Origin of the sequence: Streptomyces africanus, assembly GCF_030816955.1 — a bacterium.
In the GTDB taxonomy this organism is placed as follows: domain Bacteria; phylum Actinomycetota; class Actinomycetes; order Streptomycetales; family Streptomycetaceae; genus Streptomyces; species Streptomyces africanus.
In genome coordinates this window covers 2,093,733-2,151,403 of the sequence record NZ_JAUSYP010000001.1, presented here as the reverse complement: position 1 = coordinate 2,151,403, position 57,671 = coordinate 2,093,733, and the positions used below count along the sequence as shown (strand labels likewise).

Annotated in this window: 44 protein-coding genes, 1 tRNA gene and 1 pseudogene (1 of these 46 only partly in view); 23 read left to right on the top strand and 23 right to left on the bottom strand. The window is 71.1% G+C overall.

The genetic code is table 11. The annotated features are described in order from the left end of the window. Positions 1-4,542, bottom strand: the 5' portion of a protein-coding gene (locus tag QF034_RS10050; RefSeq protein WP_307174607.1) for an HD domain-containing protein. Its footprint begins 627 nt before the window's first position; the window shows 4,542 of its 5,169 coding nt (coding positions 1-4,542); the start codon lies at positions 4,540-4,542; the stop codon falls past the left edge of the window. A gap of 117 nt (positions 4,543-4,659) precedes the next feature. Here QF034_RS10050 and QF034_RS10045 point away from each other — a divergent pair, with 117 nt between their 5' ends. Beyond that, positions 4,660-5,394 (top strand): vWA domain-containing protein, encoded by a 735-nt coding sequence (locus tag QF034_RS10045; protein WP_307174606.1) that lies wholly within the window; start codon positions 4,660-4,662, stop codon positions 5,392-5,394. Between the two features lie 122 nt (positions 5,395-5,516). Next, complete coding sequence (qcrB, locus tag QF034_RS10040) at positions 5,517-7,175, top strand: cytochrome bc1 complex cytochrome b subunit (RefSeq protein ID WP_307174605.1); 1,659 nt, start codon at positions 5,517-5,519, stop codon at positions 7,173-7,175. Here the strand turns inward: qcrB and QF034_RS10035 are convergent. Both QF034_RS10035 and QF034_RS10030 read right to left on the bottom strand, forming a co-directional pair. After that, a complete protein-coding gene (locus QF034_RS10035) occupies positions 7,147-8,163 on the bottom strand; it encodes an acyl-CoA dehydrogenase family protein (protein ID WP_307174604.1) in 1,017 nt (338 codons plus the stop codon). The genes qcrB and QF034_RS10035 overlap by 29 nt on opposite strands. Beyond that, on the bottom strand, positions 8,163-9,302 hold the full coding sequence (locus QF034_RS10030) for an acyl-CoA dehydrogenase family protein (RefSeq protein WP_307174603.1): 1,140 nt from the start codon (positions 9,300-9,302) through the stop codon (positions 8,163-8,165). Before QF034_RS10030 ends, QF034_RS10035 begins: the two co-directional genes overlap by 1 nt. Before the next feature lie 67 nt (positions 9,303-9,369). Between QF034_RS10030 and QF034_RS10025 the strand changes: the two genes are divergently transcribed. From QF034_RS10025 to QF034_RS10015, 3 genes are read left to right on the top strand one after another with little or no spacing between them, the layout of a single operon-like run. After that, the gene (locus QF034_RS10025) at positions 9,370-10,152 is read left to right on the top strand and encodes an SDR family oxidoreductase (protein ID WP_307174602.1); all 783 of its coding nucleotides are present in this window, start codon (positions 9,370-9,372) and stop codon (positions 10,150-10,152) included. A 13-nt stretch (positions 10,153-10,165) separates the two neighbouring features. Continuing rightward, a complete protein-coding gene (locus tag QF034_RS10020) occupies positions 10,166-10,801 on the top strand; it encodes a TetR/AcrR family transcriptional regulator (protein ID WP_370880779.1) in 636 nt (211 codons plus the stop codon). A 17-nt stretch (positions 10,802-10,818) separates the two neighbouring features. Further along, positions 10,819-11,976: an acetyl-CoA C-acetyltransferase gene (locus tag QF034_RS10015; protein WP_307174600.1), complete on the top strand. Its 1,158-nt coding sequence runs from the start codon at positions 10,819-10,821 to the stop codon at positions 11,974-11,976. Here QF034_RS10015 and QF034_RS10010 read toward each other — a convergent pair. The 4 genes from QF034_RS10010 to QF034_RS09995 are packed head-to-tail and all read right to left on the bottom strand — an operon-like array spanning position 11,960 to position 15,311. Continuing rightward, on the bottom strand, positions 11,960-13,009 hold the full coding sequence (locus QF034_RS10010; RefSeq protein ID WP_307179847.1) for an NAD(P)H-dependent flavin oxidoreductase: 1,050 nt from the start codon (positions 13,007-13,009) through the stop codon (positions 11,960-11,962). The genes QF034_RS10015 and QF034_RS10010 overlap by 17 nt on opposite strands. After that, positions 13,009-13,728, bottom strand: coding sequence for a CoA-transferase subunit beta (locus QF034_RS10005; protein ID WP_307174599.1), 720 nt, complete (start codon positions 13,726-13,728; stop codon positions 13,009-13,011). Before QF034_RS10005 ends, QF034_RS10010 begins: the two co-directional genes overlap by 1 nt. Continuing rightward, on the bottom strand, positions 13,725-14,561 hold the full coding sequence (locus tag QF034_RS10000; RefSeq protein ID WP_307174598.1) for a CoA transferase subunit A: 837 nt from the start codon (positions 14,559-14,561) through the stop codon (positions 13,725-13,727). Before QF034_RS10000 ends, QF034_RS10005 begins: the two co-directional genes overlap by 4 nt. Then, positions 14,562-15,311, bottom strand: coding sequence for an enoyl-CoA hydratase family protein (locus QF034_RS09995; protein WP_307174597.1), 750 nt, complete (start codon positions 15,309-15,311; stop codon positions 14,562-14,564). It abuts the gene before it with no gap. A gap of 54 nt (positions 15,312-15,365) precedes the next feature. Here QF034_RS09995 and QF034_RS09990 point away from each other — a divergent pair, with 54 nt between their 5' ends. Both QF034_RS09990 and QF034_RS09985 read left to right on the top strand, forming a co-directional pair. Then, positions 15,366-16,106, top strand: coding sequence for an SDR family oxidoreductase (locus QF034_RS09990; RefSeq protein WP_307174596.1), 741 nt, complete (start codon positions 15,366-15,368; stop codon positions 16,104-16,106). An 18-nt stretch (positions 16,107-16,124) separates the two neighbouring features. Continuing rightward, positions 16,125-17,048, top strand: coding sequence for an SDR family oxidoreductase (locus QF034_RS09985; RefSeq protein WP_307174595.1), 924 nt, complete (start codon positions 16,125-16,127; stop codon positions 17,046-17,048). A gap of 31 nt (positions 17,049-17,079) precedes the next feature. On the opposite strand, the gene QF034_RS09980 is transcribed toward QF034_RS09985, so the two are convergent. Further along, the gene (locus QF034_RS09980; RefSeq protein ID WP_307174594.1) at positions 17,080-17,967 is read right to left on the bottom strand and encodes a hypothetical protein; all 888 of its coding nucleotides are present in this window, start codon (positions 17,965-17,967) and stop codon (positions 17,080-17,082) included. 348 nt (positions 17,968-18,315) lie between these two features. Here QF034_RS09980 and QF034_RS09975 point away from each other — a divergent pair, with 348 nt between their 5' ends. From QF034_RS09975 to QF034_RS09950, 6 genes are all read left to right on the top strand, one after another. Beyond that, the gene (locus QF034_RS09975) at positions 18,316-18,666 is read left to right on the top strand and encodes a chorismate mutase (protein WP_307174593.1); all 351 of its coding nucleotides are present in this window, start codon (positions 18,316-18,318) and stop codon (positions 18,664-18,666) included. Between the two features lie 142 nt (positions 18,667-18,808). Further along, positions 18,809-19,360, top strand: a complete 552-nt coding sequence (locus QF034_RS09970) for a response regulator (protein ID WP_307174592.1) — start codon at positions 18,809-18,811, stop codon at positions 19,358-19,360. Between the two features lie 67 nt (positions 19,361-19,427). Further along, positions 19,428-21,923 carry an aminopeptidase N gene (gene pepN, locus QF034_RS09965; protein ID WP_307174591.1) on the top strand — a complete coding sequence of 832 codons (2,496 nt, stop codon included), beginning with the start codon at positions 19,428-19,430 and terminating at the stop codon, positions 21,921-21,923. Positions 21,924-22,036: 113 nt separating this feature from the next. Further along, positions 22,037-22,870, top strand: a complete 834-nt coding sequence (locus QF034_RS09960) for an NAD(P)H-binding protein (protein ID WP_307174590.1) — start codon at positions 22,037-22,039, stop codon at positions 22,868-22,870. A 162-nt stretch (positions 22,871-23,032) separates the two neighbouring features. Further along, the gene (locus QF034_RS09955; RefSeq protein WP_307174589.1) at positions 23,033-24,439 is read left to right on the top strand and encodes a pyridoxal phosphate-dependent decarboxylase family protein; all 1,407 of its coding nucleotides are present in this window, start codon (positions 23,033-23,035) and stop codon (positions 24,437-24,439) included. Next, the gene (locus QF034_RS09950) at positions 24,436-25,848 is read left to right on the top strand and encodes a lysine N(6)-hydroxylase/L-ornithine N(5)-oxygenase family protein (RefSeq protein ID WP_307174588.1); all 1,413 of its coding nucleotides are present in this window, start codon (positions 24,436-24,438) and stop codon (positions 25,846-25,848) included. Before QF034_RS09955 ends, QF034_RS09950 begins: the two co-directional genes overlap by 4 nt. A gap of 13 nt (positions 25,849-25,861) precedes the next feature. On the opposite strand, the gene QF034_RS09945 is transcribed toward QF034_RS09950, so the two are convergent. After that, positions 25,862-27,658 (bottom strand): bifunctional metallophosphatase/5'-nucleotidase, encoded by a 1,797-nt coding sequence (locus tag QF034_RS09945; protein WP_307174587.1) that lies wholly within the window; start codon positions 27,656-27,658, stop codon positions 25,862-25,864. 163 nt (positions 27,659-27,821) lie between these two features. Here QF034_RS09945 and QF034_RS09940 point away from each other — a divergent pair, with 163 nt between their 5' ends. Both QF034_RS09940 and pyk read left to right on the top strand, forming a co-directional pair. Further along, positions 27,822-28,541: an SIMPL domain-containing protein gene (locus QF034_RS09940; RefSeq protein WP_307174586.1), complete on the top strand. Its 720-nt coding sequence runs from the start codon at positions 27,822-27,824 to the stop codon at positions 28,539-28,541. Positions 28,542-28,700: 159 nt separating this feature from the next. Then, entirely contained in the window at positions 28,701-30,137 is a 1,437-nt protein-coding gene (pyk, locus tag QF034_RS09935) for a pyruvate kinase (protein ID WP_307174585.1), read from the top strand. A gap of 7 nt (positions 30,138-30,144) precedes the next feature. On the opposite strand, the gene QF034_RS09930 is transcribed toward pyk, so the two are convergent. Then, complete coding sequence (locus QF034_RS09930; RefSeq protein ID WP_307174584.1) at positions 30,145-30,891, bottom strand: helix-turn-helix domain-containing protein; 747 nt, start codon at positions 30,889-30,891, stop codon at positions 30,145-30,147. Positions 30,892-30,998: 107 nt separating this feature from the next. Next, positions 30,999-31,073: transfer RNA gene (locus QF034_RS09925), tRNA-Leu, on the bottom strand. Between the two features lie 102 nt (positions 31,074-31,175). On the opposite strand from QF034_RS09925, the gene QF034_RS09920 reads away from it, so the two are divergent. Then, positions 31,176-31,832, top strand: coding sequence for an ANTAR domain-containing response regulator (locus QF034_RS09920; protein WP_037668151.1), 657 nt, complete (start codon positions 31,176-31,178; stop codon positions 31,830-31,832). A gap of 237 nt (positions 31,833-32,069) precedes the next feature. On the opposite strand, the gene QF034_RS09915 is transcribed toward QF034_RS09920, so the two are convergent. After that, positions 32,070-32,939 (bottom strand): NmrA/HSCARG family protein, encoded by an 870-nt coding sequence (locus QF034_RS09915; RefSeq protein ID WP_307174583.1) that lies wholly within the window; start codon positions 32,937-32,939, stop codon positions 32,070-32,072. Between the two features lie 52 nt (positions 32,940-32,991). Between QF034_RS09915 and QF034_RS09910 the strand changes: the two genes are divergently transcribed. Beyond that, a complete protein-coding gene (locus QF034_RS09910; RefSeq protein WP_307174582.1) occupies positions 32,992-33,441 on the top strand; it encodes a MarR family winged helix-turn-helix transcriptional regulator in 450 nt (149 codons plus the stop codon). Between the two features lie 79 nt (positions 33,442-33,520). On the opposite strand, the gene QF034_RS09905 is transcribed toward QF034_RS09910, so the two are convergent. From QF034_RS09905 to QF034_RS09870, 8 genes are all read right to left on the bottom strand, one after another. Next, positions 33,521-34,237 carry an ABC transporter ATP-binding protein gene (locus QF034_RS09905; RefSeq protein WP_307174581.1) on the bottom strand — a complete coding sequence of 239 codons (717 nt, stop codon included), beginning with the start codon at positions 34,235-34,237 and terminating at the stop codon, positions 33,521-33,523. Beyond that, complete coding sequence (locus QF034_RS09900; RefSeq protein ID WP_307174580.1) at positions 34,234-35,109, bottom strand: ABC transporter ATP-binding protein; 876 nt, start codon at positions 35,107-35,109, stop codon at positions 34,234-34,236. Before QF034_RS09900 ends, QF034_RS09905 begins: the two co-directional genes overlap by 4 nt. Before the next feature lie 5 nt (positions 35,110-35,114). Beyond that, complete coding sequence (locus QF034_RS09895; RefSeq protein ID WP_307174579.1) at positions 35,115-36,932, bottom strand: branched-chain amino acid ABC transporter permease; 1,818 nt, start codon at positions 36,930-36,932, stop codon at positions 35,115-35,117. Positions 36,933-36,936: 4 nt separating this feature from the next. Next, entirely contained in the window at positions 36,937-37,866 is a 930-nt protein-coding gene (locus tag QF034_RS09890) for a branched-chain amino acid ABC transporter permease (RefSeq protein ID WP_307174578.1), read from the bottom strand. 139 nt (positions 37,867-38,005) lie between these two features. Next, positions 38,006-39,235, bottom strand: coding sequence for a branched-chain amino acid ABC transporter substrate-binding protein (locus QF034_RS09885; RefSeq protein ID WP_307179846.1), 1,230 nt, complete (start codon positions 39,233-39,235; stop codon positions 38,006-38,008). Positions 39,236-40,501: 1,266 nt separating this feature from the next. Next, positions 40,502-41,374 (bottom strand): trypsin-like serine protease, encoded by an 873-nt coding sequence (locus QF034_RS09880; protein WP_307174577.1) that lies wholly within the window; start codon positions 41,372-41,374, stop codon positions 40,502-40,504. Between the two features lie 118 nt (positions 41,375-41,492). Beyond that, the gene (locus QF034_RS09875) at positions 41,493-41,981 is read right to left on the bottom strand and encodes a PaaI family thioesterase (protein WP_307174576.1); all 489 of its coding nucleotides are present in this window, start codon (positions 41,979-41,981) and stop codon (positions 41,493-41,495) included. Between the two features lie 58 nt (positions 41,982-42,039). Next, complete coding sequence (locus QF034_RS09870; protein ID WP_307174575.1) at positions 42,040-44,319, bottom strand: FdhF/YdeP family oxidoreductase; 2,280 nt, start codon at positions 44,317-44,319, stop codon at positions 42,040-42,042. Between the two features lie 158 nt (positions 44,320-44,477). Here QF034_RS09870 and polA point away from each other — a divergent pair, with 158 nt between their 5' ends. Then, entirely contained in the window at positions 44,478-47,204 is a 2,727-nt protein-coding gene (polA, locus tag QF034_RS09865) for a DNA polymerase I (protein WP_307174574.1), read from the top strand. A gap of 392 nt (positions 47,205-47,596) precedes the next feature. Then, entirely contained in the window at positions 47,597-48,145 is a 549-nt protein-coding gene (locus QF034_RS09860; RefSeq protein ID WP_307174573.1) for a hypothetical protein, read from the top strand. Here QF034_RS09860 and QF034_RS09855 read toward each other — a convergent pair. Next, positions 48,063-48,920 carry a DUF4184 family protein gene (locus tag QF034_RS09855; protein WP_307174572.1) on the bottom strand — a complete coding sequence of 286 codons (858 nt, stop codon included), beginning with the start codon at positions 48,918-48,920 and terminating at the stop codon, positions 48,063-48,065. The genes QF034_RS09860 and QF034_RS09855 overlap by 83 nt on opposite strands. A gap of 318 nt (positions 48,921-49,238) precedes the next feature. Between QF034_RS09855 and QF034_RS09850 the strand changes: the two are divergent. The 3 genes and pseudogenes from QF034_RS09850 to pgfA all read left to right on the top strand — a co-directional run bounded on the left by QF034_RS09850 (position 49,239) and on the right by pgfA (position 52,267). Then, positions 49,239-50,976, top strand: a pseudogene (locus tag QF034_RS09850) (lytic transglycosylase domain-containing protein). Positions 50,977-51,114: 138 nt separating this feature from the next. Then, the gene (locus tag QF034_RS09845) at positions 51,115-51,249 is read left to right on the top strand and encodes an SPW_0924 family protein (protein ID WP_107400588.1); all 135 of its coding nucleotides are present in this window, start codon (positions 51,115-51,117) and stop codon (positions 51,247-51,249) included. Between the two features lie 25 nt (positions 51,250-51,274). After that, a complete protein-coding gene (gene pgfA, locus QF034_RS09840; protein WP_307174571.1) occupies positions 51,275-52,267 on the top strand; it encodes a cell envelope lipid trafficking protein PgfA in 993 nt (330 codons plus the stop codon). A gap of 12 nt (positions 52,268-52,279) precedes the next feature. Here the strand turns inward: pgfA and hrpB are convergent, their stop codons facing one another. After that, positions 52,280-54,820 carry an ATP-dependent helicase HrpB gene (gene hrpB, locus QF034_RS09835; protein ID WP_307174570.1) on the bottom strand — a complete coding sequence of 847 codons (2,541 nt, stop codon included), beginning with the start codon at positions 54,818-54,820 and terminating at the stop codon, positions 52,280-52,282. A gap of 69 nt (positions 54,821-54,889) precedes the next feature. After that, entirely contained in the window at positions 54,890-55,765 is an 876-nt protein-coding gene (locus tag QF034_RS09830; protein WP_307174569.1) for a class I SAM-dependent methyltransferase, read from the bottom strand. 298 nt (positions 55,766-56,063) lie between these two features. On the opposite strand from QF034_RS09830, the gene rpsA reads away from it, so the two are divergent. Further along, positions 56,064-57,563: a 30S ribosomal protein S1 gene (gene rpsA / locus QF034_RS09825; protein ID WP_306967837.1), complete on the top strand. Its 1,500-nt coding sequence runs from the start codon at positions 56,064-56,066 to the stop codon at positions 57,561-57,563. The last annotated feature ends 108 nt before the right edge of the window (positions 57,564-57,671 follow it).

The window sequence follows — 57,671 nt, the reverse complement described above, 5'->3', positions numbered from 1 at the left end:
CGTCGCTTGCAGGTCCAGCACCTCGGGGGCGGGCCGGGTGACCGCGATCGGCAGGATCTGCTCCTGACCGGTCAGCCGCTCCACGAGATCGCCGATGGTACGTCGCTCGGTGGCGCTGAGCTGGACCAGGTCGGGAGGTCTCACGCCGTGCTCGTCCAGGTCCCTGCCGGCCACCCCGACCGAGTGTCCACGCGTCAGCGGATGGTCCCATTGCCCCAGTTGCCGGACGGTTTCGTCGATGACGTTCTCGAAGCCCGGTGCGAGAAGACCTGCTGCACTCAGGCGCCGCAGGACGCTGTCGATCTCGTCCAGGACAAGGTCCTGCCGAGCCGCCAGGCCGGTGGGGCGAGCGGTCCTGCGCATGACGACCCTGATGAACATCCACGGAGTGATACCGACGCCACGGCGACGGATCGTGTTGATCACCTCGGTGGCGAGTGCTGAGGGAATCCAGTCGGCCACCTCGACGGGCGGCTGGTCGGCGCGTATCCCGGTCACCGGCGTGAGGGCGTTCACGCGTGAGGCCACGTCGACTGGCGAGGTCTGCAGTTCGGTGGCCAACAAGAGCAGGTCGGCGATCCCGAGATCGTCGCCACGCCATACGGACTCCCTTCGCGGGATGCCGACCGACCGGGCGAACAGAGAGCGTTCCAGCTCCGAGAGCGGACCGTGCTCTTCGGCCGCCGACGAGGGGTCGTCCCGCAGGGAGAAGCCGAGCGGTGCAAAACGCCGGACACGGGCCACCAGGTTGCTGAGGGGGACACCCGGGTCCGCGCGGACGAGGAGATCGATGACGCCCAGCTCACCGGGCCACAGGTGCAGCTCCTCGTCCAGTTCCTTGCTCACCAGCAGTGCCGCGTCCCCGCGGGAAGGGACCTCGGCGGCCAGGTCGGCGTCCAGTTCCGGCGGGGGCGGCAGCTCGGGCTGCCAGGCCCGGAGTTGTTCCAGGAGCGCGACCGCGTCCGCGAGGCGCATGCGGTGCCGCGCGGCGAGCAGCAGCAGCGGAGCGTACGGTGCTGGATCGTTCCAGGCCCCGACGCCCAGTGTCGACCTGAACATGTCGGACAGCTCGACCAGCTCCGTCGTCGGCCGCACCGTCCGAAGTCCGCGGAGATCCGTCGTGGCCGGAACCTCCAGCCCCATGATCGCGTAGCGGCGGAGGGCCTTGAGGGGCTCTGACAGCGGCGTGTGTGTCAGGTGTGCCGCGCGCAGAACCGTGACCCATCCGCGCGGGGCGGTGTCCTTCAGGAAGAGAAACGCGTCCATGCCGGCCGGTGCCGGATATCCGGGCGGCCGGAAGGGCTTGCCCTCCTGTTGAAGGGCCAGCCGTGTCTTCTGCCACCACTGGGCGAGGGTGCCCTGGTACTCGCCGAGCAGCCTGCGCCAGGGGCCTCGGTTCCCGGCACTCTCGTCCATCGGGAGGCAACCCGCGATCGCCAGAGGCACCGTGCGAGGCAAGGCCCGGCGAGGTCCGGCCTGGGGGAAGATGACGGCCATGGTGTCGCCCCGCAGCGAGCCGAGCACCACGAGAGCCAGCCGGGGCGACTTCTCGGTGAATTCCCACAGCCACGACAGGTTGACCTCCCGCCACCGCCCGGCGGCCCTCGGCGCGGCCTCCAGCAGCTCGGACGTCACCGCCTCCTCGTCGTACGAGATCAGGCTGTTGCGGTCCACACTGGGCTCCGGCCGGTGCCGCTCCCGCAGATTGACGATGTGGCCGTACGACTCCGGCGCGTCCTTGATGACCACTCCGTCCAGCAGCCACCCGCCTTGCCCCTGCACCAGCCAGATGTCGCGGGCGCCCTGGACGGCGTCGCCGTACCAGGGCTTGGGGGTGGGAGGCGTGAGGACTCCGGCCTCCCAGCGCCGGTGCCGTACGACCGTCCGGGTGTCGTCCTTGGTGAGCTCCCGTGCCTCCACCTCGAAGTCCGCCACCCACAGGAAGGACTCCAGCGTGTCCACCAACGACGGCGGGACGGTGGAGTCCTCGCCGAGATAGAGCCGCACCCGCGTCCCGCCGTCCAGCGCCACATGCGGATCCTCGCCGATCCGCAGCAACCCCGAACCCGACTGGATGTCGGCGCGCAGCGGCTCCAGTTGGAGCGCGCGGCCGTAGTGGTCCACCGGGCTCGTCCAGACGACGACTTCCTCGGCCAGCATGAAGTAGCTGAACACGCCGATGCCGAAACGGGAGTTGAGAGGCATCTCGCCGAGTTCGGCGCGGCGCCAGTTGCGGCGCTCCTGGACGAACTCCGGGTCCTGCTCGTACCGCTTGCCGGCACGGGCGAACATCGAGGTCAGCTTGGCGCGGTTCATGCCGGAACCGTTGTCGGTGCACTCGATGTACGGCCTGCCGTCGGCGTCCCAGCCCTGCGTGAACGTGATCCTCGGCTGCCAGTCGGGCCCGGGCCGCCCCTGCGCCGCGCCGTACTGCCGGCGCATGTCGCGGTAGCGGCAGGCGTCCAGGGCGTTCTGGTACAGCTCGCGCACCGCCAGCATGGGATCGCCGTAGAGCTGGGTGCCCATCAGCAGGGGACGGATCTCGTCCTCGGCCAGCCGGAAGCGTTCCAGCGGCTGTTTGTACCGCTCGGCCACGGGGACGAGCTGGTCGGTGGTGACGCGCTCGGGGAATCCGCGCAGCAGGGCCGGCGGGGTCGTCCGGGCTTTCTGGCACTCCTGGTGCAGCAGGCTCACGGTCGCGTTCGTCCGCGCGGCGAGCTCCTCGACGGCCACGTGCAGTGCCGGATGGGGGCAGGCGAACCGGACGGTGAGTTCGTAGGGGCCGTCGTCCTGTTCGCCCAGGAGCGTCACGTCGTAGCCGAAGTCGGCGGACAGGGCGGCCACCACGTCGTCCGGGTCCAGGGGCTCGTGGGCGCCGAGGTGGTCGACGAGGACACTCGACATCCGGCGCGGATCGGCGGCCTGGAGGCCGGCCGTCCACAGCAGACGGGCGAGGTCCGAGGCGCGCCACTGGTTCCCGGGCACCGGCGGGTAGGTGCTCCAGTCGTCACCGCCCCGCGCGTCGTTGATGCGCGGGCTGGTGCTCGGATGGACCGTCAGATGGCCGAGGACCTGGCGCACCTGGCCGTCGATGGTGAGCCTGGTCGCCTCTCTGACCGGTGTTCCCGTGGGGTCGGCAGCCGCGTCCAGGATCGCGCTCACCAGCAGGTCGAGGATCGAGTCCACGGCCGCGTAGTCGCCCGTGCGTTCCCAGAGCAGGTCCCAGTCGGTGATGAAGCGGTGCCGCAGCCAGTGGTCCGCGGCCGCCGTCTGCTCCTTGAGGCCGCGGCGGCGCAGGGTCGCGACGGTGCGCCGGACCTGGGAGTGCGCGCGGGCCACATCGTGGGCGGCGTCCCGGACCAGGCGGCCGTGGCCTTCGAGGGCGTCGTCCGCGGCGCTCTTGACGTCCATGCCCTCGGGCATCGTCCTGCGCAGTTCCTCCAGCGCGATCGCGACGACGCCCTCCTGCACGACGGGCGCGGCGAGAAGCGCCGCCGTCTCGGCGGGCGAGAGCAGGTCGCGGCCTTCCAGACGGGCCCGCTTGACCAGGGTCTCCGTCCGGTCGACCACCCGGACCGGATAGGTGGGGTCGGTCCACGGGTCGTCCCGGTGCGCGCCTTCGGTGGAGAGGGAGTCCACGATGTGCTCGACCAGCTCGCCGAGCCGCTTCTTGACCCGCTCGTGTACGGCGGTGCCCGACGTGTACTCCCACAGGGACGACTGCTCGATCATCGTCGTCCACCGGTACGCCTCTTGTGCGCCCTCGCACAGCACGGGGCCGGGGCCGTCCGCGTCCAGGCCGTGCGGGACGTACCGGTCGACGGCGGGCGGCATGACGCCCGCGTCGGAGGCGTTCCGGCGCACCGCCGTGCGGGTGTAGCGGACGAGGTCGGCGAAGGTGGTCGGCTGGGTCGTCGGAGCCAGCGCCTTGGCGAGCGCCCGGCCGAACCAACTGCCGTCCTGGGGGTCGGCGTAGGAGCGTTCGCCCCGGCTGCAGCTGTACAGCCAGTACACGTCCTCGGCGGCCGAGAGCACGGTCTTCCTGCTCTGCTCGGCCAGCGGCGTGGGCTCCTCTGTGCGGCAGATGTCCAGGCAGACGACTGTCGTCACGCCGGCGGGCAGCCCGTCGAGCAGTCCCTCGGGGTCGGCGGCTATGAGCGTGCGGTCGAGGAGCGCCCGGCCACCGGCCGGGTCCATACGGCCCGGCTGTACGTCGGCGGGCAGGAGATGGTCCCGCTTGCCCACGGTCGTACCGTGACAGGACACGTAGAGGAACGCCGTGTCGCCGGGGGAGCACTCGTCGAAGAACTCCTGGAGGGCGCCGAGCAGTTGGAAGCCGCCTGGGTCGAGCAGCGGCCGTACCTCGTAGTGCGACTGGCGCAGCGCACGGCTCACCAGTTCGACGTCCTCGACGGCGCTCTCCAGGGCGGGGAAACGCCGGGCCAGATGCTCGTCCCGCTCCAGCGCGGGGGTCCGCCCCACTCCGACGACCAAAGCCAGCCGTCTGCCCGCTCCAGGGGCCTCAGCCTGTCCCGGTTTCACGCGTCCCCCTCATGCATTTCACGAGTAGGACATCATCGCAGAGCACACGGGCCCGGGTGCCGTACTCTCGGGACCCGTCCCGGTGATCGACAGCCGGTGACCGAGGGGGGAGCCCGGATGGCCGCGATCAGTCTCAGCAAGGTGGAGGAGACCGCCCCCGCGCTGGTGAACCTCTACAAGAGCGCCGGGGTGTCGCTCCGTAAGCACGGCCTCGACGGACTGCGGGCCGCGGTCTACCTCGTGGTCGACTACTCCGGCTCGATGAAGCCCTACTACAAGGACGGCAGCGTGCAGGCGCTGGCCGACCGGGTGCTCGGGCTGTCGGCGCACCTCGATGACGACGGCACCGTGCCGGTGGTGTTCTTCTCCACCGACGTCGACGCCGAGACCGAGATCGCTCTGGCCGGCCACCAGGGGCGGATCGACCGGATCGTCGCCGGGCTCGGCCACATGGGCAAGACCAGCTATCACCTGGCGATGGACGCCGTCATCGACCACTACGTCGACAGCGGGGCGACCGAGCCGGCCCTCGTGGTCTTCCAGACCGACGGCGGGCCCATCAACAAGCTCGCCGCGGAGCGGTACCTGTGCAAGGCGGCGAGGCTGCCGCTGTTCTGGCAGTTCATCGGCTTCGGCGACCCGGGCAGCAAGCAGTTCGACTTCCTGCGCAGGCTCGACGAGCTGCCCGTACCGGGCAAGCGGGTCGTCGACAACGCCGGGTTCTTCCACGCGGGCGAGGACCCACGGCGGATCTCGGACGCCGAGCTGTACGACCGGCTGGTGGCCGAGTTCCCGCAGTGGCTCGCGGCCGCCAGGGCCCAGGGGATCGTGCGGGGTCCCGGCAGCCGCTGAGCCGCCCGCTCGCTCCCCTGGCCCAATCGCCCCGCCCCTTGGCCCAACCGCCCAGACGCCCCATTTGCGTGGCCGCGCCGCCGTGCCACGCTGGAAAGGATGCGACGGGGAGGCGACGACGTATGGGCGACGACGGCGCACGACGGGTGTACGGGACGGCTTCCGCTCGCCGGGGCCCTCCGGCCGGCAAGGGCGAGAAGCTCGCCGACTGGGCGGACGGGCGGCTCGGGCTCTACGCGCTGGCCAGGGCCAACATGCGCAAGGTCTTCCCGGACCACTGGTCCTTCATGCTGGGCGAGGTCACCCTCTACAGCTTCGTCGTCCTGATCCTCACCGGCGTCTACCTCACCCTGTTCTTCGAGCCGAGCATGCAGGAGGTCGCCTACCAGGGGTCCTACACGCAGCTCAACGGCGTGCTCATGTCCAGGGCGTTCGAGTCCACGCTGGACATCAGCTTCGACGTGCGCGGCGGGCTGCTGATCCGGCAGATCCACCACTGGGCCGCGCTGGTGTTCATCACGGGCATGCTGGTGCACATGATGCGGGTGTTCTTCACCGGCGCCTTCCGCAAGCCCCGCGAGCTCAACTGGGTCTTCGGCTGGACCCTGCTGATGCTCGGCATCATCACCGGCCTGACCGGCTACTCCCTCCCCGACGACCTGCTGTCCGGCACCGGCATCCGCTTCGCGCAGGGCGCGATCCTGTCGGTCCCGATCGTCGGGACGTACCTGTCGTTCTTCCTCTTCGGCGGGGAGTTCCCGGGCGAGGACATCATCCCGCGGCTGTACCCCGTCCACATCCTGCTGCTGCCCGGGATCATGCTGGGCCTGGTGACCGCCCATCTGATCCTGGTCTTCTACCACAAGCACACCCAGTTCCCGGGCCCCGGGCGCAAGGAGCGGTCGGTCGTCGGGATGCCCTTCCTGCCGGTCTACATGGCCAAGGCGGGCGGCTTCTTCTTCCTCGTCTTCGGTGTCCTGGCGGTCATGGGCGGCATCGCCCAGATCAACCCCGTGTGGGCCTTCGGCCCCTACCGCCCCGACCTCGTCACCACCGGCGCCCAGCCCGACTGGTACCTCGGGTTCTCGGAGGGGCTGATCCGGGTGATGCCGGGATGGGAGATCAACCTCTGGGGCCACACGCTCGTCCTCGGCGTCTTCATCCCCTTCTCGCTCTTCCCGCTGATCCTGCTCGCCCTCGGCCTCTATCCCTTCATCGAGGCGTGGATCACCGGCGACAGACGCGAGCACCACATCCTGGACCGGCCGCGCAACGCGCCCGTGCGCACCGGCCTGGGCGTGGCCTGGCTGACCCTGTACGCGGTGCTGCTGATCGGCGGCGGCAACGACATCGTGGCCACGCATCTGCATCTGTCCATCAACGTGATCACCTGGTTCGTGCGGATCGGTGTGTTCGTGCTGCCGGTCGCCGCCTTCCTCGTCACGAAGAAGATCTGCATGGGCCTGCAGCGCCGCGACCGCGCCAAGGTGCTGCACGGCAGGGAGACCGGCACCATCAAACGGCTGCCGAACGGCGAGTACATCGAGGTGCACGCGCCCCTCTCGCAGGCGGAGCTGTTCACCCTCACCCAGCATGAGCAGCATCCGCCCTACGAGATGGGGCCCCTGGTCGACGCGGGGGGCGTCCGCCGCAAGGTCAGGCGGTCCGAGCGGCTGCGTGCCCGGCTCGCGAAGGCGATGTTCGGGCCGGACGCGCGGATCGAGAAGCCGACGGTGGAGGAGTACCGGCAGATCACCAGCGGCGATCACCAGCCGCACTGACGACCAGGGCCCGGCACGCGTGGGGATCGCCCCACGCGGTGCGCAGGGCCCGGGCCTTGGTCAGCCACAGCGACAGGCCGTACTCCGCCGTGTAGCCGATCGCGCCGTGCAGGTGCAGCGCCGTGCGGGCGGTGCTGTACGCCGCCTCGCACGCGGCGGCCTTGGCGGCGGCGACCTCGGCCGGCCGCATGGTCAGGGCGGCTCCGAACACCAGCGGGCGCGCGAACTCCAGGGCGATCTTCGCGTCGGCCAGCCGGTGCTTGACCGCCTGGAACGACCCGACGGGCACCCCGAACTGGCAGCGCCGCTTCACGTGGGCGACGGTCCGGTCGAGGAGCGCCAGGCCCACACCCAGCGCCTGGGCGGCCGTGGCGAGACGGGCCCAGGCGAGGGCCTGGTCCGTGAGGGACCCGGGCAGGAGGAGTTCGCCGCCGGGGGTGAGGGGCGTGAGGCGGCGGGCCGGGTCGAGGGAGGGGCGGACGGGGCCGTGGCCGGGGGAGAGGCGGATGCCGTCGGAGGAGCAGGAGAGGCGGAGCCCGGCGGCGTCGCCGTCGAGGGCGTACGACCTCTCGGTCCCCGCCTTCCCGGTCCCTGCCTTCTCGGTCCCTGCCTTCTCGACCTCCACCGTCGCGATCGTCCCGCCCGACGCCAGCGCCGGCAGCAGCCGCTCGGCTGTGCCCGGGTCCGCACCGCTGAGGAGCACCGCCGCCGTGACCGTCTCGACCAGCGGGCCCGGTACCGCGTGGCGGCCCAGCTCGACGAAGGCGAGGGCCAGTTCTGCCGGTCGCGGTCCCAGGCCGCCTTCGCAGGTCTCCGGAACCGCCAGCGCGAACACACCGGCCTCCGCGACACGGGACCACAGCGCCCGCCCGCTCGCATGGTCGCCCCGGCTCCAGTCCCGCACCACCGCCGGTGTGTCCGCCGCCGTCAGCAGGGCGTCCAGCGAGGCGGCGAAGGCGCGCTGCTCCGCGTCGAGGAGGAAACGCATCAGCGGCGTCCCTTCGGCAGTCCGAGCAGGCGCTCGGCGATGATGTCGCGCTGGATCTCGTTCGTCCCCGCGTAGACGGGACCGGCCAGGGAGAAGACGTAGCGCTCGGCCCAGTCCGTGTCGGCGAGCTCGCCCTCCTCGCCCAGGAGGTCGAGGGCCGTCTCGTGCAGCGCGATGTCGTACTCCGACCAGAAGACCTTGTTCAGGCTGGACTCGGGGCCGATCGACGCGCCGTCCAGGAAGCGGGAGGCGGCGGCGTAGGCGAAGAGCTGGTAGGCGCGGGCGCCGATCAGGGCGTCGGCCACGCGGTCCCGGGTGCTCTCCGGGCTGCCCTGTTCCCGCCAGAGGCGGTGGAGCCGGTCGGCGGCGGCGAGGAAGCGGCCGGGGGAGCGCAGCATCAGACCCCGCTCGTTGCCCGCCGTCGACATCGCGATCCGCCAGCCCTGGCCGGGCTCGCCGATCACGTCCTCGTCGGGCACGAACACCTCGTCCAGGAACAGCTCCGCGAAGGCCGGCTTCCCGTCGAGGCGGGCGATGGGCCGGACGGTCACGCCGGGCGAGCGCAGGCCGAACATCAGGTACGTCAGGCCCTGGTGGGGTTTCGGCGCGTCCGGGTCGCTGCGGAACAGGCCGAAGGCGCGGTCGGCGAAGGCGGCCCGGGACGACCAGGTCTTCTGTCCCGTCAGCAGCCAGCCGCCGTCGGTGCGCACGGCCTTCGAGCGCAGGGACGCCAGGTCCGAGCCCGCCTCCGGCTCCGACCAGGCCTGGGCCCAGATCACCTCACCGGTGGCCATGGCGGGCAGCACCCGGGCTCGCTGCTCCCGCGTGCCGTGCTCGAAGAGCGTCGGGGCGAGCAGATGGATGCCGTTCTGGCCGACTCTCCCGGGCGCGCCCGCCGCGTAGTACTCCTCCTCGAACAGCAGCCACTGGACCAGCGTGGCGTCCCGGCCGCCGTACTCCCTCGGCCAGTTCACCACGGACCAGCCGTCCGCGGCCAGCTCCGCCTCCCAGGCGCGGTGAGCGGCGAAGCCGTCCTCGGTCTCCAGGGAGGGCAGCGGCTCGGACGGCACGTGAGCGTGCAGCCAGGCGCGGGCCTCGGCGCGGAACGCCTCGTCGGCGGGGGAGTGGGTGAGGTCCACGACCGGCGCCCTCCTTCCCTCACCGGTGGGCTTCCCTAACAAGTGTTTGGTAGGTTAGCGTGCTGCCATGACAAACGTCGAGGCGCCGGCCAGGGTTCCCGGACACGGGCTGCTCGACGGGCGCACGGCCGTCATCACCGCGGCGGCGGGCGCCGGGATCGGCGGGGCGACCGCACGCCGTTTCCTGGAGGAAGGCGCCCGCGTGCTGATCAGCGACGCCCACCCGCGGCGGCTGAAGGAGCATGAGGGGCGGCTGTCCCGGGAGTTCGAGGGCGCCGTGGCGTCGGCCGTGTGCGATGTCACCGACGAATCGCAGGTACGGGCGCTGTTCGAGACCGCCGTCCGGGAGCACGGCCGGCTCGACGTGGTCGTCAACAACGCGGGCCTCGGCGGGACCGCGCCGCTCGTCGACATGACCGACGAGCAGTGGGCGAAGGTCCTCGACGTGACCTTGAACGGCACCTTCAGGTGCACCCGGGCCGCCCTGCGCCGGATGCGGGACACCGGCGGCGTGATCGTCAACAACGCCTCCGTCGTCGGCTGGCGCGCCCAGGCCGGACAGGCGCACTACGCGGCCGCGAAAGCGGGCGTGATGGCCCTGACCCGGTGCGCCGCCGTCGAGGCCGCCGCGTACGGGGTGCGGATCAACGCGGTGTCGCCGAGCCTCGCCATGCATCCCCACCTCGCGAAGGTGACGCCCCCCGGCCTGCTGGAGGAACTGACGGCCCGCGAGGCCTTCGGGCGCTGCGCCGAGCCCTGGGAGGTGGCCAACGTGATCGTGTTCCTGGCGTCGGACTACTCCTCGTACATGACGGGCGAGGTCGTCTCCGTCAGCAACCAGCACCCCTAGGACAATGGACAGCGTGCCGACCAAGAAGAAGTCCCAGGCGACAGCCGTGACAGCCGCGCCCCCCGCCCCGGACCGCCGCAGCGAACTCCTCGGCACCGCCGCCGAGGTCTTCGCCGAGCAGGGCTACAACGCCACCACCGTCCGCAAGATCGCGGACCACGCGGGAATGCTCGCGGGCAGCCTCTACTACCACTTCGACTCCAAGGAGTCGATGCTGGAGGAGATCCTGCGTACCTTCCTCGACGAGCTCTGGGACGGCTACGACGCCGTCCTGGGTGCCGGGCTCGGGCCCCGCGAGACGCTTGAGGCCCTGGTCACCGAGTCGTTCCGGGAGATCGACCGGCATCGCGCGGCCGTCGCGATCTACCAGAAGGAGAGCAAGCAGCTCGTGGCGCAGGAGCGGTTCGCGTTCCTCGCCGAGTCGCAGCGCAGATTCGAGAAGGCGTGGCTGTCCACGCTGGAGCGCGGCGTCGCCGAGCGGGCCTTCCGGGTCGACCTCGACGTCCGGCTCACCTACCGGTTCGTGCGCGACACGGTGTGGGTGGCCGCGTCCTGGTACCGGCCGGGCGGCCAGCACAGCCCGGAGGAGATCGCCCGGCAGTACCTGTCGATGGTGCTGGACGGGATCGCCGTACGCGAAGAGCCCTGATCTGTGAGGGAGTTGCCATGGCCGAGGCCTACATCGTCGAGGCGGTCCGCACGCCCGTCGGGCGGCGCGGAGGAGGGCTGAGCGCGGTCCATCCGGCCGACCTCGGCGCGCATGTGCTGCAGGAGCTGATGAACCGCTCGGGCGTGGATCCGGCCGCCGTGGAGGACGTCGTCCTCGGCTGTCTGGACGCCGTGGGGCCGCAGGCCGGGGACATCGCGCGGACCTGCTGGCTGGCGGCCGGGCTGCCCGAGGAGGTGCCGGGCGTGACCGTCGACCGGCAGTGCGGTTCCTCGCAGCAGGCCGTGCACTTCGCGGCGCAAGCCGTGCTGTCCGGCACCCAGGACCTGGTGGTCGCCGGCGGTGTGCAGAACATGTCGATGATCCCCATCGCCTTCGCCACCCGGCAGGCCGCCGAGCCGCTGGGGCTGACCGAGGGCCCGTTCGCGGGCAGTGCGGGCTGGCGGGCGCGGTACGGGGACAAGCCCGTCAACCAGTTCGCGGGCGCCGAGATGATCGCCGCGAAGTGGGGGATCAGCAGGCGCGACCAGGAGGAGTTCGCCCTGCGGTCCCACCAGCGGGCTGTGCGGGCGATCGACGAGGGCCGCTTCGACCGCGAGACCGTGCCGTACGGGGACGTCACCGCCGACGAGGGCCCGCGCCGGGACACCTTCCTGGAGAAGATGGCCGGTCTCAAGCCGGTCATCGACGGCGGCACCATCACCGCCGCCTGCTCCTCGCAGGTCTCCGACGGGGCGGCGGCGATGCTGCTGGCCTCCGAGCGGGCCGTGCGCGACCACGGGCTCACCCCCCGCGCGCGCGTGCACCACCTCTCGGTGCGCGGCGAGGACCCGATCCGGATGCTCACCGCCCCGATCCCGGCCACCACCCACGCCCTGAAGAAGACCGGCATGACCATCGGCGACATCGACCTCGTCGAGATCAACGAGGCCTTCGCACCGGTCGTCCTGGCCTGGCTGAAGGAGACCGGCGCGGACCCGGAGAAGGTCAACGTCAACGGCGGCGCCATCGCTCTGGGTCATCCGCTCGGGGCCACCGGCGTGAAGCTGATGACGACCCTGCTGCACGAACTGGAGCGCACCGGCGGCCGGCTCGGCCTGCAGACCATGTGCGAGGGCGGCGGACAGGCCAATGTGACGATCATCGAGAGGCTGTGAGACGCCGCCGGGTGTCCTCGGCCTCCTTCATGATCCGCTCCACCAGCTCCGCGCACGACGGCAGGTCGTCGATCACCCCGGCGACCTGCCCGGACGCCATCACCCCCAGATCCGTACGGCCGTCCACCATGGACGCCTTGAGCAGCATCGGCGTGTTCGCGGCGAGCAGGACCTGGCTCCAGGTCAGGTCCTTGCCGTGCTGGAGGGCGAGACCGTCCTGGAGCATCCGGCGCCAACTCGTGCCGGACAGCTTCCGGTAGCCTGCCGCCCTGCGGACCGCCTGGAGGGCACCCCTCACCCGGCCGGACCGCTCCAGCGCCTCGACCAGCTCCGTCCGCAGCATGCGGTGCGGAAGCCCGTCCACCGCCCGGGTGACCGTCACGTCCCGCACCGTCGCCGCCAGATACCGGGCCTTCACCGCCTCCGGCACCGTCGAGTCCGAGGTGAGCAGGAACCGCGTCCCCATGGCGACGCCCGCCGCCCCGTAGGCCAGCGCCGCGACCAGTCCCCGCCCGTCGAAGAACCCGCCCGCCGCCACGACCGGTATGTCCACGGCGTCGACGACCTGCGGCAGCAGCACCGTCGTGGCCACCTCGCCGGTGTGCCCGCCGCCCTCCGTGCCCTGGACGAGGACCGCGTCCGCGCCCCACGCCGCGACCTTCTCGGCGTGCCGCCGCGCCCCCACGGTCGGCATGACGACCACACCGGCCTCCTTGAGCTCGCCGATCAGCTCCCGGGAGGGGGCCAGGGCGAAGGAGGCGACCCGGACGCCCTCCTCGATCAGGATCCGCACCCGGTCGCCGGCGTCCGCCGCATCCGCGCGAAGGTTCACCCCGAACGGCGCGTCGGTACGCGCCCGGACCTCCCGGACTGCCGCGCGCAAGTGGTCGAGCGTCATCGTCGCGGAGGCCAGGATGCCCAGAGCACCCGCGTTCGCCGTGGCGGAGACCAGACGCGGCCCCGCCACCCAGCCCATCCCCGTCTGCACGAGGGGGTGGCGGACCCCGGTCAGCCGGGTCAGCGCCGTCTCCATCACGCGGCGACCTCCCTGGTCCGCGTGCCGGCCGGGTCGACGACCTCGCGGATCAGCCGGAGCTCCTCGGCGGTCGGCTCGCGGGTCGGCGGCACCTCGTCGGGGACGGCCAGCTCGAAGCCCGTCGCCTGACTGACCTGCTCCACCGTGACTCCCGGGTGCAGCGAGGCCAGCCGCATCGAGCGGTCCGGGGTGGCGAAGTCGAAGACACCCAGGTCGGAGACGACCCGCGGGATGCGGTGGTGAGGCGCCCCGGCCGCGTGGTCGTACCCGACTCCGCAGACCATGTCGACCCGGTCGACGAAGACCCGCCGGGAGTGCCGCGGGATCCAGTAACTGGTCGGATGGTTGAGGGTGTTGACCGGTGCGCCGCGCACCCCGAGCAGCTGCCGCCGCGGCCGCTCCCAGTCGCCGATGCACGAGATGTTCTGGTTGCCGAACCGGTCGATCTGGCTCGCGCCCATCATCACGTGCCGCCGGCCGCCCGTGACCAGGGCCAGATGCTGCCGGTACGGCAGCCAGCCCTCCGTCGTCCCGTCCGGGCGGACCAGCAGCGCCTCGCCGTCGGTCAGCAGCAGGTCCGGCGCGAAGGTGAGCCGGGCGAGCCGGGCACCGACGGAGGGGACCAGCCCCATGGGACTCGCGAGCACCTCACCGGCGCCCCGCCAGGCCTCGGCGCACGCGATCACGCAGTATTCGGCGCGGCTGACGCCCGTCATGGCCCCTCCCCGACGGCCGACTGGTACGCCTGCTCGTCCCCGGCGAGGAAGCGGGCCCTGAACTCCGGCCAGGGTGTCGTCGCGTACGTCTTCTGGAACGACTCGTCCCGGCCGTAGTCCGGCGCGCAGGACGTGAAGTGCGCCCCGTTCGGCGCCTCCACGACGCCCGTCACCGTGTGCCGCTTGACCAGCAGGGTCTGCGGCGGTGCCGCCTTCGTCAGCTCGGCCGTGCCGACGATCCGTTCGCAGCTGACGTATGCCGTGTCCGCCGCCTCGCAGAACAGGTCGTCGAAGTACGGGTCCGGGCCAAGGTACTGCCCGTTGCCCAGCCGGTCGGCGCGGTTCACGTGCACCAGGGCCGCGTCGAGGCGCAGGGCGGGCATCGCCACGAACGTCTCCCCGTCCTCGTACGGCGAAGTGACCGTCCGCAGACCGGGGTTGACCCGCATCACGTCCGAGCCGAGGCCGGCCCGCACGGGCAGGAACGGCAGCCGGTTCGCCGCCGCGCGCAGGCCCCACAGGAACATCGCCTCGTCGATCTCCGTCAGCGCGAAGGCGCCGCGCTCGCGGGCCGCGCGGTAGTGCGGCTCAAGAGGGATCGAGTCCAGGGTGACGAAGGCCGTGACCAGCTTCCGGATCCGCCCGGCGGCGGCCAGCATGCCGACGTCCGGGCCGCCGTACGAGACGATCGTGAGATCGGTGATCCGGGACCGGAGCACTGCTCTCACCAGGGCCATCGGCTTGCGGCGCGAGCCCCAGCCGCCGATGCCGAGAGTCATGCCGCTGGACAGGCGGGACACGGCCTCGTCGGCCGTCATCGTCTTGTCACTCACCTACGCGCCCTCCTTCCCGAAGCCGGCCCGCACCCGGTCGCCCACGCCGCTGAGCCCCGCCTCGAAGGTGAAGCCCTGCTCAAAGCGGTAGCTGCGGCGCACGTCGACCGGGTCGATGCCATTCAGCGCGGCCTTGGCCAGGCGCAGCAGCCGCCCGTCCTTCGCGGCGATCTCCCGGGCCAGTTCCAGGGCGGCGGCGCGCAGTTCGCCGCGCGGGACCACCCGCCACACCGAGCCGTGCGCGTGCAGTTCCGCCGCGCTCGCCGTGCGCGCCGTGTAGTACAGCGCCCGCATCAGGTGCTGGGGGACCAGCCGGGCCAGGTGCGTGGCCGCCCCCAGGGCGCCTCGGTCCAGCTCCGGCAGGCCGAAGCGGGCGTCCTCGCTCGCCACGATCGCGTCCGCGTTCCCCACGAGGCCGATGCCGCCGCCCAGACAGAAGCCCTGCACGGCCGCCACGACCGGCACCTCGCACTCGTACACCGCCGCGAAGGCCTCCGCACAGCCGCTGTTCACGCCGAGCAGCGCACGGTGCTCCCGGTCGTCCGCCTGCAACTCCTTGATGTCCACGCCCGCGTTGAACCCCCGCCCCTCGGCCGTCAGCAGCACGCACCGCACCTCCGGGTCGCGCCCGGCCGCGCGCACCGCGTCGGCCAGGGCGAACCAGCCGGCCACCGGCAGGGCGTTCACCGGCGGGAAGTCGACCGTGACGACGGCTATGCCCTTTTCCCCGCACGAGGTGGAGACACCCATGGCCGCATCAGCTACCTTTCCACCAAACGTTTGTTAGGTGGAAGGTAGCAGCGAATGGAGCTGGACGGGAAGGTCGCCGTCGTCACGGGCGGGACCCGGGGCGTCGGTGCCGGCATCGCGCGCGCCTTCGTACGGGCCGGCGCCCAGGTCGTGGTCTGCGCCCGCCGCCCGCCGGACGTCCCGGTGCCCGGAACGGAGTTCAGGCCGCTCGACGTCCGGGACGCCGAGGCCGTCCGGCGCCTGTGCGCCGAGCTGCCCCGGCTGGACGTCCTCGTCAACAACGCGGGCGGCAGCCCCCACCGCCCGCTCACCCACGCCGACGCCGGCCGGCACGCGCGCGTGATGGAGCTCAACCTCGTGGCTCCGCTGACCGTGTCCCTCGCCGCCTACGAGCACCTGCGGCGGGCCAGGGGCTCCATCGTCATGATCGGCAGCGTCAGCGGAGGCCGCCCCTCCCCGGGCACCGCCGCCTACGGCGCCGCCAAGGCGGGCCTGGAGAGCCTCGCCCGCTCGATGGCCGTGGAGTGGGCGCCCGACATCCGGGTCAACACCCTCGTCGTCGGCATGGTCCGCACCGAACTTTCCCACCTCCACTACGGCGACCAGGACGGCGTCGACGCCGTCGCCCGCACCGTCCCGCTCGGCCGTCTCGCCGAGCCGTCCGACGTCGGCCGGGCCGCGGTCTTCCTCGCCTCGGACGCCGCCGCCTACATCAGCGGGGCGAGTCTGCTCGTCCACGGGGGCGGGGAGCGCCCCGCGTTCCTGGACGCCTCGACCGTCAACAAGGAGACGTGACATGAGGGGAGAGCTCGGATGAGCGGAATCTGCGACGGCCGGGTCGTCGTCGTCACCGGCGCGGGCCGGGGCCTCGGCCGCGCCCACGCCCTCGCGTTCGCCGCCGAGGGCGCCCGGCTCGTCGTCAACGACCTCGGCGTCGGCCTCGACGGCACACCCGGAGCCGAAGGGCTGCCCGGCCCCGGCAGCCCGGCCGCCCGTGTCGCCGACGAGATCCGCGCGGGGGGCGGCGAGGCGGTGGCGCACGGCGGCGACATCGCCACGGCCGAGGGCGCCGCCTCCCTCGTCCGGACGGCCCTGGACACGTACGGCCGGCTCGACACGCTCGTCAACAACGCGGGCTTCCTGCGCGACCGGATGCTGGTCAACCTCGACGAGGACGACTTCGACGCCGTCGTCCGCGTCCACCTCAAGGGCCACTTCCTCCCCCTGCGGCACGCCGCCGCGCACTGGCGGTCCGAGGCCAAGGCGGGCCGCCGGCCCGAGGCGCGGATCGTCAACACCAGCAGTGGCGCGGGCCTGCTGGGCTCGGTCGGACAGGGCAACTACAGCGCCGCCAAGGCCGGGATCGTCGCCCTGACCCTGGTCGCGGCGGCCGAGCTGCGCCGCTACGGCGTCCAGGTCAACGCGATCGCCCCCGCCGCCCGGACCCGTATGACGGAGCGGACCTTCGCCGACACGATGGCGGCGCCCGACGCGGGCTTCGACACCATGGCCCCGGAGAACGTCTCCCCCCTGGTCGTCTGGCTCGGCTCGGTCGCGAGCGCGGGGGTCACGGGCCGGGTCTTCGAGGCGGAGGGCGGCCGGATCACGGTGATGGAGGGCTGGCGCCCGGGCCCGACCGCGGACAAGGGGGAACGGTGGGCCCCGGCGGAGGCGGGGGAGGCGGCGCGGAAACTCCTGGCGGAGGCGGGGGAGCCGGGGAGCGTGTACGGGGCCTAGGAAGACGTACGGGGCGTACCCCAGCGCCCGCCTACGTGTCGCACTCCAACACGCTCCGGCACAACGCACACCGCGCCCGGACACGCCCCCGCACCGGCACCCTGATCCGCTGATGACAGGTCGGGCAGGGAAACGACACCCGCAGCCGCCCGCCCCCGTCCGGCGTGAACGAGTACCGCACACCCGGCTGCGGCGGCCCGGCCTGCGCATGCCGCCGGTCGTGCGCGTACCGCCGTCGCCCGGCCCACCCCGCCGCGGTCAGCGGCGGCTGCTGCTCATCGCGTCGGGCCAGCTCCCTCCCCTTCACGTACGCCGTGTACGCCTGCGGGCTGGTGAACCACACCGACGGGTCCTCCCCGAAGAGCAGCGCGCGCTTGGCCAGCACGTACCCGAACTCCTCCGGCGTGAGATACCCCAGCTTCTGGGACGACGCCCGGTCCTCCCGGTACGCGTCCAGCAGCAGCCAGCCCGCGCCCAGATACGTCGTCGCCGTGTCCGTGAGGATCTCGTTGTCCCGGACCCCGGGAAACGACAGGTCGAGGCGGTGCAGGTACACATGCATCACCTCGTGCGCCAGGGCCGCCCCGATGTCCCGCCGATGCGTACGGAACCGGTCGTTCAGCTCCACGAAGTACTCCGGCCCGGCCGCCAGCTCGACATTCGCCGCGTGCCGCATCTCCCGGAAGCTCACGACCAGCCGGGCGTCCGGCAGCCGGTAGTGCCGCACCATCTCGTGCGCCACCCGCTGCGCGCCCATATACAGGTCGTCGGTGTCGCAGAACGCCACGTCGGCGGGGAGCACACTGGTCGCGAACGTCTGGATCGTGTCGTACGACAGGCGCTTGTACAGCGCCGTGATGGCGGCCCGCACCGTCTCCAGATGCGGGTAGCCGTGCTCGACCGGCCCGTCGTTCGCCACGCCTCACCCCCAAGACGCCCCTGAACCCGGTTCCACTGTACGAAAGTGTGCCGCCCACAGGGCCGCCGTGCCGCCGCGAAAACCGGTCGTCGCCGCCCCGGGCCGCCGGCAGAATCCGGGCCGTGACCAGCGACCAGCGCTCCGTCGCCGCCTCGCTCCGGGTGGGCGGCCAGGACGACGCACTCGAGAAGCGGCTCGGCAGCCTGACTTGATCGTCTCCACGTACGGCTTCCAGGCGCCCGGCTCCCACCCGCAGCTCTGCTCCCGGGAACGGGCCCGCGGCTGAGCCCCGCCGAGTCGTGAGACGCCCCGCGGCCCCCGGGCGTGCGCCCCTTAGGCTGACCTGCCATGACCACCAGCAACACCGGCACCGGTGACGTCGACCCCGCCGTCGTTACGGAACTCGCCCGCCTGCGCGACAGCATCGACAACATCGACGCGGCCGTCGTCCACATGCTCGCCGAGCGCTTCAAGTGCACCCAGCAGGTCGGCCACCTCAAGGCCCGGCACCAGCTGCCGCCCGCCGACCCGGCCCGTGAGGCCCGCCAGATCGCCCGGCTGCGCTCGCTCGCCGAGAACGCCAAACTCGACCCGGCCTTCGCGGAGAAGTTCCTGAACTTCATCGTCGCCGAAGTCATCCGCCACCACGAGCGCATCGCGGACGAAACGCTCAACGGCTCGGCGCCCAGCCGCGACTGACCGCGCGCGACCGCCCCGGGGGGAGTGACACGGCGCCCCGCGCGGGGCATGCTGCGCTGTGCACAGCATGTCAGCTGACGAGTACTGCGCGTCAGTGTCCCGGACTTACTCTGGATCCTCCACGAGGGAGGGGCGTCGGGCCATGCCGTCGGATACCAGGATCCTCATCGTCGACGATCACGAGGACACGCTGTACGCGCTGGAGAGCGCCCTGGCCCCGCTGGGCTACCAGCTCGGCCGGGCCACCAGCGGCGACGAGGCGCTCAAGGAGGTGCTGCGCGGCCAGGTCGGCCTGCTCCTGCTCGACGTGCGCATGCCCGGCGTCAGCGGACTGGAGGTCGTGCGCTACATGCGGCGCGTGGAACAGACGCAGCACATCCCGGTCATCCTGCTCACCGGCTTCGGCCCCGATCAGGAACTCACCGCCGCCGCCTTCGGCCTCGGCGTCGCCGACCTGGTCATGAAACCCGTGGACCCCTGGGCCCTGCGCACCAAGGTCCGCTACCTCTACGACGCCCACCAGCACCACCTCGCCCTGGAACAGGAGGTGCGCCGGCTGCGCGCCGTCGTCCGGGAGCACACCGAGAGCGCCGCACACTCCGAGCGCCCCGCCCTGCCCCACCCCGACGCGCGCGTGCCGCCCCAGCGGCCCATGGGGGCGCACGCCGGTGAGCTGGAAAAGGACCGCACCTAGACCGGACATCGGTCGCATACCGATCCGCCTCTGTGCCATGCCCGTGCCATCAGGCAGCATGTCCTGCATGTCCGTACTGACGCGCGACGAAGCGCAGACCCGAGCAGGGCTCCTCGACGTCCACCGCTACACGATCGAACTCGACCTGACCACCGGGGACGAGACCTTCGACTCCCGCACTCTGATCAGGTTCGGCGCCCGCGCGGACGGGGACACCTTCGTCGAGGTCAAGCCCGCCGAGCTGCGCTCCGTCACCCTCGACGGACAACCCCTGGACCCGGAAACCCTCGACGGCAACCGGCTGCCCCTGAAGAACCTCACCGCCGGCGAACACGAACTGCGCGTGCACGCGCGCATGCGCTACTCCCGCACCGGCGAGGGCATGCACCGCTTCACCGACCCCACCGACGGCGAGACCTACGTCTACACCCAGTTGTTCATGGAGGACGTCCAGCGCGTCTTCGCCGCCTTCGACCAACCCGACCTCAAAGCCGTCTTCGAACTGTCCGTGACGGCCCCGCAGGGCTGGACCGTCCTCGCCAACGGCATCACCGAACACACCGGCGACGGCCTCTGGAAGGCCGCCGCCACCCCGCTGATCTCCACCTACCTCGTCGCCGTCGCCGCCGGCCCCTGGCACTCCGTGCGCACCGAACACCGCGGCCTGCCCTTCGGCCTGCACTGCCGCCGCTCGCTGGCCCCCTACCTGGACACCGACGCCGACGAACTCCTCGACGTCACGCGCGCGTGCTTCGACCGCTACCACGAGAAGTTCGACGAGCCGTACCCCTTCGACTCCTACGACCAGGCCTTCGTCCCCGAGTTCAACGCCGGCGCCATGGAGAACCCCGGCCTGGTCACCTTCCGCGACGAGTTCGTCTACCGCTCCGCCGTCACCGACACCGAGCGCCAGACCCGCGCCATGGTCGTCGCCCACGAGATGGCCCACATGTGGTTCGGCGACCTCGTCACCCTCAAGTGGTGGGACGACATCTGGCTGAACGAGTCCTTCGCCGAGTACATGGGCTACCAGACCCTCACCGAGGCCACCCGCTTCACCGACACGTGGACCGACTTCGGCGTCAACCGCAAGGCCTGGGGCTACGACGCCGACCAGCGCCCCTCCACCCACCCCGTCGCCCCCGAGGCCGTCGACGACACCGCCTCCGCGCTGCTCAACTTCGACGGCATCTCCTACGCCAAGGGCGCCAGCGCACTGCGACAGCTGGTCACCTGGCTCGGCGAGAAGGACTTCCTGGCCGGCATCAACACCCACTTCGCCCGCCACAAGTTCGGCAACGCCACCCTCGCCGACTTCATCGACTCCCTCGCCGACGCCACCGAACGCGACGTCCACGCCTGGGCCGACGCCTGGCTGCGCACCACCGGCGTCGACACCCTCACCCCGCGCATCACCCCCGGCGAGAACGGCACCTGCTCGCTCACCGTCGACCGCACCGGCAGCCGCCGGCACCGCATCGCCGCCGGCCTGTACGACCGGGACCTCGGCGACGACGGCAGGCAACTCGTCCTGCGGACACGCCTCCACCTCGACCTGCCGCACACCGAAGCCCGCCCCATCGGCAAGCGCCCCGCGCTGCTCCTCCTCAACGACGGCGACCTCAGCTACGCCAAGGTCCGCTTCGACCCCGAGTCCTTCGAGACCATCCGCAAGGACCTGTCCGGCCTGCCCGAACCGCTCACCCGCGCGGTCGTCTGGAACGCCCTGCGCGACGCCGTCCGCGACGGCGAACTGGCGCCCGCCGCCTACCTGGAGACCGCCCGGGCCCACCTCCCGCTGGAGACCGACCTCGCGATCGTCCAGGGCGTGCTCGCCTTCGCGTCCACATACATCACCGACCGCTACGTCACGCCCGAGGAACGGCCCGCCGCGCTCGCCACGCTCTCCGAGCTGTGCCGCGACCTCATCCGCCGCACCGAGGACGGCGACAACCCCGGCCTGCGCCTGATCGCCGTACGCCACCGCATCGACGTCACCGCCCACCCGGACACCATCGCCGCCTGGCTCGCCGACGGCACCGTGCCCGGCGGCCCGGAGCTCGACCCCGAACTGCGCTGGCGCGTCCTGGGCCGGCTCGCCGCCCTGGGCGCCACCGACGAGGCCGCCATCGCCGCCGAACTCGAACGCGACCCGAGCGCCACCGGCCTGGAGGGCGCCACCCGCTGCCGGGCCGCCCTGCCCGACGCGGAGGCCAAGGCCCGCGCCTGGGAGTCGATGTTCGGCTCCGACGACCTGTCCAACTACCTGTTCACCGCCACCGCCCAGGGCTTCTGGCAGCCCGAACAGGCCGACCTGGTCCGCGCGTACGTGCCGCGCTACTACACGGACGCGGTCGCCCTCGCCGGCCGCCGCGGCCCCGCCATCGCCGAAGCCGCCGGCCGCTGGGCCTTCCCCGCCGACAACGTCGACCCCGAAAACCTCCGCCTCGGCGAGGAGTGCCTGCGGGACGCCGCACCGATCCCGGCGCTGCGCCGTAAACTCCTCGACCAACTCGACGACCTGGCACGGGCGTTGCGCGTCCGCCAGGGCAAGGAGGTCTAGGACCCGCGACGTAGGGCGCGGGCGGGGCGACTGGTCCCTTCCGACGATGCGGCGGGCCGGTCGCCCTTCATAGCCTCGGGCGGACAAGGACGATCAAGCCCGAGGAGCCCTTCGTGATAGCAGTGACCGGTCCCACCGGAAACGTCGGCCGTGCCCTGGTCGAACGCCTCGCCGCCGCCGGACAGCCCGTGCGGGCGCTCACCCGCGACCCGGAGCGCGCCCGCCTGCCCGCGGGCACCGAGACGGTACGGCTCAGCCTCGACGAGCCGGCCGCCCAGTTCGACGGCGCCACCAAGCTGTTCCTGTACGTCCAGGCGGGCGGCGACCGTACGGCCGCCCTCCTGGACGCGGCCCGTGCCGCCGGAGTGCGTCACGTGGTCCTGCTGTCCTCCGGGATCATCGGCTCGGGCGCCGACGAGACCCACCCCATCCACGTCATGCACGCCACCGCCGAGCAGCAGGTCCGCGACAGCGGCCTGGAGTGGACCTTCCTGCGCCCCAACGCGTTCGCCGCCAACGCCTTCCAGTGGGCCCCGCAGATCCGCAGCGGCGACACCGTCCGGGGCATCTTCGCCGACGGGCAGTCCGCCCCCATCCACGAGGACGACATCGCCGCCGTCGCCGAACGCGCCCTCCTCGACGACGGCCACGAGGGCGCGGCCCACCGCCTCACCGGGCCCGAGGCGATCACCAACGCCGGGCAGGTCGCGGCGATCGGCCGGGCCCTCGGCCGCGAGCTGCGCTTCACCGAGATCTCACCGGACGAGGCGGGCCCCGAACTGTTCCCGCACGTCCCGCCGGGCATGCTCCAGGCCCTGCTGGACACCTTCGCCGCATCGGTCGGCACACCACCGGAAATCACCGGCACGGTAGGGGAGATCACCGGCAGGCCGGCCCGCCCCTTCGCGGTCTGGGCCGAGGACCACGTGGACGACTTCAAGGGCTGAGACGGTCCGGAACCCTTTCACGGGTTCCCCCGGACGGAAGTACCTCCGTCCGGTCCTCCCGTACGGAAGTACCTCCATCAGGTTTCCCGTAAGGAAGTACCTCCGTACGGGTCCGGTCGTTGGGCTATTCGGGCGCGTCGCCCCGCTCCCGGAGGAACGCCCATGCGCACGTCACCCCTCGCCTCAGGCCCCGAAGGCCCGCGCGCCCTGCGGCCGCTGCTCGACACCGTGCTCCAGGCACTGGACGCCGGCGCCCGGGCCCGCGGCGGACCGCTGCCGGCGGGCGGGCCGGAGGCGGTCGCGGCGCGCCTGCGCCAGGCGGTGGGGGAGGTGCTCCCCGACCAGGGCGACCCGCACGCCCCGCGCACCCTCATCCGCGCCTTCGTCGAAGGCGCCGCCGACCCGGCACACCCCCTGTGCGCCGCCCACCTCCACTGCCCGCCCCTGGCCATCGCCGCAGCAGCCGACCTCGCCGCCTCCGCCCTCAACCCCTCCCTCGACTCCTGGGACCAGGCCCCGGCGGCATCGGAACTGGAGACACTCGTCGCGGGGGCACTGGCCACCGAGATCTACGGGCCCGGCACAGCCCCGGGCACGGCCCCCGACTCCCTGATCACCACCGGCGGCACCGAGTCCAACCAGCTCGCCCTCCTCCTCGCACGAGAGGCGTACGGCCACTCCGTGCGGCTCGTGTGCGGAGCGAACGCCCACCACTCGCTCCCGCGAGCCGCCTGGCTGCTCGGACTGCCCGACCCCGTCGTCGTACCCGCCCCGGCCGGCACGCTCCACCCCGCCGCCCTCGACGAGGCCCTCTCCCGCCTGCCCGGCCCCCTGCTCGTCGCCGCCACCGCCGGCACCACCGACGCCGGACTCATCGACCCCCTGCCCGAGATCGCCGCCGCCTGCGCGGCCCACGGCGCCCGGCTGCATATCGACGCCGCCTACGGCGGAGGCCTCCTCTTCAGCGACCGCCACCGCACCCGGCTCACCGGGCTCGACGCCGCCGACACCGTCACCCTCGACCTGCACAAACTCGGCTGGCAGCCGGTCGCCGCCGGCCTGTTGGCCGTCAAGGACCGGCGCGACCTCACCGCCCTGCGGCACCGCGCCGACTACCTCAACGCCGCCGACGACACCGAAGCAGGCCTGCCGGACCTGCTCGGCCGGTCCCTGCGCACCACCCGCCGCCCCGACGTCCTCAAACTCGCCGTCACCCTCAAGACCCTCGGCCGCAGCGGCCTCGGCACGCTCGTCGACCGCGTCTGCGCCCGGGCCCGCGAGTTCGCCGTCCTCGTCGACGAGCACCCCGGCCTCGAACTCCACGCCCGGCCTTCCATCAGCACGGTCCTCTTCCGGCCCGCGGGCGCCACCGACGACACCGTCGCCGCCGTACGCCGCGCGCTCCTCACCGACGGCCGCGCCGTCCTCGGCCGGGCCCGCCTCGACGGCCGGCTCTGGCTCAAGGCCACCCTCCTCAACCCCGCCACCGGGCCCGCCGACCTGGCCGCGCTACTGCACCTCGTGACAGCGCGGCCAGCGACACTCGTGGAAGGACACACCCCCCGATGAACCCCGCACAGACCCCCGGCCCCGACGCCCCCCGCGACCTGGTCGGCATCGGCATCGGCCCGTTCAACCTGTCCCTCGCCGCGCTCGCCCACCCGCTCGGCACACTCGACACCGCCTTCTACGAGCAGCGCCCCGCCTTCGGCTGGCACTCCGGCCTGCTCATCGAAGGCGCCACGATCCAAGTGCCGTTCCTCGCCGACCTGGTGAGCCTCGCCGACCCCACCAGCCCCTGGACCTTCCTCAACTACCTCAGGTCCCGCGAACGCCTGTTCCCCTTCTACTTCGCCGAGCGCTTCCACATCCAGCGCGCCGAGTACGACGCCTACTGCCGCTGGGTCTGCGACAACCTCCCGGCGCTGCACTTCGGCCACCAGGTCGACGCCGTCCGCTGGAACCCCGAACAGGACCTCTTCGAGGTCGACTTCACCCAGCTCGACCTCGACGGAGAAGCCGAGGCCCTCGGCCGCACCTACGCGCGCAACGTCGTCCTCGGCATCGGCACCGAACCCTACGTCCCCGACCCCCTCAAGCCCCTCGTCGAAGCCCCCGGCGTACCCGTCGTGCACGCCGCCGACTACCTCCACCACCGCGCCGCGCTCCTCGCCGCCGAGCACGTCACCGTCGTGGGCATCGGACAGACCGGCGCCGAGATCTTCCTCGACCTGCTGCGGGCCAGGCCCGCCGGACGCGAGAAGCTCCACTGGCTGGGCCGCACCGAGGCCTTCGCCCCCATGGAGTACTCCAAGCTCGGCCTGGAGCACTTCACCCCCGACCACACCCGCTACTTCCACGCCCTGCCCGAATCCGCCCGCGACCGGCTCGTCGCCGGCCAGTGGCAACTGCACCAGGGCATCGACGCCGCCACCATCGCCGCCATCCACGAGGAGCTGTACCGCCGCACCCTGCACGGCGGCTGGCCCGACGCCGTCCTCACCCCCGGCGTCCGCGTGCGCACCGCCGGCCGCGTCGCCACGACCAAGGTCGAACTGCACCTCGAACACGGCCCGCAGGACAGCCGCTCCCGCCTCACCACCGACGCAGTCGTCCTCGCCACCGGCTACCGCGAACGCCCCCTCGACCGCATCCTCGCCGGCCTCGACCCCTACATGCGCCGCGACAGCCGGGAGCGTCCGCGCATCGACGAGGACTACCGCCTCGTCCTCGACCCGTCCGTCACCGGCACGGTGTACGTCCAGAACGCCGAGACCCACACACACGGCGTCGGCACCCCGGACCTCGGCCTCGCCGCCTGGCGCAGCGCGATCATCCTCAACTCCCTGACGGGCAGGGAGGCCTACGCGCTCCCGCGCCGCACCGCCTTCACCACCTTCGGCCTCACCCAGCGCCGACAGGTCCCGCCGCCCCGCGAGGCACCGGCACTCACCCCACTCGTCGACGACCGAAGGTGATGAAACACGCGGCTCAGAAGACGGGCGTGCCGTTCCGCGTGAGCTTCCAGTCCACCGCCGCGAACCCGGCCGGATCGATGGACCCCTTCGCCTTCACCCAGGCGATCATGGTGTTGCGGATCTCCTCCGAGTTCGACCACAGCACCGGGGCGGCGGCCACATGCGGGAAGTTGCCGCCCCCGTTGGCCCGGTAGTTGTTCACCGCGAACACGAACTGCGCGTCGTCCGCGAGCGGCCGCCCCTCGAACCGCACGTCCGTCACCCGCGAACCGGCCGGCTTCGCGATGTCGATCTCGTACGACAGCCCGCTCACCACGTCGTAGTTGTAGTCCGGCGTGCCGTTCGCGTTCGTCAGCTTCGCCGGATCCACCGGAGCGTCCGGCGCCGTCTGCACGTAGTAGTTCGCCGAGAACTCCAGGTACGCCTTCATCTGCGCACCCGTCATCAGACGCGCCTCCAGCGTGTTCTCGAAGACGTACAGACCCGCCACGTCCCGGATCGTCACCTCACCCGCCGGGATCCGGGCGGACCGCGAGAAGCACGCCGCCTGCGACAGCACCGGCAGCGCGGCGTGCTCCGTGCCCGCCAGGGCCTGCTTCACCGTGTCCGCCTGGATGTGGTTGATCAGATCGATGATCGGCACGTCCTTGTACGGCGCCTCCGCCGACGTCATCTCCGCCGCGTTCGTGCCGATGACCTGGTTGACGTACGCCACGACCTTCTCGTGCTCGTCCATGAGCAGCTTCGTGATCTTCGGGTCCTCCTCCACCGTGTTGGAGTTCAGCACCCGCGCGCCCACCTTCTCCACCGTCCAGCGGCCCTTGGCCCACACCAGCTCGAAGTCGAAGAGCGTCAGCCGCTGACCCCACTTGAGAGGCTCCGACAGCACGACCCGCTTGCCGGTCTCCTTGTTGGTGACGAAGTACTCGGGGATCTCCGTGTGCGCGTGCCCCACCAGGATCGCGTCGATGCCCGGCACCTGCTCGGCCACCAGAGCGGCTGCGTTCTCGACGTACGGCAGCTGGTCACCGTAGGACGACGTCCCCGACGAACCACTGTGCGCCGACACGATGACGACGTCCGCGCCCATCGACCGCAGCTTCGGCACCCACTTCGCCGCCTGCTCCTCCAGACCCGGGAACGTCATCTTCCCCTGCACGTTCGCCTTGTCCCAGATCGCGATGCCCGGATTCGTCAGACCCAGCACCGCCACCTTCACGTCCCGCCCGCACGGCGTACGCAGCCGGTGCATGCTGTAGGGCGCGAACGCGGGCCGCAGCGTCTTCGCGTCCAGCGCGTTCGCACCCAGCAACGGGAAACGGCACTGCTGCTCGAACTTCCGCAGCACCGGGATGCCGTAGTTGAACTCGTGGTTGCCGAGCGCCGCCGCGTCATAGCCCATGGCGTTCATGGCCTGCGCCATCGGGTGCACCGGGCCGCCCTCGGCCGTGATCGGGTCGACCTTCGCGTAGTAGTACGACAACTGCGTGCCCTGGATGGTGTCGCCCGCGTCGATCAGCAGCGTGTTGCGGCGGCCCTTCTCCGCACGGACGCGGTTCACCAGGGTCGAGACCTTGGCGAGCCCGACGTCGTTGTGGTCCTTGTCGTCGAACTCCTTGTCCGTGAAGTAGTCCCAGTTGAAGACGTTGCCGTGCAGGTCCGTCGTCCCCAGCACGGTGAAGGCGTACCGCTTGGCGCCGCGCTTCACCTCGGCCGCCTGCGCACCCGGCGACCCGACCGCACCGGCCAGCGCCACCCCCGCCCCGGTCACGGCGGACTTCCCCAGGAACTTCCGGCGGTTCAACGGCATGTCTGGCACCCCTCGCGGAATCTGTGAACGACGCGCGTAGATAACGCGCGTAGATTCTGACCCGGACATGACCGAACGCAACAGTCCCCCCAGGTTGCGATCTGATGACTCGTCCCACCGGCTCCACGCCTTTGGCCAGGAAAGACGTGACAGAGTGGGGCGTATGACCGCCCCCACGTCAGACGCCTCCCAGCCCGCCGTCCCCTACGGCACGCCCGACGCCCCCCGCATCGCCGTCCGCGGTGAAGCCCGCCTCGAAGTCGACCCCGAGATCGCCCGCATAGGCATCACCGTCGCCGCCCGCGGCCGCGACCGCCGCTCCGCCCTCGACGACCTCACCCGCCGCAACGCCGGCGTCCTCGACCTCGTCAAGTCCTACGGAGACGCCGTCGAACGCCTGGAGACCGGCGCCTTCTCCATCACCCCCGAACTCACCAAACACGGCCGAGGCGAACGAGTCCGCACCTACCACGGCACCGTCCACGTCACCGCCGAACTCACCGACTTCACCGCCCTCGGCGAACTCACCACCCGACTCGCCGACCTCGAACTCACCCGCGTCGACGGCCCCTGGTGGTCCCTGCGCCCCGACTCACCCGCCCACCGCGAAGCCCGCAAGAAAGCGGTACGAGGAGCCGTCCAGCGCGCCCGCGAATACGCCGAGGCACTCGGCACCACCCTCTCCGCCCTGGTCGAACTCGCCGACATCGGCGCCGAGAGCGCACCCCCGGCCTACCCCCAGGCCCCCGGCCGCGCCCGCTCCGCCGCCTACGGCGCCGCCGCCGAGAACACCCCCGCGGCCCCCCTCGACCTCGAACCCCAGCGCCAACGGGTCCACGCCCAGATCAACGCCCGCTTCACCATGGTGCCACCGGAGCTCTAGCCGGCCCCTTTTCCGAAAACCCGACCGAATTCCCCCGGGGTGCTCATCGGAGCACCCCGCCGCACAATTCAACACTTGTCAATAACGTTTCATGCAAAGTCTGTTGAGCAGTCACTCACGACCAATTCTCTACCGGTGGGTAACTCATAGGCTCAGACCATGCGCCGAGCAAAAATCGTCTGCACACTGGGCCCCGCCACCGACTCCTACGACCAGATCAAAGCCCTGGTCGACGCCGGAATGGACGTAGCCCGCCTCAACCTCAGCCACGGCGAACACGCCGAACACGAGGAGCGCTACCACCGGGTACGAAAAGCCGCCGACGAAACCGGCCGCAGCGTCGGAGTCCTCGCCGACCTTCAAGGCCCGAAAATCCGCCTCGGCCGCTTCACCGAAGGCCCCGTACTCCTCGAACGCGGCGACACCTTCACCATCACCGTCGAAGAAGGCACCGAAGGCGACCGCACCATCTGCGGCACCACCTACGCCGGCCTCGCCGACGACGTCACCCCCGGCGAACGCATCCTCGTCGACGACGGCAAGGTCTGCCTCGAAGTCACCCAGGTCGACGGCCCCCGCGTCCACACCACCGTCGTCGAGGGCGGCGTCATCTCCGACCACAAAGGCCTCAACCTCCCCGGCGTCGCCGTCTCCGTCCCCGCCCTGTCCAAGAAGGACGAGGCCGACCTCCGCTGGGCCCTGCGCACCGGCGCCGACGTCATCGCCCTCTCCTTCGTCCGCACCGGCCGCGACATCCAGGACGTCCACCGCATCATGGACGACGAAGGCCGCCGGCTCCCCGTCATCGCCAAGGTCGAAAAACCCCAGGCCGTCGAGAACATCGACGACATCGTCGCGGCGTTCGACGGCATCATGGTCGCCCGCGGAGACCTCGGCGTCGAAATGCCACTGGAACAGGTCCCCATCGTCCAGAAACGCGCGATCAAACTGGCCAAACGCAACGCCAAACCGGTCATCGTCGCCACGCAAATGCTCGACTCCATGATCGACAACGCCCGCCCGACCCGAGCCGAAGCCTCCGACGTCGCCAACGCGGTCATCGACGGCACGGACGCCGTCATGCTCTCCGGCGAAACCAGCGTCGGCAGACACGCCATCGAAACGGTCAGCACCATGGCCCGCATCGTCGAAGCGGCGGAGGAAGACATCCTCGCCAAGGGCCTCCCGCCCCTCACCGAGCGCAACAAACCCCGCACCCAGGGCGGCGCGGTAGCCCGAGCGGCGGCGGAAATGGGCGACTTCCTGGGCGCCCGCTTCCTGGTCGCCTTCACCCAATCCGGCGACACGGCCCGCCGCCTCTCCCGCTACCGCTCCCCGATCCCCCTCCTCGCCTTCACCCCCGACCAGGCCACCCGCTCCCAGCTCAGCCTCACCTGGGGCGTCGAGACGTTCCTCGGCCCGGAGGTCGGCTCGACGGACGCGATGGTCGACCAGGTCGACGAACTGCTGCTCCGCTACGGCCGCTGCCAGAAGGGCGACACGGTCGTCATCACGGCGGGCTCGCCCCCCGGCGTCTCCGGCTCGACGAACATGGTCCGAGTCCACCACATCGGCGAGGACGACAGCCCGAAGTAGGGCGCCGTCAGTACTTGGGGCCTACGTGGGCGTCCATGAGGGCTATGGAGGCTTTGCGGGCGATGGAGACGTTGCATGCGTTTGCCTGTTTCCACAGGACGCCGACCTGGTCGAGGGTCGTGGTGAAGAGTCGGATGATGTCGGCTGAGCGGTTCGTGAAGAAGTACCGGGGATATTCGTAGCGCTTCCGTTCACCGCCGACGAGCCGAGTGGTCCAGTTGGTTACCCGGCAGCCGTCGGAGTGGATGAGGCCGCGAATGAACTCCCAAGGGTGGGCGTCGACGATCGCCTGCTGCCAGGGTTCGAGTGCGATACGTCGCTCGTGCTTCTTGCCGGGGCCGTGCTGGGGGAAGAGGTACGGCCAGTGCTTGCTGTAGCTGACCACTGAGACGTAGCCCTGCGCCTGGACGCGGTTGGCACGCCCGGTTGGGTTGATGGCGCGCATGGCGCTCTCGCAGGCGTCGATCAGACCGGGCCATGAGTTCGCGCACGCGATTCTCAGGTAGTAGCCGACGCCGCGAGGGTGGCCGCTGATGCAGCCATCGCCGAGGTAAAGGCCCAGTAAGTAGGCGTAAACGCAATGGTCGGCAGGGGGCCCGGGGTCTGGAGGCGCCAAGCGTGGCAGCGGCTCGAGGCGGTCCTGCCAGGAGCGGATCGCGGCCCGCGAGATGCCTGTCTCACGGCTCACGGAATTCAGGCTGCGGCCTTGACCGACCAGCGCGAGCGCTCGCTTGCGTGTACTGATGTCGTACATGAAGGCCACTGTGAGGCGGTGATCAGGACGACACGCAGAAAGAAGCGGATGTTCACGAGAACGTGGACATCCGCTTGTAAGCAGTGACCTTGGAATTGAAGGAAAAGTGCCCCGGGTCGGACTCGAACCGACACTGTATGGGTTTTGAATCCATTGCCTGCTGCCAATTGGGCTACCGGGGCCCGGTGAATCGAAGGTTGACCTCGACCCTCCGCCTGACCACCATACCGCAGCTAGGTACGCTCTTGGGAGCAGTACCGGCCTGCCCCTACCAAGGAGCCCACGTGAGCGCCCCCGAGTCGCCCCAGCCTGTTGACGTGCCTGAAGACGACAAGTCGCACGTGCCTCCGATGACGACGCGGGTCGTCATCGCCGAGGACGAGGCCCTGATCCGGCTCGATCTCAAAGAGATGCTGGAGGAGGAGGGGTACACCGTCGTCGGTGAGGCCGGGGACGGGGAGCAGGCGGTGGAGCTGGCCCGTGAGCACCGGCCCGACCTGGTGATCCTGGATGTGAAGATGCCGAAGCTGGACGGTATCTCCGCGGCCGAGAAGATCGCCGAGGAGAGCATCGCGCCGGTGCTGATGCTGACGGCGTTCTCGCAGCGCGATCTGGTGGAGCGGGCCCGGGACGCCGGTGCCATGGCCTACCTGGTGAAGCCGTTCAGCAAGACGGATGTCGTGCCGGCGATCGAGATGGCCGTCTCGCGTTTCACGGAGCTGAAGGAGCTGGAGAAGGAGGTCGCGGACCTCACGCTGCGGCTGGAGACGCGCAAGCTGGTGGACCGTGCCAAGTCGATCCTCCAGACGGAGTACGGGCTGACGGAACCGGCGGCGTTCCGGTGGATCCAGAAGACGTCGATGGACCGGCGGATGTCGATGCAGCAGGTCGCGGAGGCGGTCATCCAGGACGCCGAGGAGAAGAAGTCCAACAAGGGCTGAGAGGGCAGAGCGAGAGGCCCGCCCCCTGCACTTCCGTTCCAGTGGTCGTTGAAACACCCCAGTTCAGGGAACTTCCCAAGAGCACCGGCCTGTCCGTCCACACCCGTGATCACCCGGCCGCTGTCGCCGCCGGAATCAACGGCCGCCCCACGCGAAACGCTCGGCTGGGAAGCCCCGGCCGAGGGTCTGCGCAGACTGCTCGTGGCCTGAGTCCGGCTATGTGCTGACCGCGTGGTATCAGCTGACCGGCCAGGTGCGCTCGGCCGCCCAGGTGCCGAAGCGCTGCCAGCCGATCTCCGGAAAGTCGCGCCGCAGTGCGTCCACGTCCACATCGAGGCCGACCTCGGTGAAGTAGCGGAACATCGCGGCGAGATCGGCCGAGAACGCCTCGACGTGGGCGATCGGCAGCCGCTCGAAGACGATCGGCCGGCCGCATGCGCCGGTCAGGGCTTCCGCGATCTCCAGGCAGGTCAGCTTGTCGGAAGCGATGTCGATGCGCCGACCCGCGAACTCCTGCGGCCGTGCAAGAACATGGGCTGCGAAGGCGCCGATGTCCCGCGCGGGAATCAGCGTCAGCGGCCGGTCGGCCGGCATCGGCAGCACGAACCGACCTGCACGCAGACCCTCGAGCGACCACTCGACCGTGTAGTTGTCCATGAACGCGGCCGGGCCGAGGATCGTCCACGGCACATCCAGTCCTCGCAGGTGCCGCTCGATGCGGTACTTGCTCTCGAAGTGCGGAATGCCCGTGCCGCGGTCGGCGTGCGCTGCCGAGGTGAACACGATGTGCCCGACACCGCGGGCGGCCTCCAGCAGGTCGATGCCCTGGCGGACCTCGGTCTCCGGGTCCGAGCCGAACGGCGTGGACATCGCGAACAATCCGTCGGCGCCCTTCAGGGCGGCCTCCAGCGACTCGCTGTCGTCGAAGTCGGCCGCGTGCACCTCGGCGCCGAGGACCCTCAGCGCGTGTGCGGCGGCCGAGTCGGGAGTGCGGGTCAGGGCCCGGACCTGGAAGCCCTGATCGAGTAGCGAGCGGGCGGCCGCGCCGCCCTGGGCGCCGGTCGCTCCGGCGACGGCCACCACGGGCCGGTAGGATTCCTTCGTCATGCGGTTACCGTACAACGCAGTTACTGCGTTACGCAGATATTTAGGGGTGTGCATGCTGATTGACGATCTCCAGCAGGAGTCCCGCCGCTACCTGGCCTCGTACGTCATGTTCAACCAGGCGGTCGCGGACCATCTCAAGCTGCACCCCACCGACGTCCAGTGCCTCAATCTGCTGACCGCCGAGCCCGGCCCGTTCACCACCGGCCGGATCGCCGAGCTCACCGGTCTGACCAGCGGATCGGCGACCCGGCTGGTCGACCGTCTCGAGAAGGCCGGTTACGTTGTCCGGCACCGTGACAAGACCGACCGCCGCCGGGTCCGGGTGGAGCCTGTCCCGGAGGCGATGCGGGATCTCATGGAGCTGTGGTCCGAGCTGAGCCAGGGATGGCGGGCGATGTTCGCCGACTACACCGAGGACGAGCGCGCCCTGTTGTACCGGCACATGCAGCGCACCGTTGAACTCTCCCGGCAGCAGATCGCCCGCCTGCGCGACAAGGAATGACCGCCGCCCACGCAGAACGCTCGGCCGGCAAACGCCGGCCGAACGTTCTGCGCGGGCCTCTTCGTGTACGGCCCGGACGTCAGTCCTCGCCCAGGTACGCCTTGCGTACCGACTCGTCGTGCAGCAGGTCCTGCCCGGTCCCGGAGAGGACGACGTTGCCGACCTCCATGACGTGGCCCTGGTCGGCGAGGGAGAGTGCCGCCTGGGCGTTCTGTTCGACGAGCAGGATGGTCGTGCCCTGGGACTTCAGCTCGGAGATCGTCGCCATGATCTTCTGCATCATGATCGGGGAGAGGCCCATGGAGGGTTCGTCGAGCATGAGCAGCTTGGGCCGGGACATCAGGGCGCGGCCCATGGCGAGCATCTGCTGTTCGCCGCCGGAGAGGGTTCCGGCGGCCTGCTTGCGGCGTTCCCCGAGGATGGGGAAGAGGTCGTAGGCGCGCTGGATGTCCTTCTCGATGCCTTCCTTGTCCTTGCGGAGGAACGCGCCGAGCTGGAGGTTCTCCGCGATGGTGAGGCGGGGGAAGATGTGCCGGCCCTCGGGGGAGTGGGCGAGGCCGAGGGCGACGATCTTGTGGGCGGGGATGCCGCTCAGCGGCTTGCCGTCGAAGACGATCTTCCCGGACGTCGGCTTGAGCAGACCCGACAGTGTGCGCAGGGTGGTCGTCTTGCCGGCGCCGTTGGTGCCGATGAGGGTGACGACCTGGCCGGCGTCGACGCTGAAGGAGATGCCTTTGACGGCTTCGATCTTGCCGTAGGAGACCCGGAGGTCCTCGACTTCGAGGAGTGCGGTCACTGGGCTTCTCCCTTGGTGCTGCTGGCGGTGCTGGGTGCGTCGGCGGCGGCTCCTGCCGCGGCTTCGGCTGCTTCGACCTCTGCGGCTTCGGCCTGTCCGGGGTCGCCTTCGAAGGGTTCTCCGAGGTAGGCGGCGATGACGCGTTCGTCGGCCTGGACGACTTCGGAGGTGCCCTCGACGAGCTTCTCGCCCTGGACGAGGACGGCGACGCGGTCGCTGAGGTTGAAGACGAAGCGCATGTCGTGCTCGATGAGGAGGACGGCGACGCCCTTGTCGCGGATGGCGAAGACCAGTTCTTCGGTCGCCCGCGTCTCCTGGGGGTTCATGCCTGCCGTGGGTTCGTCGAGCAGGAGGAGGCCGGGTTCGCTGGCCAGGGCGCGTGCGATCTCCAGTTTGCGCTGTTCGCCGTAGGGGAGGTTGCGGGCGAGGTGGTCGCGCTTGTGGGCGAGGCCGATGAACTCCAGGAGTTCCATGGCCCGTTCCTCGCTGGCGCGTTCGGCCTTCTTGAAGCCGGGGCCGCGCAGGAGGGCCGACCAGAGGCCTTCCTTGGTCCGTGTGTGGCGGCCGACGAGGACGTTTTCCAGGACCGTCATGTTGGCGAACAGGCGGATGTTCTGGAAGGTCCGGGCGATGCCGGCCTGGGTGACCAGGTGGGGCTTGGGCGGCAGGACGGTGCCCTTGTAGGAGACCGTGCCTTCCGTCGGGACGTAGAGGCCGGTCAGGCAGTTGAAGAAGGTCGTCTTGCCGGCGCCGTTGGGGCCGATGAGTCCGACGATCTCGCCGGCGTTGACCGTGAAGTCGACGGAGCGGACGGCGGTGAGGCCGCCGAAGCGCATGGTGACGTCGCGTGCTTCGAGTACAGGTGTCGTCATGGTGGTTACGCCCCCGCCTTGGTGACGGCCGGTTCGTCGGTCAGCGTGGTCTGTTTGGGTACGTCGAGTTGGCCGGTCTCGTGGAATTCGAGCTGGCGCCGGCGGTTGGCGATGATGCCTTCGGGGCGGAAGCGCATCAGCAGGATGAGTGCGATGCCGAAGGCCAGGAGCGACTTGTCCTGGAGGAACACCAGCTTCTCGGGGAGCAGGTAGAGCAGGGCCGCGCCGAGGAGGGGGCCTGCGACCGTGCCCATGCCGCCGAGGACGACCGCGGCCAGGAGGAACGCGGAGTTGGGCGGGGTGGAGCCGGCGAACTGGTACGGCGTGGGGACCACGCTGTAGGTGACATGGGCGCTGACGGTGCCGGCGAGGCCGGCGAGGGCGGCGCCGAGGGCGAAGGCGACGAGTTTGACGCGGAAGCCGTTGATGCCCATGGCGGTGGCGGCGGTCTCGTCCTCGCGGATGGCGATCCAGGAACGGCCGATGCGGGAGTCCGCCGCACGCGTGTAGACCAGGACCACGATGGCCATGATGAGGACCATCAGCAGGTAGTAGTTGGCGAACCGGCCGAGGGTGAATCCGCCGATGTCGTGGGGCTGGCCGAAGTTGAAGCCGAGGAGGTTCAGGTCGGGGATATTGGCGATGCCGTTGGGGCCGTTGGTGACGTCGGGTCCGGAGTCGCCGTCCATGTTGTTGACGGCGATGCGGAAGATCTCTCCGAAGCCGAGGGTGACGATGGCGAGGTAGTCGCCGCGCAGCCGCAGGGTCGGGGCGCCGATGAGGACGCCGAAGACGAGGGAGGCTGCGGCGCCTGCCAGGGCGGAGGCCCAGAAGGGCAGGTGGACGCCGGAGATGGTGGAGAACTCGGAGCCGGAGACGAGGGCGGCGGTGTAGGCGCCGACGCCGAGGAAGGCGACGTATCCGAGGTCGAGGAGTCCGGCGAGGCCGACGACGATGTTGAGGCCGAGGGCGACCGTCCCGAAGATCAGGATGTTGACGCCGATGTTGGCGTAGTGGTCGTCGGTCTGGGTGAAGGGGAAGGCGATGGCCGCGGCGAAGCCCATGGCGAGGGTGAAGCTGCGGTTGCCGGCGATCAGCCGGGAGAAGCGGTCGAGCAGGCCGGCGGTGTGCAGGGCCCACATGGCGAAGGTGACGACGAAGAGGTAGCCGACGAAGAGTTCGCCGTACTCGGTGTCGATGCCGTAGGTGAAGACGCCGAGGCCGATGATGGTGACGACGGTGATGACGGCTCGCTGGACCCAGCCGCTGCCGAGCTGGGCGGCGGGGATGCGGTCGGGTTTGGCGATGTAGGCCTTGAGGGCTGCCTTGGTGCCGTCGGTGCCGGTCTTCTCCTGGGGGAGGGCGAAGGCGCCGAGGAGGGGCAGGAGGGAGGCGATGGCCGCGATCCAGCCGCCGGGTTCGAGGTTGACGACGCCGCCGAGTTCCGCGCTGATGGCGATGACGGTGAACCAGGTGACGGCGAAGCCGCCGAGAGCGGTGAGGACGAGCGGTGCGTTGTTGCGGGCGGGCAGCAGCCAGCCGAGGCCGCGGACGCCGTAGGAGGCGAGGGTGAACAGGGCGGTGAGGACGCCGGCGGTGAAGGTCAGCCATTGCAGGCCGCCGGGGTAGCCGTTGATGGTGAGGTCGCCGGGGAACTCGTCGGTCCAGGTCCAGGCGAGGAACGCGGAGGCCGCGGTGGCGATGCCGCCGGCGAGCAGCAGGGCGCGGGCGGCCGCGGCGGGCAGCGGTATGAGACCGCGCAGGGCGGGCGTCGGGGTGGGGACGGCGTCCGGCGCTGGGGTCTTCTTGGTCGTCTCGGTCATGTGATCACGCCCTGTCCGCGACGCGCTCGCCGAGCAGGCCCTGGGGCCGGAACAGGAGCACGAGGATGAGGAGGCAGAAGGCCCACACGTTGGCCCAGCTCTGGCCGCCGAGCTGCGACATGCCGGGGATCTCGTCGATGTAGGCGGAGGCGAGGGTTTCGGCGATGCCGAGGACGACGCCGCCGAGCATGGCGCCGTAGATGTTGCCGATGCCGCCCAGGACGGCGGCGGTGAACGCCTTGAGGCCCATGAGGAAGCCCATGCGGTAGTCGACGTTGCCGTACTTGAGTCCGTAGGCGACGGCCGCGACGGCGGCGAAGAAGCCGCCGATGGCGAAGGCGATGACGATGATGCGGTTGGTGTCGATGCCCATCAGCTGTGCGGTGTCGGGGTCCTGCGCGGTGGCCTGCATGGCGCGGCCGGTGCGGCTGCGGCGCACGAAGACGGCGAGGGCGGCCATGCAGCCGACGGCGGCGAGGATGAGGAAGATGTCGGCGTCCTTGATGGTGACGGAGCCGATGTCGTGGGTGGCGTCGAGGCCGGGGAAGGCGCGGGCGCGGTCGGCGCCGGGGTAGAAGTTGCGGACGACCTCCTGGAGGGCCAGGGAGAGGCCGATGGCGGTGATGAGGGGTGCCAGGCGTGGGGCTCCGCGCAGTGGCCGGTAGGCGAACCGTTCCGCTCCGACGGCGATGAGGATGGCCACGACGGCGCCGCCGAGGAGCATCAGGGGTACGGCGAAGACCATCGAGGTGCCGTCGGGGAGGATGTAGAAGTAGACCGTGAGGGCGCCGAAGGCGCCGGTCATGAAGATCTCGCCGTGCGCGAAGTTGATGAGCTGGACGATGCCGTACACCATCGTGTAGCCGATGGCGATCAGCCCGTACATCGAGCCGAGAAGCAGCCCGTTGGCCAGCTGCTGCGGCAGGGTGTTCACCGCATGGCCTCCATGTCGCTGGTGGTCGTGTGCACTGGATGCGTGCGTGGTCGCGTGCTGTGTGGGGGTGTGAAAACGGGCCGCGCGGTCGGGGTCCTCCTCCCGCGCGGCCCGTGGTGCGGCTTTTGGGGGGCCGGGACTACTTCAGGTCGGCGGTGCCCGTCTCGACGTCGTTCCACTTGCCCTTTTCGACCTGGTACACCGTCAGCTGCTTGTTGGTGGTGTCGCCGTACTGGTCGAAGGAGACCTTGCCGGTGAGGCCTTCGAAGTCGGACTTCTGGACGCCGTCGACGACCTTGGAGCGCAGGTCGTTGATGTCGCTGGGCACCTTGCCGCCGTTGGCGTCGGCCGCGGCCTTGACGGCCTTGATGATGGCCGTGGTGGCGTCGTAGGCGTAGGCACCGTACGCGCCGTAGTCGCCCTTGTAGCCCTTGTCCTTGTACGTCTGGATGAACTGCTTGGCCGCGGGCAGGGTGTCGGCGGGGACACCGATGGCGGTGACGAGGTCGCCCTCGGCGGCCTTGCCGGCGGCCTCGATGTAGGTGGAGGCGAACATGCCGTCGCCGCCGAACAGCGGGATCTTGACGCCGGCGTCCTTGAGCTGCTTGGTGATCAGCGCGGACTCGTCGTACTGGCCGCCGTAGTAGAGCAGGTCGGCACCGGAGTTCTTGATCTTGGTGACGAGGGAGCCGAAGTCCTTGTCGCCGGTGTTGACGTGGTCGGTGGCGACGACCTTGCCGCCGAGCTTCTTGAACTGCTCGTTGAAGATCTTCGCGAGGCCGGCGCCGTAGGTCTGCTTGTCGTCGACGACGAAGGCCTTCTTCTTCTTGAGGCCGTTGTACGCGTAGCCGGCCGCGAAGCTGCCCTGGAGTTCGTCGGTGGTGGCGGTACGGAAGTACGTCTTGAACGGACGCTTCTTGTCCGTCTGCCAGTTCTTGCCCTGGGTGAGCTCGGGGGCGGTGTTCGCCGGGGAGATCTGGACCATGTTGGCCGAGGCGAAGACCTGCTGCATCGTCTGGGCGACGCCGGAGTTCAGCGGGCCGACGGCGCCGACGGCGGTCTTGTCGCCGGTGAAGGTGGTGGCGTTGGACTGGCCGGTGGCGGGCTGGGCCTTGTCGTCCAGGGCCTTGAGCTTGAATTTCACGCCCGGGACCCAGTTGTTCTTGTTGGCGTCGTCGACGGCGATCTGAGCGCCGTACTGGATGCCGAGGCCGGTGGTGGAGTTCTCACCCGACAGGGGGGCGTCGACGCCGATGGTCAGCGTGGTGCCGTTGCCGCTGTCTCCGCTCTTGTCACCGCTGTCGTCTCGGGAGCCGCAGGCGGTGAGAGTCAGAGCTCCGGTCGTCAGAACGGAGGTAAGAATCACCAAGGAACGCTGTCGCACGATCAGTCCTTTCACAGGCAGGCCCGCCCTGGTCGGGGGGTGAGTGCCGCGCTGGTACCGAACTCCCGATGGAGCGGTGACTGGCCGTGACTCTAAGCCCGTGTGGAGGCAGGGTCAGCGGCGTGGGCTGGCTTGTGACTTTCTTGTTATGACGCGATGGATGCCCGGCTTCGGTGGCGGGCCCTCTCGGCGGGTTTGGTGGATTTTCTCCGTGGTCCGCATTCTGAGAACGCGCACTTCCGGTTGGCCGTGGCTGAGATCGTGTGTCCACCGGGGCGCGGGCGGCCGAAAAGGGGGCCGGCGAGGTCCGGGGAGCCGCTGCGGCCGAGGGTGGAACTGAGCTGTTGTATTGCACGCGCGTTACGGAGCGTTACGCCGAGAAAAGGGACGGTCCGCGTCCGGGGGAGTTCCGGCTCGCCGGAAAAGGCGATTTCCGCGGTGATGCGATGGGCCGGCTCGCCGGCCGGCTCGGTGAGGAACGGGTAAACGCCGATGCGGGCCTGAACCGCCTGCTCGTGGGGGAGTCGAGGATCAGTCGTCGGTGGTGAGGCGCGTGGAGGTGGCCGGGGTCACGGCGGTCACGGCCACCGTTGCGGGGGTCGGGCGTCCGGGGGCGGGCCGGCGGTCGGGGGCCATCGCGGCGGGGTGCGCGTCCCCGGGGTGCAGCGCGGGCCGGCGGTCGGGGCCACCGCGACGGGGTCACGCGTCCCGGGCTGCCGCGCGCCGGCGGTCGGTCGACCGTGCCTGCCGGGCCTGCGCTGATGACGTTCAACTTCCGTCGCTGTACGGCGAATTGACGGCCCGATGGCCCGGTGAGGTGCGTTGCCTGATGGGACCCGGAGAGTGAGGGGCGGGGGCGCTGCCCGGGGGCCCCGCCGCACCTGGTGGTGCGCGATGCGGCGGGGCGTTCGGTCATGCCGGGTGGCCGGTGGCCGTCGGCGCGAGGATGCGGCAGCATCACGAACGGCGAGGTGATCGCGGCCACCGTGACGGGGTCACGCGTCCCCGGGGTGACCGCGCGGCCCAGCGGTCGGCGAACCGGCCTGCCGGGCCTGCGCTGATGACGTCCGACTGCAGTCGCCGTACGACGACTTGACGGGCCGGAGGGTCCGGTGAGGTGCGTTGCCCGATGGGGTCGGGGGAGTGAGGGGTGGGGCCGCTGCCCGGGGGTGGTGCCCCGCCGCACCTTGTGGTGTGCGATGCGGCGGGGCGTTCGGTCATGCCGGGTGGCCGGTGGCCGTCGGCGCGAGGTTACGGCAGCTTCACGAAGGGCGAGAGGAAGGCGCGGGCGCCGGGGGTGTCCAGGCGGTAGGTCACGTTGGTGGCGTAGCAGGGTGTGTCGCCGGTGATGGTGGTGGCGGCGAGGATGTTCTTCCCGCCGATGACGGCGAAGTTGGGGCCGCCCGAGTCGCCGTAGCAGGCGCCTCCGTTGCCCTGCGGGGCGGTCATCGCCAGCCGGGCCCAGGAGTTGTTGAGGGCGTCGAAGGTGACGGGTGCCTTCATGCGGACGCCGCCGCCGGGGTGGGTCTGGCCGCCGGGCCCGTTGACGGCCTCCTGGGTGCCGTAGCCGGCGACGAGCCAGTCGGTGGCGTTCAGTCCCTGCGGGCCGAGTCTGCCGAGCTGGTTCGCGGTGGGCAGGGTGGCCGGGGTGAAGCTCCAGCGGGCCTTGACCTTGGCGGCGGGCAGTTCGATCACCGCGATGTCGTGGGTGTCGGAGGCGGGCCCCGGGTAGTCGGGTTGGGTGTGGGCGGCGCCCGGGACGGCGACGGCGGCGGCCTGCGCGGCCGGGTCGCCCGGGTACTTCTTCGCCGCCGCGTCGAGCCCGGACTGCACGTCCTGGTCCAGGGACACGTAGAACCGGACGTTGTCGGGCCAGTCGGAGGTGCAGTGCGCGGCGGTCAGGAAGGTGTCCGCGTCGATCATGGTGCCGGAGCAGACCCAGTCGACCCGGTCGGGGGTCGCGGGGTCGCCGTCGTTGTCCCAGGTGGCCACGAGCGCGCCGACTTCGGTGCGTTCGGGGGCGGGTGTCGCGTTGTAGGAGTTGATGGCGGAGGACGGCAGCGCGGTGGCGAGCACGGCGGCACCGGCCGCGGCGGTGACGGCGATGGCACGTACGGAGGTCAAGAGAAACCCTTCTACGGGTGGGACGGGTCTTCTCCTGTGGGGGTGGAGCGTCAGTGAAGCGCGCGGGGGCGGCCGCGACAAGAGCGCGCCCGCCCCTCCAGGGTTTTCCCTACGTCGGTCAGCTCGCGGCGCGGATGAGCTCCTCGTCGCCCGGGTTCACGTCGCGCAGCAGGCAGGTCAGCCGGGCCGTGCACACCCTTTTGTCGCTCTCGTCCGTTATTACGATTTCGTACGTAGCGGTCGAGCGCCCCCGGTGCACGGGCGTGGCCACGCCGGTCACGAGGCCGGAGCGCACCCCGCGGTGGTGCGTGCAGTTCAGGTCGACGCCCACGGCGATCTTGGAGCTGCCGCCGTGCAGCATCGAGCCGACCGAGCCGAGCGTCTCGGCCAGCACCGCGGAGGCCCCGCCGTGCAGCAGTCCGTAGGGCTGGGTGTTGCCCTCGACCGGCATCGTCCCGACCACCCGGTCCGCCGACGCCTCGACGATCTGGACGCCCATCCGGGTCCCGAGGTGGCCCGCGGAGAACAGGGCCAAGAGGTCGACGCCGAGCGCGGCGTACTCGTCGATGACCTCCTGCGGGAACTTCACATGCTGCTGCTCGCCCATGGGGCCCGGTCTCCGTTCGTCCAGATCATGCGGTTGGGCACTGTGGCTGAGCAAACGCTCAGTCGGTCGCCGATTGTTCCAGACGCACCACGACGGACTTGCTGGCCGGGGTGTTACTCGTGTCCGCCGTGGCATCCAGCGGCACCAGCACGTTGGTCTCCGGGTAGTAGGCGGCGGCGCAGCCCCGGGCCGTCGGGTAGTGCACGACGCGGAACCCCGGCGCCCTGCGCTCCACGCCGTCCCTCCACTCACTGACCAGGTCGACGTAATCGCCGTCCGCCAGCTTCAGGGCCCGCGCGTCCTCGGCGTTGACCAGCACCACCCGGCGGCCGTTCTTGATGCCCCGGTAACGGTCGTCGAGGCCGTAGACCGTGGTGTTGTACTGGTCGTGCGAGCGCAGCGTCTGGAGCAGCAGGCGGCCCTCGGGCAGCTCCGGGTACTCCACCGGCGCGGCGGTGAAGTTGGCCTTGCCGGTGGCCGTGGGGAAGCGGCGCTCGTCGCGCGGGGCGTGCGGGAGCGTGAAGCCGCCGGGGCGGGCCACGCGCGCGTTGAAGTCCTCGAAGCCGGGGATCACGCGCGCGATGCGGTCCCGGATCGTCGCGTAGTCCTTCTCGAACTCCTCCCAGGGCGTGGCGCTGTTCTCGCCCAGTACACGGCGGGCCAGACGGCAGACGATGGCCGGCTCGGACAGCAGGTGCCGGCTCGCGGGCTCCAGCCGGCCCCGGGAGGCGTGCACCATGCCCATGGAGTCCTCGACGGTCACGAACTGCTCGCCGCTGCCCTGGAGATCGCGCTCGGTACGGCCGAGCGTCGGGAGGATCAGGGCACGCGCGCCCGTGACCGCGTGCGAGCGGTTCAGCTTCGTCGACACGTGCACGGTCAGCCGGGCCCGCCGCATGGCCGCTTCCGTGACCTCCGTGTCCGGGGACGCGGAGACGAAGTTGCCGCCCATGGCGAAGAAGACCTTCGCCTCGCCGTCGCGCAGCGCGCGGATGGCCCGTACGACGTCGTAGCCGTGCTCGCGCGGCGGGGCGAAGCCGAACTCCTTCTCCAGGGCGTCGAGGAACGCCGGGGCGGGGCGCTCGAAGATGCCCATCGTGCGGTCGCCCTGCACGTTCGAGTGGCCGCGCACCGGGCACACGCCCGCGCCCGGGCGGCCGATGTTGCCGCGCAGGAGAAGGAAGTTGACCACTTCCTTGATCGTCGGCACCGAGTGCTTGTGCTGGGTGAGACCCATCGCCCAGCAGACGATGGTCCGCTCCGAGGTGAGGATCATCCGGAGGGCCTTGTCGATGTCCTCGCGGGTCAGGCCGGTCGCCGCGAGCGTCTCGTCCCAGTCGGCCGCGCGGGCGGCCTCGGCGAACTCCTCGTAGCCGTGCGTGTGCTCCCGCACGAACGCCTCGTCGACCGCGCCCTCCGTTTCGACGATCAGCTTGTTGAGCAGACGGAACAGGGCCTGGTCGCCGCCGATGCGGATCTGCAGGAACAGGTCCGTCAGCGCGGCGCCCTTGAGCATGCCCTGCGGGGTCTGCGGGTTCTTGAAACGCTCCAGGCCCGCCTCGGGCAGCGGGTTGACGCTGATGATCCGCGCCCCGTCGGCCTTGGCCTTCTCCAGGGCGGACAGCATGCGCGGGTGGTTCGTCCCCGGGTTCTGTCCGGCGACGATGATCAGGTCGGCCTTGTAGAGGTCCTCCAGCAGGACGCTGCCCTTGCCGATGCCGATCGTCTCCGACAGGGCCGAGCCGGACGACTCGTGGCACATGTTCGAGCAGTCGGGCAGGTTGTTCGTGCCGAGCTCGCGGGCGAACAGCTGGTAGAGGAACGCGGCCTCGTTGCTCGTGCGGCCCGAGGTGTAGAAGACGGCCTCGTCGGGGGAGCCGAGGGCGGCGATCTCCTCGGCGATGATGTCGAAGGCGCGCTCCCAGGTCACCGGCTCGTAGTGGGTGCCGCCCTCCGGGAGGTACACGGGGTGGGTGAGGCGGCCCTGCTGGCCCAGCCAGTAGCCGCTGCGGCCGGCCAGGTCGGCGACCGGGTGCGCGGCGAAGAACTCGGGCGTGACCCGGCGCAGCGTGGCCTCCTCGGCGACGGCCTTCGCGCCGTTCTCGCAGAACTCCGCCCTGTGCCGGTGCTCCGGCTCCGGCCAGGCACAGCCCGGGCAGTCGAAGCCGTCCTTCTGGTTCACACTCAGCAGCGTCAGCGCCGTGCGCTTCACACCCATCTGCTGCTGGGCGACCCGCAGCGTGTGCCCGATCGCGGGGAGGCCCGCTGCCGCGTGCTGCGGCCCGGCGACCTGCGGCGCGTCCTGAACCGGATCACTCTTGGGCGGCTTCGTCGCCATCGCACGCTCCCCTTCGACTGCACTGTGAGGTACGTCTCCGATCCTCGCACGCTGCGGTGACATCGCGTGAGGGGAGGGCTGGAGGTGACGGCCCGCCCCGGCGCACGCGCCGTCGGGGGCGGGGCCGAGTGTCAGTGGGGCGTGGCAGGATCGGGGGCGTGGCAGAGACAGCATCGAAGACGACCGACCAGACCTCCGGCGGCAGCCGCCCGCGACTGATGCTCATGGACGGGCACTCGCTGGCCTACCGAGCGTTCTTCGCGCTGCCCGCGGAGAACTTCACCACCGCGACGGGCCAGCCGACGAACGCGATCTACGGCTTCGCTTCGATGCTGGCCAACACGCTGCGCGACGAGGCGCCCACGCACTTCGCGGTCGCCTTCGACGTCTCCCGCAAGACCTGGCGGTCGCAGGAGTTCACGGAGTACAAGGCGAACCGCTCCAAGACCCCTGACGAGTTCAAGGGCCAGGTCGAGCTGATCGGCGAGCTCCTCGACGCGATGGGCGCCGTCCGCTTCGCGGTCGACGGCTTCGAGGCGGACGACGTCATCGCCACGCTCGCCACGCAGGCCGAGGCCGAGGGCTTCGAGGTGCTGATCGTCACCGGTGACCGGGACTCCTTCCAGCTGGTCAGCGAGCACACGACCGTGCTGTACCCGACCAAGGGCGTCTCCGAGCTGACCCGCTTCACCCCGGAGAAGGTGTTCGAGAAGTACGGGCTGACGCCCGCGCAGTACCCCGACTTCGCGGCCCTGCGCGGCGACCCCTCGGACAACCTCCCCGGCATCCCCGGCGTCGGCGAGAAGACCGCCGCGAAGTGGATCAACCAGTTCGGCTCCTTCGCGGAGCTCGTCGAGCGCGTGGACGAGGTCAAGGGCAAGGCCGGGCAGAACCTCCGCGACCACCTGGAAGCGGTCAAGCTCAACCGCCGGCTCACGGAGCTGGAGCGCCGGGTCGAGCTCCCCAAGGGCGTCACCGAGCTGGAGCGGACCGCGTACGACCGCAAGGCCGTCGCGATGGTCCTGGACACCCTGGAGATCCGCAACCCCTCGCTGCGCGAGCGGCTCTTCGCCGTCGACCCCGGCGCCGAGGAGGCCGAGACCACCCCCATCAGCACGGACGGCGTGCAGCTGGACGGCACGGTGCTCGGCACCGGCGAGCTGACCGGCTGGCTCACCGAGCACGGCACCGGGCCCCTCGGTGTCGCCACGGTCGACGCCTGGGCGCTCGGCGCCGGCTCGGTCGCCGAGGTCGCGCTCGCCGGGCCCGGCGGAGCAGCCGCCTGGTTCGACCCCTCCCAGCTGGACGAGGCGGACGAGACGGCCTTCGCGGCCTGGCTGGCCGACGCCGGGCGGCCCAAGATCTTCCACAACGCCAAGGGCGCCATGCGGGTCTTCGCCGAGCACGGCTGGAGCGTCGAGGGCGTGACCATGGACACCGCGCTCGCCGCCTACCTCGTCAAGCCGGGCCGCCGCTCGTTCGACCTGGACGCGCTGTCCCTGGAGTACCTGCACCGCGAGCTCGTCCCCGCCGCCGCGGCCGACGGCCAGCTCGCCTTCGGCGCGGACGAGGGCGCCGAGGCCGAGGCCCTGATGATCCAGGCCCGCGCTGTCCTCGACCTGGGCGAGGCCTTCGAGAGCCGCCTGGAGGAGGTCGGCGCCGCCGACCTGCTGCGCGACATGGAGCTGCCCACGTCCGCGCTGCTCGCCCGCATGGAGCGGCACGGCATCGCGGCCGACCGGCCCCACCTGGAGGCCATGGAGCAGATGTTCGCCGGCGCCGTCCAGCAGGCGGTGAAGGAGGCGCACGCGGCGGCCGGGCACGAGTTCAACCTGGGCTCGCCCAAGCAGCTCCAGGAGGTCCTCTTCGGCGAGCTGGCCCTGCCCAAGACGAAGCGGACGAAGACCGGCTACACCACGGACGCCGACGCGCTGGCCTGGCTCGCCACGCAGACGGACAACGAGCTGCCGGTGATCATGCTCCGCCACCGCGAGCAGGCCAAGCTCCGCGTCACCGTAGAGGGCCTGATCAAGACGATCGCCGCGGACGGCCGCATCCACACCACGTTCAACCAGACGGTCGCCGCCACCGGCCGCCTGTCCTCGACGGACCCGAACCTGCAGAACATCCCGGTCCGCACCGACGAGGGCCGCGCGATCCGCCGCGGTTTCGTCGTCGGTGAGGGCTTCGAGTCCCTGATGACGGCCGACTACAGCCAGATCGAGCTGCGCGTGATGGCCCACCTCTCCGAGGACGAGGGCCTGATCGAGGCGTTCACCTCCGGCGAGGACCTGCACACCACGGCCGCCTCTCAGGTCTTCTCGGTCGAGCCGACCGCCGTGGACGCCGAGATGCGCCGCAAGATCAAGGCCATGTCGTACGGCCTGGCCTACGGACTGTCCGCCTTCGGCCTCTCCCAGCAGCTGAACATCGAGGCGGCGGAGGCCCGCGCCCTGATGGACGCGTACTTCGAGCGGTTCGGCGGCGTACGGGACTATCTGCGCCGGGCGGTCGACGAGGCCCGGGCGACGGGCTACACGGCGACGCTCTTCGGACGCCGCCGCTACCTCCCCGACCTCAACAGCGACAACCGCCAGCGCCGCGAGGCGGCCGAGCGGATGGCCCTCAACGCGCCCATCCAGGGCACGGCGGCCGACATCGTCAAGATCGCCATGCTCAAGGTGGACAGCGCGCTGAAGGACGCCGGACTCGCCTCCCGCATGCTGCTCCAGGTCCACGACGAAATCGTGCTGGAGATCGCCCCCGGGGAGCGGGCCGCCGCCGAGGAACTCGTCCGCCGCGAGATGGCGAACGCCGTCCACCTCCGCGTCCCCCTGGGCGTCTCGGTGGGCGCGGGCCCGGACTGGGAGTCGGCGGCGCACTAACCCGGCGCGCAGTGCGCTTGGCCGGCTCCTGAGCCGGGGGCGTCCGCCCCGGCCCCCGTCGACCGGGAGTCGGCGGCGCACTGGCCCGGCGCGGAGTGCCCTCGGCCAGGTCCTGATCTCCAGGCCGGGCCGCTCGGGCCGTCGCCGACGACCACGACCCGGATGTGGGAGGGTGCCCGCCCCCTCATTCCGCCGCCTGCGAGTCGGTCGCGCATCGCCTGGTGCGGCGTGCCCTCGGCCAGGACCTGAGCCGGGGGCACCCGCCGCCCACCCCCGCTGAACCCCCGCCGAAACGTCACTCGCGTGGCCCCCGACAAAGGGCCCCCGCCCCCTGCCGTCGTAAAGATGCGGGCATGGGTATACGCACGCTCCTTTGCCGCACGGTCCCAGGCGTGGCACTCCCGCCGGTCCCGCCCTTCGCGGCCGCCGCAAGCACGGTCCGCGTCCCCGCCGGCCTCACCACGGCCCTGCGCCGCACGACGGCGGACCTTCGGCAGCGCCTTGCCAAGGGCCGGCGGCCGACCGATCCCACGCGCGCCGGCGCCGGTGACATGACGGCCGTCCCCGGGCTCACCGGCACCGGCGCCATGTCCGCCGTCGTGGGTCTCACCAGCCCCGGCGACGTGTCCGACATCCTCGGTCTCACCGGCGGTCCAGCCCCTGGCGCCCAGCACCGAGCCAATGCCGATCGCGTCGGCGATGCCGATCGCTCCGGCAGGACCGATCGGCCCGGCAGGGCCGGCCGCCCGTGGGCGGACCTGGCCCGCAGCTACCTGACGCTCGTCCTGACCCGGCTCCCACGGCCCCGCCGCCCCGCGCACACCACCATCACCGTGTACATCGCGACGACGGCGCCCCTCAGCGAGCGGCCGACCGGCTCGGCTCCGCGTCATCGACGCGGTCAGCACGGCCCGGGACCGGAGCCGGACGCCACGCCCTGACCCCCACGGCGTACAGCAGCAGCGCCGGGACGAGCCCCGCGCCCGCCCCGAAGCACACCGTCGGAATGATCTCCCACGGTTTCGCGCTCGAACCCCAGTAGGCCCACCACCGCGACGCCCGCTGCACCGCCCCCACCAGCGCGAAGCCGCCGATCACCGCACCGGCCAGCCACCGGTCCCGCACCGACAGCGCCGGGACCCCCACCGGCTCGCGCACCGGCGCCCGCCGCACGGCCCGCGCCACGAACACGGCGATCACGACAGCGGCCACCGCCGAACCGCCGTACTGCAGGTACCAGTACAGCGGCGAACCCGCCACCTCCCGGCCCAGCACCGGAAGCAGCCGCATCCCCCACCGGTCGAGATGCGTGAACGCGTCCCAGACGACGTGCGTCAGCGCGCCGAGCACCGCGGACGCGTACCACCGCAGCACCAGGGACGGCCGCACACGCGCGCGTGGCGCCCCGCACCGCACCAGCGCGGAGACCCGCCCCTGCCGGGCCCGCGGCAGCAGCGCCACCAGCGGTTCGCGCACCAGCAGCCACAGCCCCACCAGCGCCCAGGCGAGGAGCACATCGACCGTGAAGACACCCGGGAACGAGTGCGTGACGTCCCCGAACTCCATCGCCCCGGACACCGCACTCGCCGCGTAATAGGTCATGTCGGGCGCGAAGGAACCCGCCACCAGCACGGCGGGGACCAGTGGGCCCCGGCCGGTGCCGTCGGTGCGTACGGCGGGCAGTACGGCTGCCGCGTGGCTCAGCGTGAACGGCAACTCGGCTCCTTGTGACGGTCGTTGGCCGGGTGATCGGAGGGGCCCAGTATGCGGGAGGCCGGACACCGGCCCGCCCGCCGTACTCGCCACATGACCAACCGGTGAAAAACGGGCACGAACGGGTGCCCGAGCAAAGGAAGTTGTCGTAGGGTCGCCAGGGTCACCGTGCCGGTGGCAGGAGACAGGCCTGTCGGAGGGCAACCACTCGGGCCGGTCGATCGTCACAACAGAGCGAACGCAACAGAAGTACGCGTACGCAACAGAAGCGCGCGACAGACAGAGACGGGCGCTCGGGCGTCCACGGGAGGGGTTCACTCTATGGCGGCGCAATTCGGCAGGAGGCTGTGCAAGGGGGCGGCGACCACCGCCGTGGCCGCGGTAGCGGTCGCGGCCCTGTCCGCCTCCCAGGCTCCGGGCGTGAACGACCACGGCAGACAGCCGGCCGCGGACGCCACACCCTCACCCGACGCGAGTGCCTCCGACGGCAGCGCCACCGGCAACTCGCCGTACTACACGGACCTGCCGCCGCTCAACAGCCCGAGCCCGTCGCCGAGCACCGGGCCGCTCCCCACCCCCTCCGGCACGACGGAGGCGGGCATCCCCGCGACCGTCCTCGACGCCTACAAGAAGGCCGAGGCCTCGCTGCGCGACTCCAAGCCCGGCTGCAACCTGCCCTGGCAACTCCTCGCGGCCATCGGCCGGGTGGAGTCGGGGCAGGCCCGCGGCGGCCGCGTCACCGCCGACGGCACCACCGTCTCGCCGATCCTCGGCCCGCAGCTCGACGGCAACGGCTTCGCCCTCATCAAGGACACCGACAACGGCGCCTACGACGGCAACAGCAGCTACGACCAGGCCGTCGGCCCCATGCAGTTCATCCCGTCCACCTGGGCGTGGGCCGGCCGCGACGGCAACGGCGACGGCAAGAAGGACCCCAACAACGTCTACGACGCCGCGCTCGCCGCCGGCCACTACCTGTGCCGCAACAACTGGGACCTGTCCGACCAGAACGACCTCGACCGCGCGATCCTCAGCTACAACAACTCGCGCGAGTACCTGAACCTGGTCATGCGGTGGCTGGACTACTACCGCAAGGGCACGCACGAAGTCCCCGACGGCACCGGCACGCTGCCCGGCAACCGCAGCGACGACCGGGCCGGATCGAGCTCCAGCCCCTCCACGCCGAGCACGCCCGGCACACCGGGTGCGGGCGGCTCCAAGCCCAACCCCAGCCCCAGGCCCGAAAAGCCCGGCGGGGGCGGCACGACGACCCCGAAGCCCACCACTCCGCCCACCACCCCGAGTGCGCCGCCTTCGACGTCTCCCACGCCCACCGACACGGTGCACCACCTGGAGGACGCCGGGACCGCGAAGCTCACCGCGATGGCGGGCGACACGTTCACCAAGCGGATCAGCACCCGCGCCGAGACGAAGGCCGGCGAGGCCGTCGCCAAGGTCAGGATCCGCTTCACGATCGTCGGCGACACGGACACCACGTTCGCAGGCGGGGAAAGCGTGGCCACGGTCGCCACCAACAGCTCCGGAGTGGCCGTCGCGCCCGCACTCCAGGCGGGGGAGAAGACGGGCGACGTCACCGTCCGGGCCACTGTCGTGGGCCGCACGATCGCGGGCCTCGACTACACGGCCACCGTCACCGAGCGTGCTGCCGACACCCTCACCCGCACCGGCGACGCCGCGCTGACCTGCACCCCGGGCGGTGAGTTCGCGAACCAGGTCGAGGTGAAGGCCACGTACAAGGGCGCCGTCGCGGACGGCGTCGCGGCCACCGCCACGCTGATCAAGTCGGCGGACGATCCGACCGCCAACGACAAGGGCCCCTACTTCAAGGACGCCGACGGCAAGGCCGTACGCACCCTGACGGGCCTGAAGACGGACGCGAAGGGCCTGCTGAAGCTGCCGAAGCTCTACGCGGACGACACCACCGGCACGTTCCTGCTCCGCGTCAACACCGAAGGCGCGAGCGACCCTCACCGTCGAACTGACGGTGGCGGCTGCCGAGACGTCCTCGCCGAGCCCCTCGGCCGGCCCGAGCGCGTAGCTCTCAGGTACGACGCACGACGCCCCTCTTTCAAGAGGGGCGTCGTTGTGTGTGCAACGTGTTCTCATCTCCGCCGCGCGTTGCTACGGTGCCGAGAAACCTGACGGTGTATCAGCTCAGCCCGTGGGGAGGCCCCGCATGCGCGTACTCATCGCCGCCGCCACCGGTCTCGCCGTCGCGTTCGCCGTGGTCCTGACGCTGACCGCCCTCGGCTCCCCCTCGGGCGGTACGTCCCCGAAGCCGCTGCTGACGACGGTGCCCGCACACCCCTGACCGCCCGCCCGGGAGGGAGGCCGAGATGCGCCGCAAGGCCGGCCTGGTCCTGCTCGCCCTCGCCGTGTTCTTCACGGCACTGTCCCCGCTGCTGCGCTGGTACGCCTTCCCGCGCCTCGCCAAGGTCCCCGCGCACCAGTACCAGGACATGGTCCTGGAGGCGGAGAACGCCACCCTCCTCGACTACGGCACGATGCGGGCCCGCACGGTCCCCAAGGTCACCATCGTGCAGACCCTCAAGGGCAACGTGGAGGCCTCGGAGCGGATCGAGGAGTCGGCCGGCCGGGACGTGGTCGCGTGGGACGGTCTGTCCTACGTCGTCGGCCCCGACGGCGAGATGGTGTCGAAGATCCCCGAGCGCTACATCTTCGACGCCCACACCCAGGAACCCGTCCACGCCACCGGCGAGACGGTCGACGGCGACCCGGTGCGCCGCGAGGGCATCGAGTTCAAATGGCCGTTCCTCACGGAGAAACGGGACTACGAGTACTTCGACGCCCAGGCCCGCGTCACCGCCCCCATCCACTACAAGGGCACCCGGGACTTCCGCGGCCTGGAGGTCTACTACTTCGAGCAGACCATCCCCTGGACCAAGGTGCGGATCCCGAAGACGCTGCCCGTGGCGGGCCTCACCCCCGAGTCCGTCGCCGAGACCGGTACGACCCGCTGGTACACCACGGTCCGCAAGTTCTGGGTCGAACCCCTCACCGGCGCCCCCGTCTACGGCGAGGAACTCCACCGGGAGGAACTGCGCGGCGGCACCCTCCTCGGCGACCGCGACAAGGTGACCGCATTCGCCGGGCACGTGAAGATGCGCGAGGACTACATCGCGCACACGGTCGACCTGGTGAGGTCCCAGCGCCTGCTCATCCTGCTCATGACGTCCTACGGGCCGTGGGGCTCACTGGCCCTCGGCGTCCTCCTGCTGGCCCTCGCGCTGTACCTGGAGGCCCGCGGCCGCCGCCCGTCCGGCCCGGCCGCCACGGAGGCCGAGGAACCGTCACCGGTCAGCGCCTGAGCCGGACGGCGATCAGCGCCTGAGCCGGGCGCTGGTGTGCCGGGTCGGCTCGGCCCCGGCCGGGTCCTCGGGCCACGGATGCTTCGGATAGCGCCCGCGCAACTCCGCCCGCACGCCCTTGTAGCCGTCCCTCCAGAACGAGGCGAGGTCGGCGGTCACGGCGGCCGGACGCCCGGCCGGAGACAGCAGATGCACGAGCAACGGCACCCCGGCGACCCGCGGCGACTCCTGCAGCCCGAACATCTCCTGCAACTTCACCGCCAGCACGGGCTGCTCGGGCCGGGAGTAGTCGACACGGATCCTCGACCCACTGGGCACGGTGATCCGCTCCGGAGCGAGCTCGTCGAGCCGCCCGGCCTCACCGGAGGCCCAGGGCAGCAGCCGCGCGAGCGCCTCCCCGGCTTCGATCCGCGCCAGATCGGCCCGCCGCCGGGCCCGGCTCAGCTCCGGCTCCAGCCACTCCTCCACACGCGCGTGGAGCGCGTCGTCGGAGACGTCGGGCCACGGTTCACCCAGGTGCAGCCGCAGAAACGCGAGCCGCTGCCGCAGGACACCGGCCTCCGGCGACCAGCGCAGCGCCCCGAACCCCTCCCGCCGCAGCCCGTCGAGCAGCGCACCGCGTACCAGCCCGGGATCGGCGTCCCTCAGCGGCCGCACCGCCAACTCCACGGCCCCCAGCCGCTCCACCCGCCGCGCCACGACGTCCCCACGGTCCCACCCGACCTCGTCCCGCTCCTCCAGCAGCGCCCCTGCGGCGAGCCGCGCGACTCCTTCGTCGACCACGGCACCCGACTGCACGCGCGCGTGCCCCTTGCCGACGGGCCGGTCCGCCACGGCGACGGCGACCCAGTCGGCCCCCCGCAGCCCGCTCCCCTCGCCGATCTCGGCACGCGTCCCGGACACCATGAGGCACGACCCGCCGTCGACCCTGGCGACGCGCTCAGGAAAGGCAAGCGCGGCAACGAGCCCCACCTGCCGATCCTCCGAGGCGTTGTCCCACCTCCCGACCTCGACCTCTGGACGCGAGATACGGCTGGGCGGGTGGGAAACCCCCGAAACGACGGCCCGCAGCCGCCGAACCTCGCTCCGCCACCGCGCGGCATAGGCGTCACCCCCACGCCGAGCACGACGCAACGCACCCGCGAGATCATCGCCGTACTCCCGAGGCGCCTCCTCACTGAGCAACGCGATGACCTCGGCGGCCCTCTCCGCCCCGACCAAGCCGGACCCGTCCAGCAACGCCCGCCCCAGCCGCGGATGAAGCCCCAGCCGAGCCAGCGCAGCGCCCCGCTCCGTGGCCCTCCCGACGGAGTCAACGGCCCCCACCGCCGCCAGAACATCCCGCGCCGCCGCCATCGCCCCACCCGGCGGCGGATCCAGCAACGCCAGCCCGGACGCGTCCGGATCCCCCCAGCACGCCACCTGGAGCGCGAACGCGGTCAGGTCGGCCACCTTGATCTCCGGCGAGGGGAAACGCGGCAGACGCGCGTCCTCGGCCTCCGCCCAGCACCGGTACACCGCCCCCGGCGCCTCACGCCCGGCCCGCCCCGCCCGCTGCCGCCCGGCCGCCTGTGACGCCCGTACCGTCGTCAGCGCGCTCAGCCCGCGCGCGTGGTCTACGCGCGGCTCCCGCGCCAGCCCGGAGTCGACGACCACGCGCACACCGGGAACCGTCAGCGACGACTCCGCCACCGACGTGGCCAGCACCACCCGGCGCCGCCCCCCGCCGGCCAGCACGGCGTCCTGGACGGCCGCGGGCGCCCGCCCGTGCACTTGGAGCACCTCGACGTCCCCGAGCTCACCGAGCTGCCCGGCGACCCGGGCGATCTCGCCGACGCCCGGCAGGAAACACAGCACGTCCCCGTCCCGCTCGGCCAGTGCCCGCCGCACCACCGACGCCACGTGCGCCAGCAGCGCCGGATCGACACGCATCCCGTGCGGCGGCCGTACGGGCCGCACCGGCGGCGCCCACACGACCTCCACCGGATACGCCGCCCCCCGCGCCTCGACCACCGGAGCCCCGCCCAGCAGCCCGGCCCACCCCTGCGCGTCGGTCGTCGCCGAGGCGGCCACCAGCCGCAGTTCCGGACGGAGCGTCTGCCGTACGTCCCACAGGAACGCCGCCGCCGTGTCCGCGTCCAGATGCCGCTCATGACACTCGTCGAGGACCACCACATCGGCACCGGCCAGCTCCTGGTCCCGCTGCAGCCGCTGCACCAGCACCCCGGTCGTGACGACCTCCACGCGCGCGTGCCGCCCGACGACGCGTTCCCCGCGCACGGTGTAGCCGACGCTTTGGCCCACCTTCTCGCCCAGCAGCCACGCCATCCGCCGCGCCGCCGCCCTTGCCGCGATCCGCCGCGGCTCGGCGACGATCACCCGCCGCCGGGGCCCCTCCCCGAGCAGCCCCGCCAGAGCCAGCGGCACCAGGGTCGTCTTGCCGGTGCCGGGCGGCGCCACGAGCACGGCGGTGCCGTGCCCCTCCAGGGCGTCGTCCAGGGCGGGCAGGGCACCGCGTACGGGCAGGGCGTCCAGAGCGTCGTAACGGATCACGCCTTCAGTGTCGTACGGCCCGGAAGGCCCCCGTCACACGCGCGTGCGTCAGTCCCCTCGGTCCCGGCCTCAGTCCCGTTCGCACACGAAGATCGCCGTCCCCGGGATCAGGTTCCCGCGCAGCGGCGACCAGCCGCCCCACTCGGACGTGTTCCAGGCCGGCCACTCCGGCTCGACCAGGTCCACGAGCCGGAAGCCCGACGCCACCACGTCCCGGACGCGGTCGCCGAGCGTGCGGTGGTGCTCGACGTAGACCGCGCGGCCCTCCTCGTCCTGCTCGACGTAGGGCGTGCGGTCGAAGTACGAACCCGACACAGACAGCCCCTCCGGTCCCGGCTCGTCCGGGAAGGCCCAGCGGATCGGGTGCGTCACCGAGAAGACCAGACGGCCCCCGGGGCGCAGCACCCGGCACACCTCCCGCAGCACCAGGCGCGGATCGGCGACGAAGGGCAGCGCCCCGTACGCCGAGCAGGCCAGGTCGAACGAGCCGTCCGCGAAGGGCAGCGCGCCGGCGTCGGCGCACACCAGGGGGAGGGGGCCGCCGATGCGCAGCGCGTGCTGCAACTGCCGGTGCGAGATGTCCAGGGCCACCGGGCGGGCTCCCTGGCCGGCCAGCCAGCGCGAGCACTGCGCCGCGCCCGCGCCGATCTCCAGGACGTCCTTGCCCTTCAGCTCTTCCGGAGGGCCGAGCAGTTCGGCCTCCACCTCGTCCAGACCCTCGGGGCCCCACACGAAGCGGTCGTCGCCGAGGAAGGTGCCGTGCTCGGTCTGGTACTCGTCCGCGTTGCGGTCCCACCAGCCACGGTTGGCGCGGGAGCTCTCCGTGACCCCCGCGGTACGCCGGGTGGCCTCGGGTTCGGACGCTTCGGGCTCTTGGATGATCGGCTCCCTCGTCGTACTCTTCCGTCCAGCCGGTCCCGGAGGGGCACGAAACGGGCGCCCCACGCCCTACGTGGCCTCGGACGACACGACTTGTGCCGGGTATGCGGTGTTCCGCCCCGGGTGGGCGGCTTCGCGCATTGACCCTGCCCGGCTGCCCCCGTATGCTACAAGTTGCGCTGCGGGCCTGCGCACCTCAGACGTAGCAGGCTGCGCTCGCATCTGTATGTATGTCCCCTCGGTTGTCGAGGCGCCACCGATCTTGTGTGGCGCTTCCTTGGCTGTCCGGCTTCTGCAGAGCGAAACGGGCTCCCGGCGTAGCAGTACCTACGACTTCAATGTCCGTACCGGAGCCCTTTCCCACATGACGAGCAGCACCGAGACCACCGCCACCACCCCGCAGGTAGCGGTCAACGACATCGGTAACGAGGAAGCCTTCCTCGCCGCGATCGACGAGACGATCAAGTACTTCAACGACGGCGACATCGTCGACGGCGTCATCGTGAAGGTCGACCGGGACGAGGTCCTGCTCGACATCGGTTACAAGACCGAAGGTGTGATCCCGAGCCGCGAGCTCTCGATCAAGCACGACGTCGACCCCAACGAGGTCGTCGCCGTCGGCGACGAGATCGAGGCCCTTGTTCTCCAGAAGGAGGACAAGGAAGGCCGCCTGATCCTCTCGAAGAAGCGCGCCCAGTACGAGCGTGCCTGGGGCACCATCGAGAAGATCAAGGAAGAGGACGGGATCGTCACCGGTACCGTCATCGAGGTCGTCAAGGGTGGTCTCATCCTCGACATCGGCCTCCGTGGCTTCCTCCCGGCCTCCCTGGTCGAGATGCGCCGCGTCCGCGACCTTCAGCCCTACGTGGGCAAGGAGCTCGAGGCCAAGATCATCGAGCTGGACAAGAACCGCAACAACGTGGTCCTGTCCCGCCGTGCCTGGCTGGAGCAGACCCAGTCCGAGGTCCGCCAGACGTTCCTCACGACCCTCCAGAAGGGTCAGGTCCGTTCTGGCGTCGTCTCCTCGATCGTCAACTTCGGTGCCTTCGTGGACCTGGGTGGCGTCGACGGTCTGGTCCACGTCTCCGAGCTGTCCTGGAAGCACATCGACCACCCCTCCGAGGTCGTCGAGGTCGGCCAGGAGGTCACGGTCGAGGTCCTCGACGTCGACATGGACCGCGAGCGCGTCTCCCTGTCGCTGAAGGCGACCCAGGAAGACCCGTGGCAGCAGTTCGCCCGCACCCACCAGATCGGCCAGGTCGTGCCCGGCAAGGTCACGAAGCTGGTTCCGTTCGGTGCGTTCGTCCGCGTGGACGAGGGCATCGAGGGTCTGGTCCACATCTCCGAGCTGGCCGAGCGCCACGTGGAGATCCCGGAGCAGGTCGTCCAGGTCAACGACGAGATCTTCGTCAAGGTCATCGACATCGACCTCGAGCGCCGTCGCATCAGCCTCTCGCTGAAGCAGGCCAACGAGGCCTTCGGTGCCGACCCGTCGACGGTCGAGTTCGACCCGACCCTGTACGGCATGGCCGCGTCCTACGACGACCAGGGCAACTACATCTACCCCGAGGGCTTCGACCCCGAGACCAACGACTGGCTCGAGGGCTACGAGACCCAGCGCGAGGCCTGGGAGACCCAGTACGCCGAGGCGCAGCAGCGCTTCGAGCAGCACCAGGCGCAGGTCATCAAGTCCCGCGAGGCGGACGAGAAGGCCGCTGCCGAGGGTGGCGAGGCCGCCGCTCCCGCCGCGTCCGGCGGTGGCGGTGGTTCGTACTCCTCCGAGGGCCCGGACAACTCCGGCGCGCTGGCCTCGGACGAGGCGCTCGCCGCGCTCCGCGAGAAGCTGGCGGGTGGGCAGAGCTGAACGCCCACTGAGCTGTAGCTCCTGACTGAGGGCCCGCACCTTTCGAGGTGCGGGCCCTCAGCGTGTGTCAGGGGCGTTGTCCCAGCTGCCAAGATCGATGTTCTCCTC

Bases quoted from the DNA above. Each gene is read 5' to 3' on its own strand.
- QF034_RS09995 (WP_307174597.1), bottom strand. From the start codon at position 15,311: ATGGGTGTCTCCACCTCGTGCGGGGAAAAGGGCATAGCCGTCGTCACG.
- QF034_RS09945 (WP_307174587.1), bottom strand. From the start codon at position 27,658: ATGCCGTTGAACCGCCGGAAGTTCCTGGGGAAGTCCGCCGTGACCGGG.
- QF034_RS09950 (WP_307174588.1), top strand. From the start codon at position 24,436: ATGAACCCCGCACAGACCCCCGGCCCCGACGCCCCCCGCGACCTGGTC.
- QF034_RS09985 (WP_307174595.1), top strand. From the start codon at position 16,125: ATGAGCGGAATCTGCGACGGCCGGGTCGTCGTCGTCACCGGCGCGGGC.
- QF034_RS10005 (WP_307174599.1), bottom strand. From the start codon at position 13,728: ATGACGGGCGTCAGCCGCGCCGAATACTGCGTGATCGCGTGCGCCGAG.
- pgfA (WP_307174571.1), top strand. From the start codon at position 51,275: ATGCGCCGCAAGGCCGGCCTGGTCCTGCTCGCCCTCGCCGTGTTCTTC.
- QF034_RS10010 (WP_307179847.1), bottom strand. From the start codon at position 13,009: ATGGAGACGGCGCTGACCCGGCTGACCGGGGTCCGCCACCCCCTCGTG.
- pepN (WP_307174591.1), top strand. From the start codon at position 19,428: ATGTCCGTACTGACGCGCGACGAAGCGCAGACCCGAGCAGGGCTCCTC.
- QF034_RS10015 (WP_307174600.1), top strand. From the start codon at position 10,819: ATGGCCGAGGCCTACATCGTCGAGGCGGTCCGCACGCCCGTCGGGCGG.
- QF034_RS10035 (WP_307174604.1), bottom strand. From the start codon at position 8,163: ATGCGTTTCCTCCTCGACGCGGAGCAGCGCGCCTTCGCCGCCTCGCTG.
- QF034_RS09955 (WP_307174589.1), top strand. From the start codon at position 23,033: ATGCGCACGTCACCCCTCGCCTCAGGCCCCGAAGGCCCGCGCGCCCTG.
- QF034_RS09895 (WP_307174579.1), bottom strand. From the start codon at position 36,932: ATGACCGAGACGACCAAGAAGACCCCAGCGCCGGACGCCGTCCCCACC.
- QF034_RS09990 (WP_307174596.1), top strand. From the start codon at position 15,366: ATGGAGCTGGACGGGAAGGTCGCCGTCGTCACGGGCGGGACCCGGGGC.
- QF034_RS10025 (WP_307174602.1), top strand. From the start codon at position 9,370: ATGACAAACGTCGAGGCGCCGGCCAGGGTTCCCGGACACGGGCTGCTC.
- QF034_RS09875 (WP_307174576.1), bottom strand. From the start codon at position 41,981: ATGGGCGAGCAGCAGCATGTGAAGTTCCCGCAGGAGGTCATCGACGAG.
- QF034_RS09940 (WP_307174586.1), top strand. From the start codon at position 27,822: ATGACCGCCCCCACGTCAGACGCCTCCCAGCCCGCCGTCCCCTACGGC.
- QF034_RS09975 (WP_307174593.1), top strand. From the start codon at position 18,316: ATGACCACCAGCAACACCGGCACCGGTGACGTCGACCCCGCCGTCGTT.
- QF034_RS10045 (WP_307174606.1), top strand. From the start codon at position 4,660: ATGGCCGCGATCAGTCTCAGCAAGGTGGAGGAGACCGCCCCCGCGCTG.
- pyk (WP_307174585.1), top strand. From the start codon at position 28,701: ATGCGCCGAGCAAAAATCGTCTGCACACTGGGCCCCGCCACCGACTCC.
- QF034_RS09870 (WP_307174575.1), bottom strand. From the start codon at position 44,319: ATGGCGACGAAGCCGCCCAAGAGTGATCCGGTTCAGGACGCGCCGCAG.
- QF034_RS09900 (WP_307174580.1), bottom strand. From the start codon at position 35,109: ATGACGACACCTGTACTCGAAGCACGCGACGTCACCATGCGCTTCGGC.
- QF034_RS09910 (WP_307174582.1), top strand. From the start codon at position 32,992: ATGCTGATTGACGATCTCCAGCAGGAGTCCCGCCGCTACCTGGCCTCG.
- QF034_RS09845 (WP_107400588.1), top strand. From the start codon at position 51,115: ATGCGCGTACTCATCGCCGCCGCCACCGGTCTCGCCGTCGCGTTCGCC.
- rpsA (WP_306967837.1), top strand. From the start codon at position 56,064: ATGACGAGCAGCACCGAGACCACCGCCACCACCCCGCAGGTAGCGGTC.
- QF034_RS09970 (WP_307174592.1), top strand. From the start codon at position 18,809: ATGCCGTCGGATACCAGGATCCTCATCGTCGACGATCACGAGGACACG.
- QF034_RS09930 (WP_307174584.1), bottom strand. From the start codon at position 30,891: ATGTACGACATCAGTACACGCAAGCGAGCGCTCGCGCTGGTCGGTCAA.
- qcrB (WP_307174605.1), top strand. From the start codon at position 5,517: ATGGGCGACGACGGCGCACGACGGGTGTACGGGACGGCTTCCGCTCGC.
- QF034_RS09915 (WP_307174583.1), bottom strand. From the start codon at position 32,939: ATGACGAAGGAATCCTACCGGCCCGTGGTGGCCGTCGCCGGAGCGACC.